This window comes from Mycolicibacterium sichuanense (genome assembly GCF_033741125.1).
In the GTDB taxonomy this organism is placed as follows: domain Bacteria; phylum Actinomycetota; class Actinomycetes; order Mycobacteriales; family Mycobacteriaceae; genus Mycobacterium.
The window spans coordinates 1-55,469 of the sequence record NZ_JAWQPU010000003.1 but is presented as its reverse complement, the minus strand read 5'-3'; the positions used below and the strand labels follow the sequence as shown (position 1 = coordinate 55,469).

59 protein-coding genes, 1 tRNA gene and 1 pseudogene (1 of these 61 running past the window's edge) are annotated in these 55,469 nt (G+C 68.1%); 28 read left to right on the top strand and 33 right to left on the bottom strand.

The window, feature by feature from the left end:
- Together SBI80_RS10595 and SBI80_RS10590 are read right to left on the bottom strand one after the other, a co-directional pair.
- Positions 1-628, bottom strand: the beginning of a protein-coding gene (locus SBI80_RS10595; protein ID WP_318974462.1) for a sensor histidine kinase. The gene continues 821 nt to the left of window position 1, outside the view; only the first 628 of its 1,449 coding nucleotides appear in the window; the start codon lies at positions 626-628; its stop codon lies off the left edge, out of view.
- A 56-nt stretch (positions 629-684) separates the two neighbouring features.
- Positions 685-1,404, bottom strand: coding sequence for a response regulator transcription factor (locus SBI80_RS10590; protein ID WP_318974461.1), 720 nt, complete (start codon positions 1,402-1,404; stop codon positions 685-687).
- A 110-nt stretch (positions 1,405-1,514) separates the two neighbouring features.
- Between SBI80_RS10590 and SBI80_RS10585 the strand changes: the two genes are divergently transcribed.
- The 4 genes from SBI80_RS10585 (at position 1,515) to SBI80_RS10570 (ending at position 3,279) form a co-directional block, all read left to right on the top strand.
- Positions 1,515-2,330 carry a hypothetical protein gene (locus tag SBI80_RS10585; protein ID WP_318974460.1) on the top strand — a complete coding sequence of 272 codons (816 nt, stop codon included), beginning with the start codon at positions 1,515-1,517 and terminating at the stop codon, positions 2,328-2,330.
- A 23-nt stretch (positions 2,331-2,353) separates the two neighbouring features.
- Positions 2,354-2,425 (top strand) — tRNA-Thr (locus SBI80_RS10580).
- 39 nt (positions 2,426-2,464) lie between these two features.
- Entirely contained in the window at positions 2,465-2,869 is a 405-nt protein-coding gene (locus tag SBI80_RS10575) for an HNH endonuclease signature motif containing protein (protein WP_318974459.1), read from the top strand.
- 50 nt (positions 2,870-2,919) lie between these two features.
- The gene (locus tag SBI80_RS10570) at positions 2,920-3,279 is read left to right on the top strand and encodes a hypothetical protein (RefSeq protein ID WP_318974458.1); all 360 of its coding nucleotides are present in this window, start codon (positions 2,920-2,922) and stop codon (positions 3,277-3,279) included.
- Between the two features lie 180 nt (positions 3,280-3,459).
- On the opposite strand, the gene SBI80_RS10565 is transcribed toward SBI80_RS10570, so the two are convergent.
- Complete coding sequence (locus SBI80_RS10565; RefSeq protein WP_318974457.1) at positions 3,460-4,203, bottom strand: hypothetical protein; 744 nt, start codon at positions 4,201-4,203, stop codon at positions 3,460-3,462.
- A gap of 4 nt (positions 4,204-4,207) precedes the next feature.
- On the opposite strand from SBI80_RS10565, the gene SBI80_RS10560 reads away from it, so the two are divergent.
- The 4 genes from SBI80_RS10560 to SBI80_RS10545 all read left to right on the top strand — a co-directional run bounded on the left by SBI80_RS10560 (position 4,208) and on the right by SBI80_RS10545 (position 7,505).
- Entirely contained in the window at positions 4,208-5,674 is a 1,467-nt protein-coding gene (locus SBI80_RS10560; protein ID WP_318974456.1) for a glycoside hydrolase family 183 protein, read from the top strand.
- Positions 5,675-5,677: 3 nt separating this feature from the next.
- Positions 5,678-6,154 carry a hypothetical protein gene (locus SBI80_RS10555; RefSeq protein WP_318974455.1) on the top strand — a complete coding sequence of 159 codons (477 nt, stop codon included), beginning with the start codon at positions 5,678-5,680 and terminating at the stop codon, positions 6,152-6,154.
- A gap of 67 nt (positions 6,155-6,221) precedes the next feature.
- The gene (locus SBI80_RS10550) at positions 6,222-6,566 is read left to right on the top strand and encodes a DUF732 domain-containing protein (protein ID WP_318974454.1); all 345 of its coding nucleotides are present in this window, start codon (positions 6,222-6,224) and stop codon (positions 6,564-6,566) included.
- A 48-nt stretch (positions 6,567-6,614) separates the two neighbouring features.
- A complete protein-coding gene (locus tag SBI80_RS10545; RefSeq protein WP_318974453.1) occupies positions 6,615-7,505 on the top strand; it encodes an NAD(P)-dependent oxidoreductase in 891 nt (296 codons plus the stop codon).
- Positions 7,506-7,511: 6 nt separating this feature from the next.
- Here SBI80_RS10545 and SBI80_RS10540 read toward each other — a convergent pair whose 3' ends face one another.
- The 3 genes from SBI80_RS10540 to SBI80_RS10530 form a co-directional block, all read right to left on the bottom strand.
- On the bottom strand, positions 7,512-7,781 hold the full coding sequence (locus SBI80_RS10540; RefSeq protein ID WP_318974452.1) for a YdeI/OmpD-associated family protein: 270 nt from the start codon (positions 7,779-7,781) through the stop codon (positions 7,512-7,514).
- Positions 7,782-7,804: 23 nt separating this feature from the next.
- On the bottom strand, positions 7,805-8,794 hold the full coding sequence (locus SBI80_RS10535) for a glycerophosphodiester phosphodiesterase family protein (RefSeq protein ID WP_318975206.1): 990 nt from the start codon (positions 8,792-8,794) through the stop codon (positions 7,805-7,807).
- A gap of 147 nt (positions 8,795-8,941) precedes the next feature.
- Positions 8,942-9,775: an SDR family oxidoreductase gene (locus SBI80_RS10530; RefSeq protein WP_318974451.1), complete on the bottom strand. Its 834-nt coding sequence runs from the start codon at positions 9,773-9,775 to the stop codon at positions 8,942-8,944.
- Positions 9,776-10,018: 243 nt separating this feature from the next.
- Here SBI80_RS10530 and SBI80_RS10525 point away from each other — a divergent pair, with 243 nt between their 5' ends.
- The 5 genes from SBI80_RS10525 to SBI80_RS10505 all read left to right on the top strand — a co-directional run bounded on the left by SBI80_RS10525 (position 10,019) and on the right by SBI80_RS10505 (position 12,983).
- Positions 10,019-10,360 carry an intersectin-EH binding protein Ibp1 gene (locus tag SBI80_RS10525; protein ID WP_318974450.1) on the top strand — a complete coding sequence of 114 codons (342 nt, stop codon included), beginning with the start codon at positions 10,019-10,021 and terminating at the stop codon, positions 10,358-10,360.
- Positions 10,361-10,434: 74 nt separating this feature from the next.
- Positions 10,435-10,803, top strand: coding sequence for an intersectin-EH binding protein Ibp1 (locus SBI80_RS10520; protein ID WP_318974449.1), 369 nt, complete (start codon positions 10,435-10,437; stop codon positions 10,801-10,803).
- Between the two features lie 117 nt (positions 10,804-10,920).
- The gene (locus SBI80_RS10515) at positions 10,921-11,280 is read left to right on the top strand and encodes an intersectin-EH binding protein Ibp1 (protein ID WP_318975205.1); all 360 of its coding nucleotides are present in this window, start codon (positions 10,921-10,923) and stop codon (positions 11,278-11,280) included.
- A 47-nt stretch (positions 11,281-11,327) separates the two neighbouring features.
- Positions 11,328-11,492, top strand: coding sequence for a hypothetical protein (locus SBI80_RS10510; RefSeq protein ID WP_170312574.1), 165 nt, complete (start codon positions 11,328-11,330; stop codon positions 11,490-11,492).
- Entirely contained in the window at positions 11,493-12,983 is a 1,491-nt protein-coding gene (locus SBI80_RS10505) for an alpha,alpha-trehalose-phosphate synthase (UDP-forming) (RefSeq protein WP_318974448.1), read from the top strand.
- On the opposite strand, the gene SBI80_RS10500 is transcribed toward SBI80_RS10505, so the two are convergent.
- The 12 genes from SBI80_RS10500 to SBI80_RS10445 form a co-directional block, all read right to left on the bottom strand.
- On the bottom strand, positions 12,970-13,464 hold the full coding sequence (locus SBI80_RS10500; RefSeq protein WP_318974447.1) for a mammalian cell entry protein: 495 nt from the start codon (positions 13,462-13,464) through the stop codon (positions 12,970-12,972). The genes SBI80_RS10505 and SBI80_RS10500 overlap by 14 nt on opposite strands.
- Entirely contained in the window at positions 13,464-14,153 is a 690-nt protein-coding gene (locus SBI80_RS10495; protein WP_318974446.1) for an Rv1363c family protein, read from the bottom strand. The genes SBI80_RS10500 and SBI80_RS10495 overlap by 1 nt, the downstream gene beginning before the upstream one ends.
- On the bottom strand, positions 14,154-15,863 hold the full coding sequence (locus SBI80_RS10490; RefSeq protein ID WP_318974445.1) for a virulence factor Mce family protein: 1,710 nt from the start codon (positions 15,861-15,863) through the stop codon (positions 14,154-14,156).
- Positions 15,864-17,048 (bottom strand): MCE family protein, encoded by a 1,185-nt coding sequence (locus SBI80_RS10485; RefSeq protein WP_413232708.1) that lies wholly within the window; start codon positions 17,046-17,048, stop codon positions 15,864-15,866.
- An 18-nt stretch (positions 17,049-17,066) separates the two neighbouring features.
- Positions 17,067-18,494 (bottom strand): virulence factor Mce family protein, encoded by a 1,428-nt coding sequence (locus SBI80_RS10480; RefSeq protein WP_318974444.1) that lies wholly within the window; start codon positions 18,492-18,494, stop codon positions 17,067-17,069.
- Complete coding sequence (locus SBI80_RS10475) at positions 18,491-19,549, bottom strand: virulence factor Mce family protein (protein WP_318974443.1); 1,059 nt, start codon at positions 19,547-19,549, stop codon at positions 18,491-18,493. Before SBI80_RS10475 ends, SBI80_RS10480 begins: the two co-directional genes overlap by 4 nt.
- Positions 19,542-20,576, bottom strand: coding sequence for an MCE family protein (locus tag SBI80_RS10470; RefSeq protein WP_318974442.1), 1,035 nt, complete (start codon positions 20,574-20,576; stop codon positions 19,542-19,544). Before SBI80_RS10470 ends, SBI80_RS10475 begins: the two co-directional genes overlap by 8 nt.
- The gene (locus SBI80_RS10465; protein ID WP_318974441.1) at positions 20,577-21,770 is read right to left on the bottom strand and encodes an MCE family protein; all 1,194 of its coding nucleotides are present in this window, start codon (positions 21,768-21,770) and stop codon (positions 20,577-20,579) included.
- 12 nt (positions 21,771-21,782) lie between these two features.
- On the bottom strand, positions 21,783-22,625 hold the full coding sequence (locus tag SBI80_RS10460) for an MlaE family ABC transporter permease (RefSeq protein ID WP_318974440.1): 843 nt from the start codon (positions 22,623-22,625) through the stop codon (positions 21,783-21,785).
- Between the two features lie 10 nt (positions 22,626-22,635).
- Positions 22,636-23,400 carry an MlaE family ABC transporter permease gene (locus SBI80_RS10455; protein ID WP_318974439.1) on the bottom strand — a complete coding sequence of 255 codons (765 nt, stop codon included), beginning with the start codon at positions 23,398-23,400 and terminating at the stop codon, positions 22,636-22,638.
- A 256-nt stretch (positions 23,401-23,656) separates the two neighbouring features.
- Complete coding sequence (locus SBI80_RS10450; protein WP_318974438.1) at positions 23,657-24,574, bottom strand: 3-oxoacyl-ACP reductase; 918 nt, start codon at positions 24,572-24,574, stop codon at positions 23,657-23,659.
- 40 nt (positions 24,575-24,614) lie between these two features.
- Complete coding sequence (locus SBI80_RS10445) at positions 24,615-24,806, bottom strand: ferredoxin (protein ID WP_318974437.1); 192 nt, start codon at positions 24,804-24,806, stop codon at positions 24,615-24,617.
- 152 nt (positions 24,807-24,958) lie between these two features.
- Here SBI80_RS10445 and SBI80_RS10440 point away from each other — a divergent pair, with 152 nt between their 5' ends.
- The 3 genes from SBI80_RS10440 to fadD17 are packed head-to-tail and all read left to right on the top strand — an operon-like array spanning position 24,959 to position 28,801.
- A complete protein-coding gene (locus SBI80_RS10440) occupies positions 24,959-26,143 on the top strand; it encodes an acyl-CoA dehydrogenase family protein (RefSeq protein ID WP_318974436.1) in 1,185 nt (394 codons plus the stop codon).
- An 18-nt stretch (positions 26,144-26,161) separates the two neighbouring features.
- A complete protein-coding gene (locus tag SBI80_RS10435; protein WP_318974435.1) occupies positions 26,162-27,259 on the top strand; it encodes an acyl-CoA dehydrogenase family protein in 1,098 nt (365 codons plus the stop codon).
- A 24-nt stretch (positions 27,260-27,283) separates the two neighbouring features.
- A complete protein-coding gene (gene fadD17 / locus SBI80_RS10430) occupies positions 27,284-28,801 on the top strand; it encodes a long-chain-fatty-acid--CoA ligase FadD17 (RefSeq protein ID WP_318974434.1) in 1,518 nt (505 codons plus the stop codon).
- Positions 28,802-28,900: 99 nt separating this feature from the next.
- On the opposite strand, the gene SBI80_RS10425 is transcribed toward fadD17, so the two are convergent.
- On the bottom strand, positions 28,901-29,290 hold the full coding sequence (locus SBI80_RS10425; RefSeq protein ID WP_318974433.1) for a VOC family protein: 390 nt from the start codon (positions 29,288-29,290) through the stop codon (positions 28,901-28,903).
- 189 nt (positions 29,291-29,479) lie between these two features.
- On the opposite strand from SBI80_RS10425, the gene lpqN reads away from it, so the two are divergent.
- Entirely contained in the window at positions 29,480-30,178 is a 699-nt protein-coding gene (lpqN, locus tag SBI80_RS10420; protein ID WP_318974432.1) for an envelope biogenesis lipoprotein LpqN, read from the top strand.
- Between the two features lie 6 nt (positions 30,179-30,184).
- Here lpqN and SBI80_RS10415 read toward each other — a convergent pair whose 3' ends face one another.
- The gene (locus SBI80_RS10415; RefSeq protein WP_318974431.1) at positions 30,185-31,303 is read right to left on the bottom strand and encodes an NAD(P)H-dependent flavin oxidoreductase; all 1,119 of its coding nucleotides are present in this window, start codon (positions 31,301-31,303) and stop codon (positions 30,185-30,187) included.
- A complete protein-coding gene (locus tag SBI80_RS10410) occupies positions 31,304-32,956 on the bottom strand; it encodes a medium/long-chain-fatty-acid--CoA/3-oxocholest-4-en-26-oate--CoA ligase (RefSeq protein WP_318974430.1) in 1,653 nt (550 codons plus the stop codon).
- 69 nt (positions 32,957-33,025) lie between these two features.
- Between SBI80_RS10410 and SBI80_RS10405 the strand changes: the two genes are divergently transcribed.
- The 3 genes from SBI80_RS10405 to SBI80_RS10395 all read left to right on the top strand — a co-directional run bounded on the left by SBI80_RS10405 (position 33,026) and on the right by SBI80_RS10395 (position 35,574).
- A complete protein-coding gene (locus SBI80_RS10405; protein WP_318974429.1) occupies positions 33,026-33,826 on the top strand; it encodes a crotonase/enoyl-CoA hydratase family protein in 801 nt (266 codons plus the stop codon).
- A 97-nt stretch (positions 33,827-33,923) separates the two neighbouring features.
- Entirely contained in the window at positions 33,924-34,763 is an 840-nt protein-coding gene (locus tag SBI80_RS10400) for a type IV toxin-antitoxin system AbiEi family antitoxin (protein ID WP_318974428.1), read from the top strand.
- 112 nt (positions 34,764-34,875) lie between these two features.
- Positions 34,876-35,574: a hypothetical protein gene (locus tag SBI80_RS10395; RefSeq protein WP_318974427.1), complete on the top strand. Its 699-nt coding sequence runs from the start codon at positions 34,876-34,878 to the stop codon at positions 35,572-35,574.
- On the opposite strand, the gene SBI80_RS10390 is transcribed toward SBI80_RS10395, so the two are convergent.
- Genes SBI80_RS10390 through SBI80_RS10380 form a run of 3 tightly spaced genes read right to left on the bottom strand, consistent with a single transcriptional unit; the run spans position 35,546 to position 38,596 of the window.
- Positions 35,546-36,760, bottom strand: a complete 1,215-nt coding sequence (locus SBI80_RS10390; protein WP_318974426.1) for a cytochrome P450 — start codon at positions 36,758-36,760, stop codon at positions 35,546-35,548. The genes SBI80_RS10395 and SBI80_RS10390 overlap by 29 nt on opposite strands.
- The gene (locus SBI80_RS10385; protein WP_318974425.1) at positions 36,757-37,509 is read right to left on the bottom strand and encodes an acetoacetate decarboxylase family protein; all 753 of its coding nucleotides are present in this window, start codon (positions 37,507-37,509) and stop codon (positions 36,757-36,759) included. The genes SBI80_RS10390 and SBI80_RS10385 overlap by 4 nt, the downstream gene beginning before the upstream one ends.
- Before the next feature lie 43 nt (positions 37,510-37,552).
- A complete protein-coding gene (locus SBI80_RS10380; RefSeq protein ID WP_318974424.1) occupies positions 37,553-38,596 on the bottom strand; it encodes an LLM class F420-dependent oxidoreductase in 1,044 nt (347 codons plus the stop codon).
- Between the two features lie 73 nt (positions 38,597-38,669).
- On the opposite strand from SBI80_RS10380, the gene SBI80_RS10375 reads away from it, so the two are divergent.
- Genes SBI80_RS10375 through SBI80_RS10360 form a run of 4 tightly spaced genes read left to right on the top strand, consistent with a single transcriptional unit; the run spans position 38,670 to position 42,741 of the window.
- Positions 38,670-39,677: a Zn-ribbon domain-containing OB-fold protein gene (locus SBI80_RS10375; protein WP_318974423.1), complete on the top strand. Its 1,008-nt coding sequence runs from the start codon at positions 38,670-38,672 to the stop codon at positions 39,675-39,677.
- 49 nt (positions 39,678-39,726) lie between these two features.
- Entirely contained in the window at positions 39,727-40,782 is a 1,056-nt protein-coding gene (locus SBI80_RS10370) for a thiolase family protein (RefSeq protein ID WP_318974422.1), read from the top strand.
- A 2-nt stretch (positions 40,783-40,784) separates the two neighbouring features.
- Positions 40,785-41,960 (top strand): thiolase family protein, encoded by a 1,176-nt coding sequence (locus tag SBI80_RS10365; RefSeq protein ID WP_318974421.1) that lies wholly within the window; start codon positions 40,785-40,787, stop codon positions 41,958-41,960.
- A 43-nt stretch (positions 41,961-42,003) separates the two neighbouring features.
- Complete coding sequence (locus SBI80_RS10360) at positions 42,004-42,741, top strand: hypothetical protein (protein ID WP_318974420.1); 738 nt, start codon at positions 42,004-42,006, stop codon at positions 42,739-42,741.
- Between the two features lie 3 nt (positions 42,742-42,744).
- Here SBI80_RS10360 and SBI80_RS10355 read toward each other — a convergent pair whose 3' ends face one another.
- Positions 42,745-43,275, bottom strand: a complete 531-nt coding sequence (locus SBI80_RS10355; protein ID WP_318974419.1) for a gamma carbonic anhydrase family protein — start codon at positions 43,273-43,275, stop codon at positions 42,745-42,747.
- Positions 43,276-43,388: 113 nt separating this feature from the next.
- On the opposite strand from SBI80_RS10355, the gene SBI80_RS10350 reads away from it, so the two are divergent.
- The 3 genes from SBI80_RS10350 to SBI80_RS10340 are packed head-to-tail and all read left to right on the top strand — an operon-like array spanning position 43,389 to position 45,650.
- Positions 43,389-44,540, top strand: coding sequence for a 3-ketosteroid-9-alpha-monooxygenase, oxygenase component (locus SBI80_RS10350; protein ID WP_318974418.1), 1,152 nt, complete (start codon positions 43,389-43,391; stop codon positions 44,538-44,540).
- On the top strand, positions 44,537-44,983 hold the full coding sequence (locus SBI80_RS10345; RefSeq protein WP_318974417.1) for a hypothetical protein: 447 nt from the start codon (positions 44,537-44,539) through the stop codon (positions 44,981-44,983). The genes SBI80_RS10350 and SBI80_RS10345 overlap by 4 nt, the downstream gene beginning before the upstream one ends.
- A gap of 25 nt (positions 44,984-45,008) precedes the next feature.
- Positions 45,009-45,650 carry a sensor domain-containing protein gene (locus SBI80_RS10340; RefSeq protein ID WP_318974416.1) on the top strand — a complete coding sequence of 214 codons (642 nt, stop codon included), beginning with the start codon at positions 45,009-45,011 and terminating at the stop codon, positions 45,648-45,650.
- 12 nt (positions 45,651-45,662) lie between these two features.
- Here SBI80_RS10340 and SBI80_RS10335 read toward each other — a convergent pair whose 3' ends face one another.
- Genes SBI80_RS10335 through SBI80_RS10325 form a run of 3 tightly spaced genes read right to left on the bottom strand, consistent with a single transcriptional unit; the run spans position 45,663 to position 48,741 of the window.
- A complete protein-coding gene (locus tag SBI80_RS10335) occupies positions 45,663-46,823 on the bottom strand; it encodes a sulfotransferase family protein (RefSeq protein ID WP_318974415.1) in 1,161 nt (386 codons plus the stop codon).
- Entirely contained in the window at positions 46,820-47,611 is a 792-nt protein-coding gene (locus tag SBI80_RS10330; protein WP_318974414.1) for an SDR family oxidoreductase, read from the bottom strand. Before SBI80_RS10330 ends, SBI80_RS10335 begins: the two co-directional genes overlap by 4 nt.
- 2 nt (positions 47,612-47,613) lie before the next feature.
- Positions 47,614-48,741, bottom strand: a complete 1,128-nt coding sequence (locus tag SBI80_RS10325; RefSeq protein WP_318974413.1) for a hypothetical protein — start codon at positions 48,739-48,741, stop codon at positions 47,614-47,616.
- Positions 48,742-48,850: 109 nt separating this feature from the next.
- On the opposite strand from SBI80_RS10325, the gene SBI80_RS10320 reads away from it, so the two are divergent.
- Positions 48,851-49,795 carry an IclR family transcriptional regulator gene (locus tag SBI80_RS10320; protein WP_318974412.1) on the top strand — a complete coding sequence of 315 codons (945 nt, stop codon included), beginning with the start codon at positions 48,851-48,853 and terminating at the stop codon, positions 49,793-49,795.
- On the opposite strand, the gene SBI80_RS10315 is transcribed toward SBI80_RS10320, so the two are convergent.
- The 5 genes and pseudogenes from SBI80_RS10315 to SBI80_RS10295 all read right to left on the bottom strand — a co-directional run.
- Positions 49,792-51,888 carry a RecQ family ATP-dependent DNA helicase gene (locus SBI80_RS10315; protein WP_318974411.1) on the bottom strand — a complete coding sequence of 699 codons (2,097 nt, stop codon included), beginning with the start codon at positions 51,886-51,888 and terminating at the stop codon, positions 49,792-49,794. The genes SBI80_RS10320 and SBI80_RS10315 overlap by 4 nt on opposite strands.
- Positions 51,889-51,918: 30 nt before the next feature.
- Entirely contained in the window at positions 51,919-53,109 is a 1,191-nt protein-coding gene (locus SBI80_RS10310) for a serine hydrolase domain-containing protein (RefSeq protein WP_318974410.1), read from the bottom strand.
- 10 nt (positions 53,110-53,119) lie between these two features.
- A complete protein-coding gene (locus tag SBI80_RS10305; protein ID WP_318974409.1) occupies positions 53,120-53,833 on the bottom strand; it encodes a TIGR03943 family putative permease subunit in 714 nt (237 codons plus the stop codon).
- A complete protein-coding gene (locus tag SBI80_RS10300; protein WP_413232693.1) occupies positions 53,830-54,831 on the bottom strand; it encodes a permease in 1,002 nt (333 codons plus the stop codon). The genes SBI80_RS10305 and SBI80_RS10300 overlap by 4 nt, the downstream gene beginning before the upstream one ends.
- Before the next feature lie 72 nt (positions 54,832-54,903).
- Positions 54,904-55,469 (bottom strand): annotated as a pseudogene (locus SBI80_RS10295) (4-hydroxy-2-oxovalerate aldolase); the annotation flags it as partial.

The following is a 55,469-nucleotide window of genomic DNA, read 5'->3' as shown; positions in this document are numbered from 1 at the left end:
CACGCTGCGGGACACGGCGGTCTAGTTCGCCGGCGGCGATCGCTGCGGCGGTCTGCTCCACCTCGACCAGCGGCCGCAGGCTGCGGTGCACCACCGCGAAGCCCGCGATGCCGAGGACCAGCAGCACCGCGACGCCGATGCCGACCTGCGACCAAGTCAGCGCCCGCACCGTCGACGACACGTCCGACAGGTCGATCGCCACGGTGGTCAATTCGCCGTGCAGACCGCGGACCGTCATCGCCCGCCACTGCACGGGCGAACCGTCGATCGAACCCACGGTCACCGGGACGGGGCCGACGTCGTTGTCGTCCGGCAGAGCGGGTTCGGCCTCGCGGTCGTTGACCGCCATCCAGATGCGACCGTCGGAGTCGATGCCGCGGACGTAGAAGTCCGACGGCGGCCGGGCCGGATTGGGATCCTCGATCGGCGTGGTAGGCATCCGCCGCGGCGCCTGGGCCCAGCCCCTCGATGCGTCCAGCAGCGTCTCGTCGACCCGGTTGATCAGGCTGTGCCGCATGATCGAGGTGACGGCGACCCCGGAGGCCAGCAGACCGCAGGCCACCAGGACCAGGGTCGCGGCCACCAACCCGACCCGCAGCGGAATCCCGCGTCCCCGAAGACCTGCCATCCCACCATTGTGCAAAAGGCGAGGCCGACGTTGGGCGATCTCCCGCATCCGGGGTGTTAGCGCGGTTCGCGCAGCACGTACCCCACACCACGCAGGGTGTGCAGCAGGCGCTTCTCGCCGGTGTCGATCTTGCGCCGCAGGTAGGAGACGTAGGACTCCACCACGTTGACGTCACCGCCGAAGTCGTAGCGCCACACGTGGTCGAGGATCTTGGGCTTGGACAACACCGTGCCCGCGTTGATGATGAAGTAGCGCAGCAGCGTGAACTCCGTCGGCGACAGCGAGACGGGCTCGCCGGCCTTCCACACCTCGTGGGTGTCCTCGTCGAGTTCGATGTCGGCGAAGGTGAGTCGCGCACTGCGAGGTTCCTCGACGCCGCGGCCGGACCGGCGCAGGATCACGCGGAGGCGGGCGACGACCTCTTCCAGGCTGAACGGCTTGGTCACGTAGTCGTCTCCGCCAAGGGTCAGACCCGCGATCTTGTCCTGCAGGGAGTCACGCGCGGTGAGGAATAGCGCGGGTGAGTCGATCCCGTCGGCCCGCAGCCGGCGCAGCACCCCGAAGCCGTCCATGCCAGGCATCATCACGTCGAGGATGACGGCGTCGGGCCGGACCTCACGCGCCTTGTCGAGTGCGGCCGGGCCACTCGAGGCGGTGTGCACCTCGAAGCCCTGGAACTTCAGGCTCACCGAGAGCAACTCGACGATGTTCGTCTCGTCGTCGACGACGAGCACCCGCGCCTCGGGCAGGGAATCCGGAATCGCAGCCATGGCCATGGGAAACAATGTCCTCCCATTCCCGTGCCCTGACACTGCGCGGGCGCTGTGAGATTCCTGTGAGTTGATCTCGCGTTCGCTGCTGTGATACCCGCCATACACTGAGCGGCATGAATCTCGGCAAAGCCCTCGTCGACGTCGCCACCGCTCCGGTGCGCGTCGGCCTCGCCGTCGCCGAGCTTGGACTGGGGGTCGCCGGGGAGACGCTCAACGTCGTCCAGCGCGGGCTCGGCGAGGGCTCGCTGCCCTCCGGGGGCTCGTCGTTCGCGCAGATGCTGGGCATGGAGGTCGCCGTCGAACGCGCCAACCGGCTGGCCCGCCTGATGGACGACGACGCTCCACTTGGCCGCGCCCTCGCCCCCGACGGACCCATCAACCGCTTGCTGCGACCAGGTGGCCTCGTCGACCAGCTGACCGCCGAGGGCGGGTTGCTGGACCGCCTCACCGCCGAGAACGGCCCCGTCGCCCGGGCGGTGGCACCGGGCGGGCTCGTCGACCAGGTGACGGCCGAGGGCGGCCTCGTCGACCGGCTCACCACCGACGACGGCGCCATCTCCCGGTTGATCGCTCCTGGCGGGCTGGCCGATCAGCTGCTCGCCAACGACGGGCTCATCGAACGCGTGCTCCGAGAGGACGGCGTCGCCGACAAACTGCTCGCCGAGGGCGGCCTGCTCGACACCATCACCGCCGAGGACGGCCCCCTTCTCAAGCTCGCCGACGTCGCGGACACCCTCAACCGCCTGGCACCGGGGCTCGAGGCGCTGACGCCGACGATCGACGCGCTGCACGAGGCCGTCATCACGCTGAGCCAGGTGGTCAATCCGCTGAGCAACATCGCCGGGCGAATCCCGCTACCGCGCGCCAGGGGACGCCGCCCGACGCCGCGCCCGGTGACCTCGCAGCGCATCGTCGACGCCGAGGAGTGACGCGTTAGGCTAGGCCCACACAGGCCTCCTTAGCTCAGTGGTAGAGCTCCCGCCTTGTAAGCGGAAGGTCATCGGTTCAATCCCGATAGGGGGCTCCGATCCGGGATGTCGGCGGCGAGTCCTACCGTTTGGCCATGACGCAGTGCCACGGTTGCGGTGCGGAACTCGCCAAGCGCAGCCAAAGGCTCTACTGCAGCAACGCTTGTCAGGCAGCGGCCCGGCGCGACGCCGGCATCAGGCGGTGGCTCGCCACCGGGGAGGCGTGGATCGACGGTCGCAAGGGCCACTACATCCGGCGATTCCTCCTCGAGGCCCAGTCCGGCTGCTGCGCGATCTGCGGTGGGCCGAACGTCTGGCTGGGCGCGCACCTCGCCCTGGTCCTCGACCACGTCGACGGCAACGCAACCAACAATCACCGGGACAATCTGCGGCTCGTCTGCCCGAACTGCGACTCCCAGTTGCCGACGTACAAGAGCCGCAACCGCGGCAACGGCCGACACGTTCGACGGCAGCGCTACGCCGGGGGTCAGTCCTACTAGCTGCGGCGTAGGGTCCGCTGGCGGAAGGTCGTCGACCCAAGGAGGAGCCCATGTCCGAAGCCGGTGTCTGGGTGGCATGGGGAATTCCCGCCCGCGGGCGGGAACGGCAGGCGTTGGCACTGCTGAAGTCCTCGCTGACGGGTTACCTCGAACAGCTCGCCGCGCAGGGCCGCATCGAACGCTTCGACGCGGCGGTGCTCAAGCCCCAGAGCACCGAACTGGGCGGGTTCATCCTGATCCAGGGCACCCATCAGCAAATCGACGCCCTCCGGACCGACGGCGACTTCCAAACCTGGGTCACGCAGATCCAATTGGTGGCCGACAAGGTCGGCATCGTCGACGCTTGGGTCGGCGACGGCCTGGGCGACGCCTACGCGCTCTACGAGAAGGCCCTGGACAAGCTCGACTGACGAGTGCGCCCACCTGCGAGGGTAACGCGATGGGCTGTCGTGACGAAGGAAACGGGTGGGGAAGTCGTGACGATTTGGGCTTTCCGGCTTGGTCCCGGCCTTCGGTGCGATTCAATGGCTCGCATCCGTCGGGGGAGGGATGTGTCGAGGCGTCTGAAGGGGCAGCATGGGAGCCGCAAGCTACATCGGTCGAGTGGGGGGCCTTGCGGTAGCGCTGGGCGTCGGGACGGCGATCGCGACCGGATCTGGCGTCGCCGCCGCGGACGAGACCTCCTCGGCGGGTTCATCGAGCTCTAGCACCGCAGGCACCTCCGGCGCGTCGACCTCGTCCAGCTCGTCCGAGGCCGGCACCAGTCCTGCCAAGGACACCGTCTCGACCGCCGAACCCACCAAGTCCCCGGCCGCCGGCTCCGAGACCGACACGGGGTCGACGTCGACTGGGGCCGAGACGCCGTCGTCCCCCAGCGCGAGCACGTCCTCGAACACCACCAAGACCGTCGCCGATGGTGTCGTCGTCAGCGCGCAGAGCACGACGGGCAGCTCCGGCAGCACCTCGACGACGAAGACGCCCGCCACGACCGAACCGGTCATCACCGAACCGGTCATCACAGGACCGGTCATCGCCGAACCGGTCACCGAATCAGGCACCGCCGAACCCGTCGTCACCGAGCCCAAGACCGCCGAGACCGCCTCGACGCCCAAGTCGAACGCCAACGGCTCGGCCAGCACCGCGTCGGCATCGGCGGCGGCCGCATCGACCTCGGCAGCCCCCACCACCGCCGCCACCACCAAGGCGCAGACCACCTCCGCGAAGTCGACGACACCGACCGATCCCGTCGCCGCTTCGGTCGTAACGGCGCTCGCGGCCGCAGCCACCCCGTCGACCTCCGCGGCGGCCGCGCAGGTCTCGACCGTCTCCGTCACCCCGGTGACCCCCGTCGCCGCCCCCCAGAACCCGCTCCAAGTCCTTGGCACGATGGTGTCCAACGTCGTGAACTGGGTGCTCAGCCCGTTCATCGGTTCCGGTCCCACCTCCCCCGCCGAACCGCCGCTGGCGTGGTCGCTGCTCGCGTTCGCCCGCCGGGAGTTCGACAACCTCGTCAACGCCATCACCGGGCGCGCCACCGCCTCCGTCACGGCCACCCCTGTGGACGTCACCAGCGTCTCGCTGGCCGCCGCGACGACCGCCCTCGCCCAGGCCGCGGTGAACGTACCCGCGTTCCCGCTGCCGGGCGCTCAACTGAGCCCGTCGACGCAGTTCGTCCAGTGGGTGACGGGCAACTACCAGACCGGCAACCCACTGATCGCCGACACCCTCAACCGGTTCGGGATCAACGGCACCGACGTCGGCGTCATCTGGGACAACGGCATGGTGGACGACCCGTCGACGCCGTACGACGAGCACCAGGTGTTGATGGCCTTCGGCGATACGTTCAGCGGTGCCAACATGACCGGGAACTGGCGCTTCAACGTGCTGCTGCGCAGCGCCGACACCGTGCTGTCCGACGGGATGACCATCCCGAACGGAGAGTGGTTCAACGGCAACATGTTTGGTGGCACGCCATTGAGCAGTCCGACCACCGCGCGGCAGATCATCCACCCCGACGGCCTGCCCGCCGGCATCACGCTGATCCCCACCGCGGGCATCTCCCTGCCAACTCCCGGCACGCAGTTCGGCGTGACCCAGTACGTGAACTTCATGTCGGTGACCAACTGGGGCGCCCCTGGCACCTGGACGACCAACTACTCCGCGATCGCGTACTCCACCGACAATGGCGAGAACTGGAAGGTCGCACCGACGTCGGTCCGGTACAACGACCCCTGGAGCGGCAACGCGAACTTCCAGCAGGGCGCCTTCGTCCGGCCGGGCGACGGCTACGTCTACAGCTACGGCACGCCGAACGGCCGCCAGGGCGCCGCATACGTCTCGCGCGTGGCGGAGAAGGACATCCTCGACACCACCAAGTACGAGTACTACAGCGCGGGCACGGCCGGCGGCTGGTTCGGCTGGGGCGCGACGCCCGCGGGGTGGTACAAGAATCAGCCCGCGAAGGCCTCGGCGGTCTTCGGCCAGGACACCGGCGCGTGCGGCGTCGCGAATCCGGGCAACCAGGTCAGCGAGATGTCGGTCCAGTACAACAAGCAGCTCAAGAAGTACGTGGTGCTCTACGGCGACCAGTTCAACAACATCGTGATGCGCACGTCGGATACCCCGCAGGGCGGCTGGTCGGCGGCCAAGGTTCTCATGGGACAGCAGTCGGGCGGCATCTACGCACCGATGATGCATCCGTGGTCGCCGTCGACGATGGGTACCGGTACCGACCTGTACTGGAACCTCTCGCTGTGGTCGCAATACAACGTGATGCTGATGAAGACCGACCTCACCAAGGTGTAGCCGATGATCGTGCGCTGGGGTGTCGTCGGAACGGTCGCGGTGGCCATCGCGGCGACCATGTCGATTCCTGGTGCGGTGGCGACGGCCTCTCCGGCCACCCCGTGCACCGCCGAACTCGACGGCGCGATGACCTGGCCCACCGGGGCCAGCGCGCCGCTGGTCTGTGCGGGCAACCAATGGCAGCCGGTGACCGACCCCTACCCGACGAGCGACCAATGGGTCAGCGACGGGTCCACGATGACGTTGCACGGCCAGGGCAGACCCAATCCCAATCTGCTGTCCGGCAATTGGACCGCCACCCCGCTCGACCCCGAGACACGTTGCGAGGCAACCCAGCTCGCGGTGATACCGGGCAGTCCGACCGTGGGCGCCCCCCGCGTGGATGGTGCACCCGCCGGTCAGCCCCTGACGCTTCAGGTGGTGCCGGTGCTCTTCACCATCGAGATGCGCGGGGACTGCCTCTGGCAGAAGGTGCGGTAACACCGTGGCACGGGCTCCCGATAGCCTTGTTGACGTTTGCTGACCAACCACGAGACGGGGGACGACGATGAATTCCGCGAGGTTCGCTGCGGCGCTACTGGTCGCCATCGGCACATCGAGCGCCCTGGTCGTCGCCGCACCGGCGCAGGCCGACCCCACCGACGAGCAGACCGCGCAGCTCGATCAGACCTTCCTCAACGCCGTCAGCGACAAGGGCGTGAAGTTCAAGACCGACGCGGCCGCGATCGACCTGGCCCACTCGACGTGCGATGTGCTGGTCCGCACCAGCTCGGTCGAGAACGCACTGCGCCACATCCAGAACGAAACCGAATGGAAGGATCTGAAGAAGATCCAGACGTTCGGCAGCCTCGCGGTACGCGCCTACTGCCCGACGGCGCTGCCCAAGCAGTAGCCCACCCTGCTACTCCCGGTCGGCACGGCCTGGAGTAGAAGTTGACCCATGGACATCGGTTTCATCGGACTGGGCAACATGGGTGCGGGCATGGCCGCGAATCTGGTGGCGGCAGGGCACCGCGTCACCGCGTACAACCGCTCCCGGGACAAGGTCGATGCGCTGGTCGCCAAGGGCGCCCAGGCGGCCGGCAGCATCGCCGAGGCCTGCGGCGGCGAGGCGGTCGTCTCCATGCTGGCCAACGACGCCGCCGTCGAGGCGGTCGCCTTCGGCACGGACGGCATCCTGGCCACGCTGCCGAAGGGTTCCGTACACGTGTCCTCGTCGACCATCAGCGTCGCACTTGCGGAGCGCCTGGCCGCCGCCCACGCCGAGGCGGGGCAGGGCTTCGTCACCGCACCGGTATTCGGCCGGCCCGAGGCCGCGGCGGCCGCCAAACTGTTCGTCGTGACTGCCGGTGATCCCGTTGTCACACGATCACTTTCACCCATCTTCGACGCCATCGGCCAGCGCACGTTCGTGGTCTCCGAAGACCCGACCGCGGCCAGCTTGATCAAGCTCAGCGGCAACTTCCTGATCGCATCGGTCATCGAATCACTCGGTGAGGCCATGGCGCTGGTCGCGAAGGCGGGCGTCGACAAGGAGCAGTACTTGGAGATCCTCACCTCCACCCTGTTCGGCGCACCGGTCTATCAGACCTATGGCGGGCTGATCGCGCGCGACGAGTTCGAGCCCGCCGGTTTCGCCGCCACACTTGGGCTCAAGGACGTCCGCCTGGTGCTCGCCGCAGGCGACGAGCTGCGGGTGCCGCTGCCGTTGGCCAGCCTTCTGCGTGATCGCTTCCTGACCCTGCTGGCCACCGGTGGCGAGCATCTGGACTGGGCCGCGGTCGGCGCGCTGTCGGCGTGGGAGGCCGGCGGCAAGGGTCCCGTCGGGTAGCGGCCGTCAGGCCTTGCCGGTGCGCTCGCGGTGCGCGCACCCAGGCCAGCAGCACGGCCGTCGCTTGCCCTCCTCCAACTCCTCCTGCGTCCGGCGAATGCGCCGTTCACGCGTCTTCTGCTGCTTGGCGTCCTCCACCCAGCAGATGAATTCGTTGCGGGCCAGCGGGGTGATGTCGTTCCAGGCCTCCAGCGCGACGGCGTTGTCCGCCAACGCCGCTCGCAGATCGGCTGGCAGATCGTGGACCACGCCGCCGGCAATCTCCCGCGCGCTCACCCCTGCAGGGTAACTGGCCGATGTCACGCCTTGCGGTAGGACGGCGGCAGCGGCATCCTCAGTGCTGCCATCACCTCGCGCAGCCGACTCGGGTAGTCGGTGATGATGCCATCGGCGCCGGCCTCGATCTGGGCCCGCATTGCCCCGGGATCGTCGATGGTCCACGGGATCACCCGCAAACCGCGATCGTGGGCCCGTGCGACGAAGTCCCGGTCGGCCACCAACCGGAAGCCCGGATCGGCGGGTATCTGACCGTAGGGCACCGAGTATCCGGGCGAGAGGATGTTCGCGCCGACCATGGTGGCCGCCTCGATCGGATCGGGCACCGTAGCGGGATCGATCCCGCTCAGCCAGGGTGACCCTGGCGCGAAGGTGGTTTCGTCCCACAGGGCCACCAGCGGGATCGACGGTTCGGCCGCGCGCACCATCGGCAGGGTGCGCCAGTCGAAGCTCTGGATCTCCACCGCGCCGGTCCTTCCGGCCGCGCGCACCGCCGCCAGGATGACGTCGACGAACTCCGCGGGCGTGGCCGACTTGGCGGGCTGGTCCGCCTCGACCTTGGTCTCGACGTTGAAGCGCACCGGCGCGCGGTACGAGTCCGCCAGCGCGAACACCTGGGGCAGCGTCGCGATCCGGTTGCCGGGGACGACCTCGGCGTCCGGGAAGCCCGCGAGACGCTTGCCGCAGTCGAGGGTGCCCAGCTGCGCCGCGGTCAGGTCGACCACCAGCTTGCCGACGTACGGGAACTGCGGATCGCCGGGCGTCACCGGGGCCGTGTCGGAGCACTTGTCGGCCTGGATGACCGGGTCATGCCAGACCATCGGCTGCCGATCCCGGGACAGCACGATGTCCAGTTCCAATGTGCTGACCCCCAATTGGAGGGCCTTGGCGAATCCGCGCAGGGACTCCTCGGTGGTCTCCCCCCGACCGCCCCGGTGCGCCTGCAGATCGAACGGCGCGGGATCTGGCCCGGGATCGGCGACGGCCTGGGTGGCGGGAACGCCGGCGGCCATGGCGGCGGCGAGCGTCAGGGCGCCAATGGCGCGCCGGGGCGAGGACTTCGATCGGTAGCGGGGCACGCCCGCAGGCCTAGCACCGCAAATCGACCACGGCATGGCGATCGCGTGAACGCGGGTCCCTGCGCGGGGTGGGTCGGGCGGTCACTCCACGACCCCGCGCAGACCGTCGGCGCCGAACAATGGCTCCAGCATCGACGAGTAATCGGGTCCCCGACGCACCAGCTGACCACCATCGACGTTGATGACCTGACCGGTGATCCAGCTCGCCGCATCACTGAGCAGGAACACCGCGGCGTTGGCGATGTCGGTGACCTCGCCCACTCGCGGGAGCGGCGTGCTGATCCGGTAGTCCTCGCTCAGCTCGGGTGATTCCAGCACCATCGCCACCAGGTCGGTGCGGATCAGGCCGGGCCGGATGGAATTCACCCGAACCCACGACGCCCCGAGCTCGTCGGCACCCAGCTGCATCATGTGATCGATCGCGGACTTGCTGACGCCGTACGCGCCGAACCATCGGTGGGTGTTGCTGGCCGCGATCGAGGAGATGCCGACGAAGGACCCGCCCCCGCTGCGCACCATCTCCCTGGCGCTGTGCTTGAGCACGTACATCGTGCCGTTGACGTTCAGGTCCACGGTGCGCCGCCACGCCTCGGAGTCGATCTGGGTGATGGGTCCGATCGTCTCGGACCCGCCAGCGCAGTGCACGACGCCGTTCAGCCTGCCCCGCCACGCCGTGGCGACTTCGACCATGCGACTGACCTCGTCCTCGGCGGTGACGTCGGCGGATTCGTAGATCACCGCCCCCCGACCCTCGCCGGCCACGAGCTCGTCGCGCGCGGCGCTCAGGCGGTCGGCGTTGCGACCGACGAGCACCACGTCGCCCCCTGCTGCGAGTACCGCCGCGGCGACGCCCTTGCCGATGCCACTGCCACCACCGGTGACCACGTACGTGCGATCCGCCAACGAAAGCTGCACCATTGCCCCCTCACGAGTGAACTAGAACACGTTCCAGTCATGGAACCATGGGTGTGGGCCGGGCGCCGGCGCGGGGCGCCGGATCATCGCCTCGTCCGGCACAGCCGTCCCGAAGTCGACACACAGAAACCGTACGAGCGCACCACAATCTGTCGAGATTGACGCCAGATCCTCGCCCTATCAGCGTATTCTCTAGACGGCAGTCGACCGTGGCCCGACGGCTCACCTACAGAAAGCGTGGCGATGGCAAACCTTCAGATCTCTTCAAGACGACTGATCCTGGCCGGCGGGTTCGCCGTCGCAATCGCCGCCGCACCCGCCGTGGCCGCATTCGCCGTGCCCGCCGTCGCACCGTCGTTCGGAGCCTGCCCCAATGGGGAGACCGAGGACATCTACACCGACGTGTGCACCCCGGACATGGTGCCGAACTCGCCGGCGCAGGGTAGCCTGCCGTCGGTCAGCGGAATCCCTTGCACGGGTGCGAATTCCGGCCAGTGCATCGGCTTGTCCGAAGACGCCCCGCAGTACGTGCCGCCGACCTCCTCGGTCGGGTCGAGCCCCACGGTCACCGGTTCGACGAACTAGCCGAGGGCGACACGCACTTTCAGGGAACCCTCGGTAACTGCGCAGACTGCGGGCAGCGTCCCTACAATCCACGCATGCCACACACCGAGTTCTCAGCACGTCGCCTGCTCATCGCGGGCGGATTCGCGCTCGCCGTGGCCACCGCGCCCGCGGTGGCTGCGTTCGCCGCCCCCACGGTAGCGCCGGGTTCGCCCATGGCGGACTGCGCCTCGGGCGAGGACGCGGATCAGTTCACCGGTGAGTGCGTGCCGTTCGTCGTGCCCAACTCCCCGGCGCCGTTCACCACGCCGGCGGGCAACCCCGACATTCCGGAGATCGACGGCATTCCGTGCACCGGACGCGACTCGGGTGCGTGCATCGGCCTGTCCGAGGACGCCCCGCAGTACGTGCCGCCGACCTCCTCGGTGGGATCGAGCCCGACCGTGACCGGCTCCACCAACTGACCCTCCGGGCGCAAGGGTTCTCCGGGAACCTGCGGAACTGGTGCAGATTTCCTGTAGCTTCCCTACAATTCTCGCGATCAGCCGTCAATTAGCTCGGTAACAACAGAAAGCGTGACCATGGCGCCCCTCGAATTCTCTGCACGACGAATCATCCTTGCCGGCGGATTCGCACTCGCGCTGGCCGCCGGTCCGGCGGCCGTGGCCTTCACCGTGCCTGCGGTCGCCGGTGCCGAGCCAGCGGCGTCGTGCCCGACCGGTGAGGAAGAGGACCTGTACAGCGGTGCCTGCCTGCCTCACACCGTGCCGAACTCGCCGACCAACAACGGTTACCCCGCGTCTCCGGTCAGCGACAATCCTGGCTCGCTGCCGTCCGTCGACGGCGTCCCCTGCACGGGTGCGAACACCGGTCAGTGCATCGGCCTGCAAGAGAATGCTCCCAAGTTCGTGCAGCCGCCGACGAGCATCGACGGCGGATAAGGCCGATCTCACACGGGGGCGCTCGCCAAGTCGCCTAGAGTCGTGACATGGCTGCTAAACCAGATCCCGCCGAAATCGGCGACGTCGAGCCCTTGGCCGACAGCACTGCCCGCCAGGCCCGACGCGTCGTCGCGGCCTATGCCACGGACGCCGACGAATGCCGGGTGTTCCTCTCGATGCTCGGCATCGGACCGGCAAAGCTCGAGGCGTAGGTGAGTTCGGGGGAAGGCCAACCAGCTGACTCCGACCTCAGCGCGGAGGGTGACTCCGACTTCGTCGTGGTGGCCAACCGGCTGCCGATCGACATGGAGCGGCTGCCCGACGGCACCACCTCCTACAAGCGCAGCCCTGGTGGGCTGGTGACGGCGCTCGAACCGCTGCTGCGGCGGCGTCGCGGCGCGTGGATCGGCTGGCCGGGGATCACCGACGAGACCACTGGACGAGCCGACGAACCAATCTTCGAGGACGATCTCGAGATGCGGCCGGTACGCCTGTCGGCCGACGACTTCGCCGAATACTACGAGGGCTTCTCCAACGCCACGCTGTGGCCGCTGTATCACGACGTGATCGTCAAGCCGATCTACCACCGCGAGTGGTGGGACCGCTACGTCGAGGTGAACCGCCGCTTCGCCGAAGCCACCGCGCGCGCCGCAGCCCACGGCGCCACGGTATGGGTGCAGGACTACCAGCTGCAGCTGGTGCCGAAGATGCTGCGCATGCTGCGGCCGGACCTGACCATCGGCTTCTTCCTGCACATTCCGTTCCCTCCGGTCGAGCTGTTCATGCAGATGCCCTGGCGCACCGAGATCATCGAAGGTCTCCTGGGCGCCGACCTGGTCGGCTTCCATCTGCCGGGCGGCGCGCAGAACTTCATGATCCTGGCGCGACGACTCGTCGGCGCCAACACCTCGCGCGGCAGCGTCGGGGTGCGGTCTCGGTTCGGTGAGATCCAGGTCGGGTTCCGCACCGTCAAGGTGGGTGCGTTCCCCATCTCGATCGACTCCGCCGACCTCGACGCCAAGGCACGCAACCGCGTGGTCCGCCAGCGCGCCAAGCAGATTCGCGCCGAACTCGGCAATCCGCGCAAGATCCTGCTCGGTGTCGACCGCCTCGACTACACCAAGGGCATCGACGTCCGGCTGCACGCGTTCTCCGAATTGCTCGACGAGGGTCGCGCCGACCCGGCCGACACTGTGCTCATCCAATTGGCTACCCCGAGCCGCGAGCGCGTCGAGAGTTACAAGGCGATGCGCGAGGACATCGAGCGTCAGGTCGGCCACATCAACGGCGAGTACGGCAAGGTCGGGCATCCCATCGTGCACTACCTGCATCGGGCCCTGCCGCGCGATGAGCTGATCGCCTTCTTCGTGGCGGCCGACGTCATGCTGGTGACGCCATTGCGGGACGGGATGAACCTGGTGGCCAAGGAGTACGTGGCGTGTCGCAGCGACCTGGGCGGTGCCCTGGTGCTGAGCGAGTTCACCGGCGCCGCAGCCGAACTCAGACAGGCCTATCTGACGAATCCGCACCACCTCGACGGAGTCAAGGACGCCATCGAGGCCGCATTGGAGCAGGCCCCGGAAGAAGGCCGGCGCCGGATGCGGGCGCTGCGCCGCCAGGTCCTGGCCCACGACGTGGACAGGTGGGCGCGCGCGTTCCTCGACGCCCTCGCCGCGACGAAGGACGCGCCTAGATCGGCGTGATGTTCTTGATCCGCCAGTCCTGGCCGATCCTTTGGTACTCGACACGCAACCGGCTGCCGTCGTAGAGCGGCTGCTTGGTCTTGTCGGTGAGGACCCGGTTCATGAACACCATCACCGATCCCGAATCGCGATGGGCGTCGAGGACGCCGACGCCGACGACGTTGACCTGGCTGATGATCTGCCGGTCGCGCGCCGCGGGGATCACGTTCTTGGTGGTGTCGTCCTCGTACTCGCGGCGGAAGTCCGGCGTCAACAGCTTGTAGGCATCGGTCCGACTGCGCTCGATGGTCTGGAAGTCGAAGCCGAGGATCACCGGGATCTGTTGGGCCGCCAACGCGGGAAGCTCGGCCCTGGTCTGCTGCTCGCCGTCGCGCTCGACGCGGTCCCAGTACAGGGTTCCACCAATGCCGGCCAGCGCGATGAATCCCGCCGCGAAGAGCAGGCCGACCAACACGACCAGCGTGGAGCGCAGGCGGCTCATCAGTTGCCTCCGTCGGGGTACTTCAGGTCGTAACCGGTCATGTGGCCGTTGTCGTCCTCGTGCACGATGACGCGCAGCCGGTACGGCTTGGACGGCGAGTTCACCCCGTCGAGGTTGGTCACCGTCACCCGCACCGATACCAGCACCGAGGCGTTGTCCGCGGTGTCGTCGACCTTCTCCAGCGCGGCGCCATTGATGACGGCTTCCGAGCTCGCGTTCGTGTCGCGGAAGATGGCCTTGAGATTCTCGACGTTGTTGCCCTGGCTCATCATGTCGCGCAGCGGTCCGCTGATGCCGTTGACGAACCGGTTCACGCTGTCGTCGATGCTGTCCTGGGTATAGCTGAACATGTTCACCACGGTCTGCTGCGCAGTGTCCACGAATCGCTGGTCGCGGGCGCCCTCGGCCTCGGCGTGGCGCTGCTGGGCTAGCAGCACCCCCACCGCGGCGGCCAGTACCGCGACCAGTACGGCGGTGATGCCCAGCGCCAGGCCGGCGACCAGCGTGCGGTGCGGCTGCCGGCGCGGCGGCGGCCCAACCGGTTTGACCGGTTTGCCCTTCGCCGTGGTCGGGGTCTCGACGACCACCGCCACCGGCGCGTCCGGGATCACTCCCGCTGCCGGGCCCGCCGCTCGCGATGCCCGCCTGCGCGTGGCAGCCTTCGTCACCGAATCCGGTGTCTCACTCACTTACGCCTGCCTCGGATCCAACATCAGGTCGACCCACGTCTCCGCCGGGTTCACCTTGTCCATGCCATCGGCGTAGACGCCGGTCCCCCCAGCGGGGTCGACGAACACACCGGTCTTCGAATCGTACGTGGCGGTCGCCGGACCCTTCGCCTGCGGAGGCGTCGCCTCCGAGGGCACCAGCGGTCCCTGGCCCGGGGGCAGCACCGCGGGCGCAGGCGCGTCCGCCGGGGGCGGAGCGTCGGGAGCCGGCCTGGCGTACGGCGGCACGATCTGATCCGGCGGTGCATAGAACGGCAGCGGGGGCGGCGGCGCGCCGGGATCGCTCGGCGGTACGGGCAGTGGGAACGGCGCGTTCGGGGCGGGCCCTGGCCCAGGCGGTACACCCGGCGGTAGCTGCACGACCGGCGGCCCGGGGTCGTAATCCGCCCCGGGCGGGATGTTGGGGAACTTGTTGGGCGGCGTGATGTTCCGGTCGTTGGTGACCGGCGTGCCGTAGGGCACCGGCGGCCCGCGCCACGGGTTGCTGCCAAGCGGCACGTAGCCGCGCGGGTCGCGGCACAGCTGGACGGTGGGCGCCCGCTTGCCGGGGAACTCCTGGCACGGGTAGTTGCGGGCACCGCGCACCACCGACGGATCGTTCTGGGCCGTCTTGCAGTACAGGTCGGTGGGCAGGTCGCGCAGCGTGGTGTCACCGGGCGAACGGATCAGCGGCGGCGGGATGAAGCCAGTGGAGCAGGGTGGCGCGTCGCCGAGATCGACCTTGAAGTCCAGCTTGCCGCCCTCGTCAGCCGGCAGACCGCCGCCGACGGTGATCAACGCCGCCATCAAGGCAGGGAAGATGACCAGCGCCTGCTCGATGGACTTGTGGTAGATGACGCCGATGCGGCCGACGTTGGCCAGGTTGGCTGCCAGCATCGGGAAGTTGGGCCGGATGCCCTCGAAGGTGGTGTTGGCCGACTGCGCGGCTCCCGGCACGTTCTGCAGCACCGACCGCAGTCGTGGATCCGCCTTGGCGACCTCGGTGGTGAACCGCGCCAGCCCGTCGGCCAGTGACTTGATGTCGTCACCGCTGCGAATCTGCGAGTCCAGGAAGTTCCCCGCCTGGTCGATCAGCTGCGAGGTCTGGCCGTAGTTGGAGTTGGCCTCGTCGATCAGCAGCCGGGAGGACTGGATCAGCCGGGAGAGTTCGGGACCGGACCCGTTGAACGCCTTGAACGTCTCCCGGAGCAGGTCCTGCAGGCGGGTGTTGCCGATGCTGTTGACCAGCGAGTCGGCTTGCGCCAGCAGGGCGCCGATGTCCTGGCCGACCGCGGTACGGTCGACCCCGATGTGAGAGTCGTTGCGCAACAGGTTCTTCGAGGGCTGTTTCGGTGGCACCAGGTCGATGTACTGCTCGCCGACGGCCGAAACACTCTTCACCGTCGCGGTGACGTTGTCCGGCACCGGGGTGTCGGTGTTCAGGCGCATGGTGGCGACGACGCCGTCCTCGCCCAGACCGACGTTCTCCACCCGGCCGATCGTCACACCCCGGTAGGTGACGTTGGCGTTCTCGTACAGGCCGCCGCCGGCTCTGAAGTCGGCGGTCACGTGATAGGCACCGAGCCCGACCGCAGCGGGCAGGTGCAGATAGAACGTGGAGATCGCCCCCACGCAGATGACCGTCACGATCGAGAAGATCGTCAGTTGCAGACGGGTCAGTCGGGTCAGCATCTAGGGCTTCCCCCCGTCGTGCTGGGTGGCGGTGCCAGGCGGGATCTTGAACGGATCGGCAGCCTGGCCGGACAGGTTCGCCATCGCCCCGGTCAGGAAGTCCGGCGGGTTGATGACCTCGTCGAGGTGCTTCATGTTGGGGTCGAGGCCCTTCGAGGTGGTGAACACCGACTCACCGGTGCGCCGCACCGTCAGGTCGAAGGTGACGAAGACGTTCAGATAGTCGCCGCGGACCGCGTTGCGCAGGTACTTGTACTGGAACGGGAACGTCGGCAGCAGCTCCAGATCGGAGATGAAGTCGTCGACGTTGTCGTTGAATGCTCTGATGACCGGGTACAGGTCCTTGAAGTCGGCGGTGAAGTCGTCCTTGATTCCCGAGAGCACGTGCGCGCCGACGGTGGCGAACGTCCGCAACGCCGCGAAGGCATCGACGATGTTGGCGCGGTTGTCGTTGAGCACCTTCAGCGCTGCGGGCAGCGAGTCCAGAGTCCGGCCCAGGCTGTCCTTGCCGCGCGCGAGGATGCCCGCGAAGCGGTTCAACCCGTCGAGCGCGAATACGATGTCGTTGGTCTGCTGCTGAAGGGACGTAGTGAGCTCGGCCAGCCGCGGGATGAGATCGGCGAACTGGCCGGAGCGACCAGCGACCGCCGCATAGGTCTCGTCGGTAATGTCCTGCAGCGCACCAAGATTACCCTTGTTGACCACGACGCCGAGCGAGGACAACACCTCTTCGGTGGTCGGATAGCGTCCGGTGCGCGACAGCGGGATGGTAGCGCCGTCGCGCAGCCTGCCTTGACCGGATCCGTCGACCGGCGGTGCCAGGTCGATGTGCTGCGAGCCAAGCAGGGAGGTCTGCGCGACCCTGGCCGTGGCGTCCTCCGGCAGGTTCACGTTGCCCTCCAGCGACAGCTTGACCGCCGCGAAGAAGGAGCCGTCGGGACGCTGCCTGGCCTCGATGCCCGAGACGCTGCCGACGGTCACGTCGTCGATCATGACCGGGGAGTTCTGGGGCAGGGTGGCGACGTCGGGCAGCTCAACCGTGATGGAGTACGACCCGCTGCCGTGCCCCGCGGTGCCGGGCATGTCCAGGGAGTTGAGGCCACCGAAGGCACACCCGGCCAGCAGCACCGCACCCGAACCTATCGCGACGGTGTTGCGTCCGGCGCGCAATACCTTGCGGTGCAACGTCTTCGCCGTCTTCACCTAGCCACCCCCCGACTCGGCGGGCAACGGCGGACCTGGCGGCGGTCCCGGCAGCGGACCGCCACCGTCCGGCGCGGGTCCCGGCGGTGTCGAGTAGCCCATTTGCGGCGCACCGGCCTGGGAGACCTGTCCAGGAATCGGCGGCGGCGGCAACAGCAGGTCGCTGATCCGGCCGTCGGCGCCGACCGTCGGCGGGGTGACCCCGGGGGCCGGCTGCCACTGCAGGTACGGCACGGGGGTCTGGGCCTTGGCCTCGGTCTCCGGGGTGTCGTAGATGATCTGACCCTTGTACGCCGTGATGCTGTTGATGGGGTGGAACAGGATCGGCGGGTAGTTCACCGCAAGGCGCTTGAAAACGGGACCCATTCGTTCACGGCAGATCTCGGCACGCTTGTAGTTGTCGGGGGAGGCGCCGACGTCGAACGTGCCACCGCAGATGAACTGCACCGGGTTGGCGAAGTTCGGCAGCGACAGCAGACCACCGACGGTGCCCTGAGCCGGGTTGTAGATGTTGTAGAAGTTCGCCAGGCCGTTCGGCGTGATGTGCAGGACCTGTTCGATGTCGTCGCTGTGCTCGGTGAGGATGTTGGTGAAGTCGGTGAGCTTGCCGATCTGCCCGATCAGCGCCTGGTTGTTCTGGTCGAGGAAGCCCTTGACGTCGGCGAGCGCCTGGTTGAGCGTGCCAAGGGTCTGGTCCAGATCCTTGGAGCTGTCCGCCAGTACCTGTGACACCGAGGCGACGTGGTTGGAGAACTGCACGATCTGCTCGTTGCTGTTGGCCAGCGCGTTGACCAGTACCTGCAGGTTGCGCACCGTGCCGAACAGGTCGGTGCGGGAATCCCCGAGCCGGCCCGCGGTCTGCGACAGCTCGCGCAAGGCATTGCGGAAGGAGTCGCCGTTGCCGTCGAACGTCTCGGCGGCCTGGTTCACGGCGGCCGCAAGCGGACCCTGCACGTCGCCCTGCGATGGCCCGAGGGACGCGCTGAGCTGCGTCAGCTGCTCCTTGACGTCGTCCCATTCGACCGGAACACCAGTGCGGTCGAGACCGATCTGAGCGCCGTCGGCCAGCGTGGGCCCGTTCGTGTAGACCGGGGTGAACTGAATGAACCTGGCCGACACCAGGTTTGGCGCGATGATGATGGCGCGCGCATCGGCGGGCAGCTTGACGTCGCCGTCGACGTCCATGGTCACCTTGACGTCTTCGGCCCGGGGCTCGATCGCGGTGATCTTACCGACGGGGACGCCGACCACACGGACGTCGTCACCCGGGTACAGGCCGACCGTGGACGGGAAGTACGCGACGACGCGGTGTCCCGCGCTCGAGGGCCACAGCACGTACGCGCCGCCAACCAGGGCGACGACGAGTGCCGCGACGACGCCGAAGCGTAGCCACCGGTTCCTGGACTTCGTCGAATTCTCGTTGCTCATGGCGACTTCGGCCTGATGATCATCCGCTCGGAGATGAATCCGCGCAGGTAGTCGGCGAGGCTGTCCGGCAGCTTGCCGGGCTGGAAGTAGGTGTCCAGCAGGACCTCGGACAGCGTGGCCGGAGGCAGACCGTAGAGGTTGATGTTGAACCCGGGGCCGTTGCCGACGACCTCGCCGAGCGCCGTGGCATAGGGCGGCAGCCGCTTGAGGGCCTCCCCGATGTGCTCGCGGCGTTCCAGCAGGTTGTCCAGCACCGCGTTGAGCTTCTGCAGAGCGGGGGCGAACTCGCGCTTGTTGTCGGCGACGAATCCGGAGAGCTGTTCGGAGACACCCTGGATGCCGCCGATGAGCGTACTCAGCGCTTGACGCTTCTCGTCGAGGGCGGCGAACAGCAGGTTGCCGTCGGTGATCAGCTGGTTCACCTGACCGGCCCGTTGCGCCAGCGTGTCGGACACCTTCTTGGCATGTGCGAGCAGCTGCTCGAGCGCTTCGTCGCGCTGGTTGAGGCTGCGCGACAGGTTGGCCACGCCATCGAGCGCACCCCGCAACTGCGGGGTGGCATCGCGCAGCGTGGCTGTCAACGTCTGCAGTGCCTGCTCGAACTTCGGCTTGTCCAATTCACCGACGTTCCCACCGAGGTCCTGCAACGCGGTGTTCAGCGTGTACGGAGTCGTGGTGCGGCCCAACGGAATCACCGTCGAGCTGCCGGCGCCCTTCGGCGTCACCGCCAGTGACTTCTGCCCGAGCACGGTATCGGTCTTGATCGACACCAGCGACTGATCACCGACCCGGATCTTGCGGTCGACGTTGAACTTCACCAGGGCGGAGTCACCCGCCAGCTCGACCGAGGCGACCTTGCCGACCTGGATGCCCGAGACGCTGACGTCGTTGCCCGGGGTGATGCCACCGGCATCGGTGAAGTAGGCCTCGTAGTTCTTGCCCTGCGGCCAGAACGGCAGCCCGGTGTACCCGAAGGACACCAACACCAGGCACGTCACCAGGGCGATGCCGAAGATGCCCGTGCGGACGGGATCGCTCTCGCCGGATCTAGCCATTCTCCGAACACCTCCCCTTCGACGGATCGGGTGGACCACCGAACGGAATAAGGATGTCGCTTCCCGCGGGACCGTTGATCTTCATGCGGATGGAGCAGTAGTAGATGTTGAAGAACGATCCGTACGCGCCAAGGGCGTTGAGCCGCAGGTAGTTCTCGGCCAGTGGCTCGATGACCTTGTTGACGTCGGCCTTTCGCTCTTCCATCCGCTGCGCGAACGGTCGCAGGTTCTCGATGACGCCCTGCACGGGACGCCGGCTGTTGGTCAGCAGCTCGGTGAGGTCGTTGGTCGCCGAGGCCAGCGGCGGGATGGCACCCGCCACCGGGTCGCGATTCTCGGCGAGACCCGTGATGAGCTTTTGCAACTGGTCGACGGCGGCATCGAACTGCGCACCCTTTGCGTCGACCGTGCCGAGTACCGCGTTGAGGTTGTTGATGGTGTCCCCGATCAGCTGATCACGGGCCGCCAGATCCTGGGTGAACGACGACGTACTGGACAGCAGCGTCGCCAGTGATCCGCCCTGCCCCTGCAGCAGCTCGATGATCGCGTTGCTCACCTCGTTGATCTTGTTGCCGTTGAGCCCCTTGAGCACCGGCCGCAGCCCGCCGAGCAACGCATCGAGGTCGAGCGCTGGTTGCGTATTCGACTCGGGGATGGTGGCACCCGCCGGAAGTTTGCGCAATTCGCCTGGTCCCGAGGTGATTTCGAGATAGCGGTCACCAACCAGGTTTTGATACCGGACGACCGCCCTGGTCGAGGTGTACAGCTGGTAGCGGTCGCTGACGTCGAACGTCACGTCGACGGTGTTGTCGGCGTTGAGCGCGACCTTGCCCACCGACCCCACCGGCACGCCCGCGATGCGCACGTCCTGTCCCGCCTTCAGCCGGGACGCCTCGGCGAAGGTGGCGTGGAACGTGTTGCCCGCGGTGAAGCGGAACTGTCCGAAGACGACCACCAGACCCGCAGCCACCAGGAGCATGACCACGGCGAAGATGCCGACCTTCAGCGGCGTCCGATCGCGCCTCATCTAGAAGTCATCCCTTTCCGCGAAGGCACCGTGGAACAGGAACTGCAGGGTCGACGGGGCGTCGAATTGCAGCTCGGTGTTGGGCTGGTACGGAATGTAGGCGTTGTCGGTCACCAGGAACGGGGTGTGATACCACGATCCGCCGTACTGCTTGGTCGGAACATTGGGCAGGCCACGGCAGTTCGGACCGCCGGAGGCGTTGACCATCGGCAGGCTCTCGGGATAGGTGTACGCCGGTGCCCCGGGAAGGAAGTTCGATGCCACGAACAGACCGGGGCGCACACCGCCGATGACGGGTGCGAACGTGTCGAGGGCCTTCTTGGTGCCCGTGAAGATGCACCCGAGTTCCGGCGAGTAGTCGCCGAGCACCTTGAGCGGGGCCCGCAGGCGCTGCACCGCGGCGATCAGGTCCTCGGCGGCGGGCTGCAGCGTCGCGGTGCCGTTGTTGGCCAGACCCGTGGCGGCCAGCAGGGTCGCGTTCAGATTGTCCTGTTGATCGACGATGGTGTTGCTGAGCGTCGGGGTGTTGTCGAATACCGTCACCAGGTCGGGTGCGGCGTCGGCGTAGATGTTGCCCACCGCACCGGTCTTCTGGAAGACCTGCTGCAGTTCGGGAAGCTTCGGATTGAGTTGCTGAAGATAGGAATTCAACCCCGCCATGGTGGCCCCGAGATCGTCACCGTTGCCCCGCAGCCCTTCTCCGAGCGCGCTGAGCGTGGCATTCAGGCTGATCGGGTCGACCTTCTGCAGCGTGTCGGTCAGCGACTGGAAGAGCGTGTTGACCTCGAGTTGCACGTCGGCGGCGTTGACCTGCGTACCGGGCCGCAGTGAACCCTCCGGCTGGTCGGGCGGCAGGAACTCGACCGACTTCGCGCCGAAGACCGTGGTGCCGCCGATGCGCACCTTCGCGTTGGCCGGGACGTAGCGCATCTGACTGCTGTCGACCGCGAGCACGAGCTTGGCGTGGTCGCCGGCGTATTCGATCGAGGTGACCCTGCCGATCTGGATTCCGCGGTACTTGACCTTGGCGTCGGTCTCCATCACCAGGCCGGCCCGCGGGGCGGTCACCGTCACGGCGTCGGTCCTGGTGAACGCAGCCGTGTAGGACAAGTAGGTGAAGACGATCGCGGCAGCCACGACAGCCGCGAGGATCGCCGCGGCGATCCTCACATGGCTGCGCTTGGCGTCACCCATTCGTCGTCCCCGCTAGCCCGAGAGGTTGAAGTTGCCCGACGCGCCGTAGACGGCCAGGGAGATGAACAGGGTGATGGTGACGACCACGATCAGCGACGTCCGCACGGCCTGGCCGACGGCGATGCCGACGCCGACGGGTCCGCCGGATGCGTTGTAGCCGTAGTAGGTGTGCACCAGCATGACCGCCACGGACATGACGATGGCCTGCAGGAACGACCACAACAGATCGGTCGGGACCAGGAACGTGTTGAAGTAGTGGTCGTAGAGGCCAGCGGACTGCCCGTTGATGAAGACGGTGGTGAAGCGCGCGGCGAAGAAGGCGGCCAACACCGACAGCGAGTACAGCGGCACGATGGCGATCAGGCCGGCGATGATCCGGGTCGACACGAGGTAGGACACCGCGTGCACGGCCATCGCCTCCACGGCGTCGATCTCCTCGGCGACCCGCATGGCGCCCAGCTGCGCGGTGGTGCCCGCACCGATGGTCGCCGCCAGCGCGATGCCCGCGATCACGGGCGCGACGATGCGCACGTTGAGGAACGCCGATAGGAAGCCGGTCAGCGCCTCGATGCCGATGTTGCCCAACGACGAGTAGCCCTGGACGGCGATGACTCCGCCGGAGGCCAGCGTCAGGAAGGCGGCCACGCCGACGGTGCCACCGATCATCACCAGAGCGCCTGCGCCCATGGTCATCTCGGCGATGAGCCGGATCGTCTCGCGGCGGTAACGCGTCAGTGCGTTCGGGATGTAGCGCACCGACTCGCCGTAGAACAGGGCCTGCTCCCCCACGGCGTCGACCGCTCGGGGCACGCCGCTGAAGAACCGCCGGATGCGCAGGGTGGCGTCGTAACTCATGCGGCTGCGCTCATCGTGCCAACACCCGGACTCCGACCGCCGTCAGGATCACGTTGATGACGAACAGGCAGATGAAGGCGTAGACCACCGTTTCGTTGACCGCGACGCCGACGCCCTTGGGACCGCCCTTGACCGTCAGGCCGCGATAGCACCCGACGAGCCCGGCCATCAACCCGAAGAGCAGGGCCTTGAACATGGCGAGCACCAGCTCACCGAGTCCGGTGAGGATGGTCAGCCCGTTGATGAAGGCGCCCGGGTTGACGCCCTGCAGGAACACCGAGAAGACGTAACCGCCTGAGATGCCGATCGCGCAGACCAGACCATTGAGCAGCAGCGCGACCAATGTCGAGGCCAGCACGCGCGGCACCACCAGGCGCTGGATCGGGTCGATTCCGAGGACGCGCATGGCGTCGATCTCCTCGCGGATGGTGCGGGCACCGAGGTCTGCGCAGATCGCCGTTGCACCGGCCCCCGCGACGACGAGCACCGTCACCACCGGGCCGAGCTGCGTGATGGTGCCGAACGCGGTTCCGGCGCCGGACAAGTCGGCGGCACCGAGTTCGCGAAGCAGGATGTTGAGCGTGAACGCCACCAGCACCGTGAAGGGGATGGCGACCAGGAGCGTCGGGATGAGCGAGACGCGCGCGATCATCCACGTCTGGTCGAGGAACTCGCGAAATTGGAACGGCCGGCGCCACATCTTGACGAAGGTGTCCAGGGACATCTCGAAGAAACCGCCCACGGCCCGGGCCGGAGCCGAGAGCTGTTCGATCAACCTGGGCTCCGTTCTTGGGACGGGTGGCCGATGGGTGTTGGCGAATAGTCGTCGACTATGGCCCGCAGGCACCCGTCAAACCGTTGGTCAAGCGTTGCTCTTAGTGAGCCGGCTCATATTAACTAGAACACGTTCGCAGTGTCAAAGAACCGCGAAATCGGTAGTCGGAGAGTTATCTGCGCTGGTCAAGCCGGGTGTATCGAAGATCATTCTGGAACGTGTTCTAGTACGTCGGACCGGCTGACAACCGAGACTGTCAGTCTCGCGAAGTCATCAACTCGGTGGCGGAGAATCCGCGTTCCGGGTCACGATCAGCAAAGTAGTCGGCCAGCACGGGCCCGAGCTCGCCTGCGGCCCAGGCGTCCGATTCCGCGGTGAAGTGGCGCTCCGCCGTGGGTGCCGCCACCAGCGTCACGGTCGGGCCATAAACGATGAACAGCTGCCCATTGACCCCTTCCGACGCAGGCGACGAGAGGAACTGTACGAGGGTGACGACGTGCTCGGGGGACAACGCGTCGACCTGACCCTCGGGCAGTGCGGGCGCATCCCCGAAGACGTCGGCAGTCATCGCCGTCCTCGCCCGTGGTGCGATGGCGTTGGCCCGCACGCCATAGCGGCCGAGGGCGCGGGCCGCAGTCAGCGTCAGCGCGGTGATCCCCGCCTTGGCCGCACCGTAGTTCGCCTGCCCGACCGGGCCCGCCAGGCCCGCCTCGGAGGAGGTGTTGACGATGCGGCCGTAGACCGAGCCGTCACTCTGCTTCGCCTTGTCCCGCCAATACGTCGCCGCGTTGCGGGTGAGCAAGAAGTGGCCGCGCAGATGCACCGCGATGACCGCGTCCCAGTCCTCGTCGGTCATGTTGAACAGCATCCTGTCGCGGGTGATGCCCGCGTTGTTGACCACGATCGACAGCCCGCCGAGGCCGTCGGCGGTGGCGATCAGTTCGTCGGCGGTGCTGCGGGCGCTGATGTCCCCGGCGACCGCTACCCCCTTCGACCCGACCGCGGCGATCTCGTCGAGCACGTCGGACCGGTCGAGTGCACCCTCGACGTCGTTCACGACGACCGTCGCACCGGCCCTGGCAAGACCGATGGCCTCGGCGCGGCCCAGCCCGGCCGCGGCTCCCGTCACCACCGCAACCCGGCCGGACAGATCGGGGGCACTGGGGTTCGACATGTTTCTCCTCGCCTGCGGGGTGGTCATCTGGTGAATGCCTCTAGTCCTTGCGGAGCAGGGCGGCGCGGGGACACTCGGCGATGGCTTGCTCGGCCAGGTCGACCTGGTCGTCGGGCACCGGGTCGGCCTTGAGCACGGCGTAGTCCTCGTCATCGAGGTCGAACAGGTCAGGGGCGATGCCAACGCACACCGCGTTGCCCTCACAACGATCGCGATCGACTTCCACTCGCATGATGACCTCCTCGCAGTTCGGTGCGGATGCTCCGCCCGCAGTCGGCCCAGGATAACCGCGCCTGGATTCCAAGACTAGAACGTGTTACAACCGGGGAAGGCCACGGGTACCTCCGCGCGGTGCGCGACGGACGCAACAGACAGGAATCAACGATGCGGATCGGCTACAGCCCCGAACAGGAGGAGTTGCGTCGCGAGTTGCGCTCGTACTTCACCAAACTGATGACCCCCGAGCGCGCCGAGGCGCTCAGCGCGGGTGACGGCGGTGAGATGGGACGTGGAAACGTCTACCGCGAGACCGTGGCTCAGATGGGCAAGGACGGCTGGCTCACGCTGTCGTGGCCCAAGGAGTTCGGCGGCCAGGAGCGCACGCCGATGGAGGGCCTGATCTTCAACGACGAGGCCGCCATCGCCAACGTGCCCGTGCCGTTCCTGACGATCAACAGCGTGGCGCCGACGATCATGGCCTTCGGCACCGAGGAGCAGAAGAAGTTCTTCCTGCCCAAGATTGCGGCCGGCGAACTGCACTTCTCCATCGGCTATTCCGAGCCGGGAGCCGGCACCGACCTGGCCTCGCTGCGCACCACCGCGGTGCGCGACGGCGACGACTACGTCGTCAATGGACAGAAGATGTGGACCAGCCTGATCGCCTACGCCGATTACGTCTGGCTGGCGGTGCGCACCAACCCCGAGGCCAAGAAGCACCGCGGCATCTCGATGCTGATCATGCCCACCACGGCCGAGGGTTTCTCCTGGACCCCGGTGCACACGATGGCCGGCGTCGACACCAGCGCCACCTATTACCAGGACGTCCGGATCCCGGTGAGCAACCTGGTCGGTGAGGAGAACGCCGGCTGGAAGCTCGTCACCAACCAGCTCAATCACGAGCGCGTCGCCCTGGTCTCCGCGCAGCCGATCTTCCTTGCGCTCGACGCCGTGCGGGAATGGGCGCAGAACACCAAGGACGCGCACGGCAGGCGGCTCATTGACTCGGAATGGGTGCAGCTCAACCTCGCTCGGGTGCACGCCAAGGGCGAGGTACTCAAACTGATCAACTGGGAACTCGCGTCGGCCACGGATGCTGCACCGTCGCCCGCCGATGCCTCGGCAGCCAAGGTGTACGGCACCGAGCTGGCCACCGAGGCCTACCGCCTGCTGATGGAGGTGCTGGGAACCGCCGCCACGCTGCGCACCGGCTCCCCCGGTGCGCTGCTGCGCGGCCGCATCGAGCGGATGCACCGGTCGTGCCTGATCCTCACCTTCGGCGGCGGCACCAACGAGATCCAGCGCGACATCATCGGCATGGTCGCCCTCGGCCTGCCCCGAGTCAACCGGTAAGGGAAGCGGAGACTTCACATGGATTTTTCAGCACCTGAGGCCGCGAACGACCTTGGCGGCCTGACGCGTTCGATCGTCGACTCGGTCTGCACGCCGGACCGGCAACGCGAGCTCGACCGGCTTGACGAGCGCTTCGATCGCGATCTGTGGACGAAGTTGATCAGCGCCGACGTCCTGTCCACCACCGCACCGGAGACGCTCGACGGCGGCGGTTTCGGCGTGCTCGAGGAGGTGGCCGTCCTGGTCTCCCTGGGGCGTCAGATCGCCGCGGTGCCATACCTCGAGTCGGTGATGCTCGCGGCCGGAGCGCTGGCCAAGTTCGGTTCCAGTGCACTGCAACGTGATTGGGGTGCGCCCGCGGTCAAGGGCGAGAAGGTGCTGACCGTCGCCTTCGACGGCGAGATGGGCCAGGGGCCCGTCCAGGCCACCGCGTCGGGTTCGGGCTACCGGCTCACCGGCACCAGGGCGCAGGTTCCGTATGGCCCGGTGGCCGACGCGTTCTTGGTGCCCGCCGAATCCGAGGACGGTACCCACGTCTTCCTCGTCGCGGCAGGCGACCCAGGGGTCACGGTCGAGTCCCTCGACACCACGGGCCACGGCAGCGTCGGCCATCTGGAGCTGCAGGGAGCGGATCTCGATCCGAGTCGGGCCGTCGGCGGTGACGAGGTGCTGTCCTGGTTGATCACCCGGGCTGCGCTGGGCCGCAGCGCCTTCCAGCTCGGCGTGCTCGAGCGGGCGTTGGAGCTGACCGCCGAGTACGCCAGGGAGCGCGAACAGTTCGACCGCCCGATCGGCAGCTTCCAGGCAGTGGGTCAGCGACTCGCCGACGGTTACATCGACGTCAAGGGACTGCGGCTGACGCTGACCCAGGCGGCCTGGCGGCTATCGGAGGAGCTGCCCGCCGACCTCGAGGTGGGCACCGCCGCGTTCTGGGCCGCCGAGGCGGGACATCGGGTGGCGCACACCGCCGTCCACGTGCACGGTGGAGTTGGCATCGACGTCGACCACCCGGTGCACCGGTACTTCCTGGCCGCCAAGCAGAACGAGTTCGCAGTCGGCGGTGCGACCGGCCAGCTGCTGCGCATCGGCCGCGAACTGGCCGAGACACCTGTCTGATCGGCCCGGGGCGAGCGAGGCAGGGTGACCGACGACCACGACCCCACCGTCAGTGACCTCCTGACACCGCTGCTCGACGTCACCGATCGCGGGGTTTACGAGGGTGATTCGTTCGTCAGCTGGCGCGATCACCTGCGGGACGGCGCGCAGCTGGCGGCCGCCCTGCGGGCCCGTCTCGACCCGGCCCGGCCACCGCACGTCGGGGTGATGCTGGGCAACACCACGTTCTTCTCGTCGCTGCTGGTGGCCGCGGGCCTTACCGGTCTGGTTCCGGTCGGCCTGAATCCGACCCGGCGGGGTGCAGCGTTCGCCCGTGACGTCGCCAAGGCCGACTGTCAGGTCGTGCTCACCGACGACGCCTCCGCCCTCGCCGACGGCGTTCCGGCCGGAGTCGCGTGCATCGACGTCGAATCCCCGCAGTGGGCAGCGGAGTTGGCGTCTCACCACGGCGCTGCGGTGACGTTCGCCGACCTAGCACCCGACGATCTCTACATGCTGATCTTCACCTCGGGTACCAGCGGTGAGCCCAAGGCGGTCCGGGTCACCCACGACAAGGTGGCCTTTCCCGGCACCATGCTCGCCCAGCGATTCGGACTCGGCCGCGACGACACGTTCTACCTGTCGATGCCGCTGTTCCACTCCAACGCGATCATGGCGGGATGGGCGGTGGCGGTGGCCGCCGGCGGGTCGATCGCGTTGCGGCGCAAGTTCTCCGCCTCGCAGTTCATTGCCGACGTTCGGCGCTTTCGCGCGACCTACGCCAACTACGTCGGCAAGCCCCTGTCCTACATTCTGGCCACGCCGGCCCGCGACGACGACGCCGACAACCCGCTGCGCTTCATGTACGGCAACGAGGGTGCACCGCGGGACCTGCCCCGGTTCGCCAAGCGGTTCGGGACCCTCGTGGTCGACGGGTTCGGTTCCACGGAGGGTGGCATCTCGGTTGCCCGCACGCCCGATACCCCGGACGGGTCACTCGGTCCGCTCTCCGACGAGGTCGCAATCGTCGACGTCGAAACCGGTGCGCCGTGTCCCCCTGGCAAGGTCGGCGAACTGGTCAATCCCGCGGGCCGTGGGTGGTTTCGCGGGTACTACGGTGACGACGCCGCCGAGGACGAGCGCATGCGCGGCGGGATCTACCACAGCGGTGACCTCGCCTACCGCGACGAGGCGGGGTTCGTGTACTTCGCCGGCCGCCTCGGCGACTGGATGCGGGTCGACGGCGAGAACCTTGGCACCGCACCGATCGAACGGGTGCTGCTGCGCCACGACGACGTCCTCGAAGCCGCCGTCTACCCGATCCCCGACCCCGCCGTCGGCGACCGGGTGATGGCGGCGCTGGTGCTGACGCCGGGTGCGACGTTCGACGTCGAGCAGTTCACGACCTTCCTGGCCGGCCAGGGTGACCTCGGGCCGAAGCAGTGGCCGAAGTTCGTCAGGATCAGCCGCGCCCTGCCCCGCACCGAGACCTTCAAAGTGCTCAAGCGCGTGCTGTCGGCCGAGGCGCTGGACTGCCGCGACCCGGTCTTCCCGATTGGCTAACGTGGCGGCATGGGTTATCGCGAGACCCCGCCGCCAGCCGGACTGGAAGACCTCGTCGAGACAGCGTGGCGGGCAGACGGCGGCGTCGCTGACGGTGGGTCAGGACAGCGGGGCGAAGAGATCCACCGTGATGCCGTCGGGATCCTCGACGGTGGCATAGCGCTGCCCCCACGGGGCGTCGAACGGGGACAGCACGCCGGGATGTCCTGCCGCGACCAGTCTTTGGAAGACCTCGTCGACCTCGGCCGCAGTGTTCATCCCGAACGCGACCGCCACCCGGCCCGCCCCGGCCGGTGGTGACCATCCCGGATGCATGCCCGCGATGACCTCCTCGATGTCGAACGCCAGCGTGTAGCCACCGGGCAGCGCCACCTCCACGTGCTCACCGGCATGTTCGGGTACCGGCAGACCGAGCAGCCGGTAGAACGCCAGCGACGTCGCGATGTCGCGGGCCACGATCTCGACGACCACGGATGTCACTTCACTCATGGGTGCAACGCTAGGTCCGGTCGGGCGTCGCGTCGTGAACGAATCGGACAGCCACGAGCGGCCCCGAGTCGTCCAACTCGCGCGGCGAATCAACGCCGTTGAGCTACGCTTCGCTCCGGAATGGACGATCCCATGGGCTCGCCTGGCAGTCTCCGACAATCACGACATCGAGTACGAGGAGTCAACCCCATGAGAACGTCGACACTCGCCGGTGCGGCCGCCGCCGTCACTGCCCTTGCCGTCGTCCTGACCGGCTGCGGCTCGGACACCAAGCCCTCGGCGTCTGGCAGTTCGAGCAGTTCGTCCACCAGCGCCACGTCCACGAAGGCGACGGGCACCGAGACCACCGCGCCCCCGGCGGCCGGCGCGAATCAGACGATCGCGGACTACATCAAGCAGAACGGCATCCAGGAGACCGGGATCAAGATGGGCGATCCGAACGCGCCCGCGGTCAACTTGCCCGTCCCCGACGGCTGGCGGGCGCTGAGCCCAGAGGAAGCCCCCAACTACGCGTACGGCGCCATCGTCTACACCGGCGACGAGTTCAAGAGCGACCCACCCAACATCGTCGCGCTGATGTCCAAGCTCACCGGAAACGTCGACCCGCAGAAGATCATCGACCTGGCCCCCGGTGAACTCAACAACCTGCCGGACTACAAACCCGGCAACGAAGGCGAGACCAGCACGCTTGGCGACTACCCGGCCTACGTGCTGGGTGGCACCTACACCCGCGACGGCGCCACTCGCTTCATCGCCCAGAAGACCGTCGTCATCCCAAATGCCGACGGGCTCTACGTCCTGCAACTCAACGTCGACGGGCCCGACGCCGCCGGCGAAGTCCTCGGTGCCGCCACCGAGAAGATCGACACCGACACCACCATCGGCTGAGCCGAACTACCCGCGGATGTCGTCGAGGCGGCGGGTCGCCGCCTCGAAACCCGTGACCAGTTCGGCGATGATGTCGGCAACGGGGCGAATGGCGTTCATGCGTCCGACGATCTGACCGACGGGCATCGCCACGGTGGTCGGGTCCGAGGACTCGCTCATCCGCTGATGCGCCTCGCTGACGAGGATGTTCTGCAATGGCATGGGCAGCGGTTCGGGTGCGTCGTCGGCGTCCCAGGCCTCGGTCCATCGACTCTTCAGCAGTCGCGCGGGCTTGCCGGTGTAGATGCGCCGCCGCACGGTGTCACTCGAGGTCGCCGCCAGCAGCGCCTGCTGGATGACCGAGGCGCCACCCTCGGTGCGGACGCCGAGGTCGTACTCCGCGGCGGTCAGGAACGCCGAGCCCATCCAAACACCTTGCGCGCCAAGGGCGAGCGCTGCCGCCACCTGCCGTCCGGTGCCGATGCCACCGGCGGCCAGCACCGCGGCACGACCGTCGAGTTCGTCGACCACCTCGGGCACCAGCACCATGGACGCGATCTCACCGGTGTGGCCACCGGCCTCGTGCCCCTGGGCGATGACGATGTCCACGCCGTTCTCGGCGTGGCGCAGAGCGTGTTTGGCGCTGCCAGCCAGCGCGGCAACCGGTACGCCAGCGGCATGCGCCTGGTCGATGACGTCCTTCGGCGGTGAGCCGAGCGCGTTGGCGATCAGCTTGATCGGGTGCTTGAGTGCCACCTCGACGTGTGACCGCGCCACCGAATGCAGCCAGCCGAGAACTCCTTCGGAGCGCTCCTCGTCCTGCGGTAGCGGTGGCACCCCGAGATCGGCAAGGGTCTTGTCGACGAAGTCGCGGTGGGTCTGCGGGATCAGCTTGTCGATGTCGACCCTGGTGCCCTCGGTGGGCACCTTGGCGGGCATCACGATGTCGACGCCGTACGGCTTGCCGAGAGTGTTGGCGTCCATCCACTGCAGGACGTGCTCGAGGTCGTCGGCGTCGTTGAACCGCACGCAGCCAAGCACGCCGAGTCCACCGGCGCGGCTGACGGCGGCGGCCACCTTCTCCGACGGCGTGAAGACGAAGATCGGGTACTCGATGCCGAAGCGCTCGCAGAGTTCGGTGTGCATCTAGGCTCCTGCCCCAACGTGTTTGGCGTGGACCTCGTCGGCGGGCCTGGCTTCGGTGACGTCCTTGGCCCAGCGGTAGTCGGGCTTGCCAGCCGGTGAACGCTTGACCTCGTCGACGAGCCAGAGACTGCGTGGCACCTTGTAGCCCGCGATCTCGGTGCGCACGAACGCATCGAGTCCGGCCAGCGTCGGGCGGGCTCCCTCGCGGGGATGGACGACGGCGGCCACGTGCTGACCGAACCGGGCGTCGGGCACGCCGACGACCAGCGCGTCGAAGACGTCGGGATGGCCCTTCAGCGCCGCCTCGACCTCCTCGGGATAGATCTTCTCGCCGCCGCTGTTGATCGACACCGAGCCGCGGCCCAGCATGGTCACGCTGCCGTCTGCCTCGACCTGGGCGTAGTCGCCGGGGATCGCGTAGCGGACGCCCTTGATGGTCCGGAACGTCTCGGCGGTCTTCTTCTCGTCCTTGAAGTAGCCGACCGGGATGTGGCCGCGCTTGGCGATGATGCCGCGCACGCCAGAACCCGGCACCACCTCGTTGCCCTCCTCGTCGAGCACGACGGTGTTCTTGTCGATGCTGACCCGTGGGCCACCGGTGTGCGACTGGCCCTTCTCCACGATGCTGGTGCCAGCGAAGCCGGTCTCCGACGATCCGATCGAGTCGGTGATGATGCGGTCGGGCAGCAGCTCGAGGAACTTCTCCTTCAGGCTGGTGGAGAACAGCGCTGCGGTGCTGGCGAGCAGGAACAGCGACGACAGGTCGTATGTGTTGCCCTCCTCCTGGTGGGCCAGCAGCGCGTCGAGCAGGGGGCGGGCCATCGCGTCGCCGGTGAAGAACAGCAGGTTGACCTTGTGTTCGTGAATCGTGCGCCAGACCTCGTCGGCGTTGAATTCCGGTGCCAGGACCACGGTTTGGCCGGAGAACAACGACATCCAGGTGGCCGACTGGGTGGCACCGTGGATCATCGGCGGAATGGGCAGGCGGATCATCGGCGCGTTGGCCGCCGCTTGCTTGGCAAGGTCGTACTCGTCGGCGATCGGCTCACCCGTGGCGAAGTCGGTGCCGCCGAACAACACTCGGTAGATGTCCTCGTGACGCCACATCACGCCCTTCGGGAAGCCGGTGGTGCCGCCGGTGTAGAGCAGATAGATGTCGTCGGCGCTGCGGGGTCCGAAGTCACGCTCCGGTGAACCCTGCTCCAGGGCTGCGTAGAACTCGACACCGCCGTAGCGCCGGTAGTCCAGATCGCTGCCGTCCTCGACCACCAGGACGGTCGTCACGTTCGGGGTGTCGGGCAGGACGTTGGCCACCCGATCGGAGTACTGCCGTTCGTGTACCAGCGCGACCATGTCGGAGTTGTCGAACAGGTAGCGCAGTTCGCCCTCGACGTAGCGGAAGTTGACGTTGACACCGATCGCGCCGGCCTTGACGATGCCAAGCATCGCGATCACGATCTCGATGCGATTGCGGCAGTAGAGGCCGACCTTGTCGTCCTTCTTCACGCCCTGGTCGACGAGGTAGTGGGCCAGGCGGTTGGCCTTCTCGTCGAGCTCGGCATAGGTGAGCCGTTCACCCCCCGAGATGAGGGCGACACGGTCTGGCACGGCGTCGACGGCGTGCTCGGCAAGATCGGCGATGTTCAGGGCCACGGAACCTAAACTAGAACGTGTTACATTTCGTGACAAGTCCGTGTCAGCCAGAGTGGGAGGCGCATACCCGTGAGCGAGTCCGAGAAGGGCCCCGACGCCCTCATTGAGCAGCGCGGACACACGTTGATCGTGACGCTCAACCGACCCGAGGCCCGCAACGCGCTCTCCAGCGAGATGCTCTCGATAATGGTCGAAGCGTGGGACCGCGTCGACTCCGATCCCGAGATCCGGTCGTGCATCCTCACCGGGGCGGGCGGCTACTTCTGCGCGGGCATGGACCTGAAGGCCGCGACCAAGGCCCCGCCGGGGGACTCGTTCAAGAGCGGCGGCTTCGATCCCACCCGCATCGACGGCCTGCTGAAGGGGCGCCGGCTGACCAAGCCGCTGATCGCCGCCGTCGAGGGCCCCGCAATTGCGGGCGGCACCGAGATCCTGCAGGGCACCGACATTCGGATCGCGGGCGAGAGCGCCAAGTTCGGCATCTCCGAGGCCAAGTGGAGCCTGTACCCGATGGGCGGCTCCGCGGTGCGGCTGGTCCGCCAGATTCCGTACACGATCGCCTGCGATCTGCTGCTGACCGGCCGGCACATCACCGCCGCCGAGGCACTGTCCTACGGGTTGATCGGCTATGTGGTGCCCGACGGGACCGCTCTGGACAAGGCTCTACAGATCGCCGAGGTGATCAACGCCAACGGTCCCCTGGCCGTGCAGGCGATCCTCAAGTCGATCCACGACACCGAGGGCATGCACGAGCTGGACGCGTTCCAGATCGACACGAAGATCGGCATCGGGGTGTTCCTCAGCGAGGACGCCAAGGAGGGCCCCCGGGCGTTCAAGGAGAAGCGGGCGCCCAACTTCCAGATGAAGTAGCGCGACGCCGGGCGTGAATCCCCTGCGGTTTCGCGACCGATTCTCCGCAGAGGATTCACGATCGGCGACTGTCGGTGCCCCTCGGCAGACTCCGGCCATGGAGCAACCGTTCCTCGGCCGCGAGGCACTCGATGCGGGCCGGCTCACGTCGCATCGCCTGCGCACCGACCACGCGATTCTGTTTCCCGGCGTCTACGTCCCGGTCGACACCACGGTCACGGCACGCGTCAGGGCGCAAGCGGCCTACCTCTGGTCACGACGTCGAGGCATCGTGGCGGGCCGGTCGGCCGCGGCCGTGCACGGCGCCAAGTGGGTCGACCCGACCGCCCCGGCGGAGTTGATCCACCCCAACCGCCACCGACCCGCCGGCCTGCAGACCTGGGCGGATCGCATCGACGACGACGAGGTCGTGGTCCTCGACGGCATGCGGGTGACCAGCGCGGCCCGCACCGCCCTGGATCTCGCGTGCCGTCAGCGCCCCGACCGCGCAGTCGCGGCGATCGACGCGCTGGCCCGAGCGACCCGCCTCAAGGTGGCCGACGTCGAGTTGCTGGTGCACCGATACCGGGGACGCAACGGAATACGGCGGGCCAGAACCACTCTCGAGCTCGTCGACGCCGGTGCCGAGTCACCGCGCGAGACATGGTTGCGACTGCCCATCGTGCGGTCCGGTCTGCCGCGGCCGCGGACCCAGATCCCGGTTCTCGACGAGTACCGCCAGCTGGTCGCGCGCGTCGACATGGGCTGGGAGGACTGGAAGATCGCCATCGAGTACGACGGTGAGCACCATTGGACCGATCGCCGCCAGATGGCGCGCGACATCCGTCGTACCGAGCAGCTCGGCGAGCTCGGCTGGATCGTCATCCGGGTGACCGCGGAGGACACCCCCGGCACCATCCTGCATCGCGTCGGCAAGGCCATCGGCCGCCGCTCGTGAATCCTCTGCGGTGCGACGGCCCATTCTCCGCAGAGGATTCACGACGGCGAACCCGCGCTGCGGGGACGTTGGGCCCTAGCGGCTACCTCCGCGGTTCTCGCATGCTCGTCGCATGTTCTCCTCACGTTCTCTCGCGCTGGCGATCGGCTTGGCCGCAGCCGGTTACGCGGTGTGGTTGCGGCCCCGCCTCTGGCGCTGGGGCGCCACCGACGATGAGGTCGCCGCGCCCTTCCCGGGCGCGGACCTGATGCCCGCGGGTGAGCGGGCCGCGACGATGGCGGTCACGATCGACGCACCGCCAGAACGGGTCTGGCCGTGGCTCGTGCAGATGGGTGGCGACCGCGGTGGTTGGTATTCGTGGGACCGTCTCGACAACGGTGGCCGGCCCAGCGCCCGCGACGTCCACCCCGAGTGGCAGGACCTCGCCGTCGGTGACTACGTCAAGTACTGGACCCGACGCGGACCGGTCGACGCCTGGGAGGTCGCTGCCCTGGACCCGAATCGCTTCCTGGCCTTGCGCGCCCTCTACGATTTGGGGGGCCGCCGCCTCGATCCGAGGCTGCCCCGGCCCTCGTCCTACGTCGAGGGGTTGTGGGGCTTCCAGCTGCTGGCCTCACCCGGCGGCCGCACCCGACTGGTGATCAGCGGTTACCAGGCGCTGCGGCCGCGCTGGCTCGAACGGTTCGCCGGCTACTGGGTCTACGTGCCCGTCACCTGGATCATGCAGGCCCGAATGATGCTGGTGCTCAAGCGAAACATCGAGGCCGCCGGAGGCGTGCCCGCTACTCGAGCACCCGCGCGGTCGGGCTGAACACCACCGGCATGGCCTCGGGCCCACTGACGAAGTTGGCGGGCCGCAGCGGCACCTCGGCACCCTCGGCGAGCCGCAGATCGGGCAGGCGCTGCAGGATGCGCTTGGTCATCATCGACAGCTCCAGTCGCGCGAGCTGGTTGCCCAGGCAGAAGTGCGCACCGAAGCCGAACGCCAGGTGACCGTTCGGGTTCCGGTCGATGCGGAACTCCTCCGGATCCCCGAAGACCGCCTCGTCGAAGTTGGCCGACTCGAACATCAGCATGATCTTCTCGCCCGCGCGGAGATCGGTGCCGTGGAAGGTGGTGTCGGCGGTCAGGATCCGGCACATGTTCTTCACCGGAGAGGTCCAGCGCAGCATCTCCTCGATGGCGCCGGGTAGCAACGCCTCAGGCTGCGCGACGAGCCGGTCCCACTGATCCCGATGCCGCAGAAGCTGTTCGGTGCCGCCGGAGAGCGTGTGCCGGGTGGTCTCGTCGCCACCGATGAGGATCAGTAGCGTCTCGAAGACGATCTCGTCGTCGGTCATCCGCTGACCGTCGACCTCGGCGTTGACCAGGATGCTGAACAGATCCTCGGCCGGCTCGGCACGTCGCTTGGCGATGATGTCGGACGTGAACGCCGTGTACCCCGCGAAGGCCTCCATCATGGCCTGGGCCGACGTTTCGTCGATGTGCGAGCTGAGCCCCTTGACCAGGTCGTCGGACCATTCCAGCAGCATCCCGCGGTCCTCGGGCAGCACGCCGAGCATGTCGCCGATCACCGCCATCGGCAGCGGCGCGGCGATGTCACGGACGAAGTCGCACTCCCCCCGTTCGCACACCGCGTCGATGAGCGTGTCGCACAGCGCCGCGATCGACGGCACCTTGTCCATCACGCGCTTGCGGGTGAAGCCGGAGTTGACGAGCTTGCGGCGCAACACGTGTGCCGGATCGTCCATGTCGATCATGTAGGGCATCGCCGGTGTCTCGGGTCTGATGCCGCCGGTGCTGGAGAACAGCTCTGGATTGCGCTCGGCATCCTGCACCGCCTGATGGCTGGCCGCCGCGGCCAGGCCGTTGCGATCCCGGAAGACCGGCTGGTTGGCCCGCATCCAGCGGTACGCGGCACGTGCCTTGCCGTCGGCATAGAAGGTGCCGTCGGTGAGGTCGACGTCCGGCTTCGTGTCCGGCAGCACGGCAGTCACGAGATCTCCTTGGCGTTCCCGAAGGTCATCTCGACGTTCTCGGCGGAACTCGAGATCATGGCGCGCTTCGGGAAGCCTAGCGACGCCAGCTCCCGTGCGTAGGGATGTTCGCCGAGCCGGACCCGCACGCCGCCGGGCCGGTAGCGGACACCGGAAAGCCGCATCTCCCCCGCGGTTTCGCGGGTGACGCCATCCAGATGCGAGTACGTCGGGTGGACCTGCGTCTTGGAGGTCAGGGCCGACGGCACCGCCAGCCCGGGCCGGAAGTCCATGCCGACGGCGAACTGGCCGTCGACTGCGACATCGAAGCCGAACTGGTGGCCGTCGCGGATACGGCGGGCAGGACCGGAGCGACCGGCAGACCGAATGGTGAAGTCGGCCAGCACCTTCGGGTAGCCCCAGATGGAGCGGCCTGCCTCCATCGTGAAGGCGCCGTCGACGGGAAGGTGGTGGATGAAGGCCCCCGCCGACCGCAGGGCCTTGAGTCCGTGCGCGTCGGAGTCCGGCGGGTTGACCATGACGTTGGTGCCGTACTCGTAGTAAGGGCCGAGGTCGCCGTCGACGTAGTGCATCAGCATGAGCACGATGACGGCCTTGCCCGGCCGGTAGCGGCAGACCCGCAGGCCGCTGTAGTCGATGAGCCGCTGGGCAGCGTCGGCGTCCACCGAGAACATCGCCATGTGCTGGGTCGCGCGACGAATCTGGACCGGCATGGTCACGGTCGTCCCTGCGATGTCGTAGACGGTCACGCGCCAAATCTAGAACGTGTTCTAGACAACTGGCAAGAAGTGTCTACACCGCCGCGTCGACGAGTCCGGCGAGGTCGCGGATCTGCTCGGGCGAGCGGGCCCCCACCACCATCATGGTCACGCCCGCGGCCTCCCAGGCCTTGATCTGCTGACGGACGTGATCCAGGTTCCCCACGATCGCCGAGTCGTCGACCAGCTCGTCGGGAATGACCTTGGCCGCCTCGTCCTTGCGGTCGCTGCGGAACAGCCTGGTGACGTCGTCGACCACCTCGGAGTACCCCATCCGGCGGTAGACGTCGGCATGGAAGTTGGTGTCCTCCGCCCCCATTCCGCCCATGTACAGGGCGAGGTGGGGCTTCATCAGCTCCATCACGCCGGCGCGGTCGTCGGTGACGACGACCTGGGCGGTCGCGCAGATCTCGAAGGTCTCCCGCGTGCGCCGCGCACCCGGCCGGGCGAAGCCCTCGTCGAGCCACTCGTTGTACATGTCCGCGATCCGCGGCGAGTAGAAGATGGGCAGCCAGCCGTCGCAGATCTCCGCGGCCAGCGCGACGTTCTTCGGGCCCTCGGCACCCAGCATGACGGGGATGTCGGCGCGCAGCGGGTGGGTGATCGGCTTGAGGTTCTTGCCGAGGCCGGTGGTGCCCTCGCCGGTCAGCGGCAGCGGGTAGTGCGGGCCGTCGCTGCGCACCGGCGCCTCGCGCGCCCACACCTGCCGCAGGATGTCGACGTACTCGCGGGTCCGGGCCAGCGGCTTGGGGAACTTGGCGCCGTACCAGCCCTCGACGACCTGCGGGCCCGAGACGCCGAGGCCGACGATGTGCCGCCCGCCGGAGAGGTGGTCCAGCGTCAGTGCCGCCATCCCGAGTGCGGTCGGCGTGCGCGCCGAGAGTTGCAGGACGGACGTGCCGAGCCGCATCCGGCTGGTCTCGCGGCCCCACCACGCCAGCGGCGTGTAGGCGTCCGAACCCCACGCCTCGGCGGTGAAGACGGTGTCGAAACCCGCCTCCTCGGCGGTGGCGACGAGCTCCGCATGATTGGTCGGCGGCTGCGCGCCCCAGTATCCGAGCTGGAGTCCAAGTTTCACTGCCGACCCAACCTTCCTGGGTCGCCCGACCCGGTTCTTGCCACCATAGTTAGAACCTGTTCTACTCGATGCCGTGACTGCCAGCCAAAGTAGCCCGGCCCGTGTCCGACCTGATGCGGAAGGTCACGAGCCGCCCCTCTCCGCTCCGCTGAAGCTGCAATTCGACTACACCCGTTCAGTGGGGCCGGTGCTCGGTCGGTTCTTCACCGAACTGCGCGGGCGCCACGTCGTGGGCATCCGCGGATCGGACGGCCGGGTGCACGTTCCACCCCCCGAGTACGACCCGGTGACCTACGAACCGCTGAGCGAGATCGTACCGGTGGCCAGCGTCGGAACCGTCGTGTCGTGGAGCTGGCAGCCGCATCCGTTGGCGGGCCAGCCGCTGGACCGTCCGTTCGCCTGGGCGCTGATCAAGCTCGACGGTGCCGACACTCCCCTGCTGCACGCCGTCGACGCGGGCACGCCGGACGCGGTCAGCACCGGGGCGCGGGTGCACGTGCATTGGGCCGACGAACCCGTCGGCGCGATCACCGACATCGCCTACTTCGCCCTTGGTGACACCGAGGAGGACGTGCCGGCGGACGGCACCGACGACCGCGACCCCGTGACCATGATCGTCGTCCCCACCGAGCTGGAGATCCAGCACACCGCCTCGCATCCGGAGAGCACGTTCTTGCGGGCGCTGGAGGAGGGCCGGCTGGTGGGCGCCAGGACCGGCGCCGGAGGCAAGGTGTACTTCCCTGCGCGCGAGGCGGATCCGGCCACCGGTCAGCAGCTCGACGAGTACGTCGAACTGCCCGACAAGGGCACCGTGACGACGTTCGCCATCATCAACATCCCGTTCGCGGGACAGCGGATCAAGCCGCCGTACGTCGCGGCCTACGTGCTGCTCGACGGCGCCGACATCCCCTTCCTGCACCTCGTCACCGAGATCGACGCGGCCGACGTCCGGATGGGCATGCGGGTCGAGGCGGTGTGGAAGCCCCGCGAGGAGTGGGGTCTCGGCATCGACAACATCGACTACTTCCGGCCGACGGGTGAGCCCGACGCCGACTACGAAACCTACAAGCACCACCAGTGAGGCACACGGACGTGACTTTTCACCGAGACGAAGCGAAGCGGGAGCGCGCATGACCGAGGTAGCAGTGGTGGGCTTCGCCCATGCCCCGCACGTGCGCCGCACCGAAGGCACCACCAATGGCGTCGAGATGCTCATGCCGTGCTTCGCCGAGTTGTACGCCGACCTGGGCATCAAGCAGACCGACATCGGATTCTGGTGCTCGGGCTCCTCGGATTACCTTGCCGGCCGGGCATTCTCGTTCCTCTCGGCGATCGACTCGATCGGCGCGGTCCCTCCGATCAACGAGTCGCACGTGGAGATGGACGCCGCATGGGCGCTCTACGAGGCGTACATCAAGATCCTGACCGGCGCGGTGGACACCGCCCTGGTCTACGGCTTCGGCAAGTCCTCGGCAGGCGTGCTGCGCCGGGTGCTGGCCCTGCAGACCGACCCGTACACGGTCGCGCCGCTGGTGCCCGATGCCGTCTCGACCGCGGGGTTGCAGGCCCGGCTCGGATTGGAGTCGGGGAAGTGGACCGCCGAGCAGATGGCCCAGGTCGCCCTGGACGCCATGAATGCCGGCGGCCGAACCGATTCCGTCGAGCCCGCCGCGTCGGTCGACGAGCTGCTGGCCCGGCCGTACTTCGCCGATCCCCTGCGCCGTCACGACATCGCGCCGATCACCGACGGCGCCTCGGCGATCGTGCTGGCCGCCGGCGACCGCGCGCGTGAACTACGTGAGAACCCGGCCTGGATAACGGGTTTCGAGCACCGCATCGAGACCCCGGTGCTGGGTGCCCGTGATCTCACCACGTCGCCCTCGACAGCCGCCTCGGCCGCCGCGGCGACCGGGGGTGACGCCGGGTCGATCGACGTGGCCGAGATCTACGCGCCGTTCAGCCATCAGCAGGTCATCCTCACCGAGGCGATCGGATTGAACGGCAAGACCAGGATCAACCCGTCCGGCGGTGCGCTGTCGGCCAATCCGATGTTCTCCACCGGGCTCGAGCGGATCGGCTTCGCAGCCAGGCACATCTTCGACGGCTCCGCGTCCCGTGTGCTGGCCCACGCGACGAGTGGTGCTGCGCTACAACAAAATCTGGTCGCGGTCATGGAGGGGAAGTAGTCATGGCAGGCAAGCTCGCCGCAGTCCTCGGCACCGGACAGACCAAGTACGTCGCCAAGCGCAAGGACGTCTCGATGAACGGCCTCGTCCGCGAGGCCATCGACCGGGCGCTGGCGGACTCCGGGTCGACGTTCGACGACATCGACGCCGTGGTGGTCGGCAAGGCGCCCGACTTCTTCGAGGGCGTCATGATGCCCGAGTTGTTCATGGCCGACGCGGTCGGCGCGACGGGCAAACCCCTGATCCGGGTGCACACCGCGGGTTCGGTGGGTGGCTCGACCGCGATCGTGGCGGCATCGCTGGTGCAGTCTGGCAAGTACCGGCGCGTGCTGACGATGGCCTGGGAGAAGCAGTCCGAGTCGAATGCCATGTGGGCGCTGAGCATTCCGGTGCCGTTCACCAAGCCGGTCGGCGCGGGCGCTGGTGGATACTTCGCGCCGCACGTGCGCTCCTACATCCGTCGTTCGGGCGCACCGACGCACATCGGCGCGATGGTAGCGGTCAAGGACCGGCTCAACGGCGCGAAGAATCCGCTGGCGCACCTGCACCAGCCCGACATCACCCTCGAGAAGGTGATGGCCTCTCAGATGCTCTGGGATCCGATCCGGTTCGACGAGACCTGCCCGTCCTCGGACGGCGCTTGCGCCCTCGTCATCGGCAACGAGGAGATCGCCGACGCCCGCGTCGCCGAGGGACACCCGGTGGCCTGGGTCCACGCCACCGCCCTGCGTACCGAGCCACTGGCCTACTCCGGTCGCGACCAGGTCAATCCCCAGGCCGGCCGGGACGCCTCGAAGGCGCTGTGGCGCGACGCGGGCATCACCTCGCCGATCGACGAGATCGACGTCGCCGAGGTCTACGTCCCGTTCTCCTGGTTCGAACCGATGTGGCTGGAGAACCTCGGGTTCGCGCCGGAGGGTGAGGGGTGGAAGCTCACCGAGGCCGGTGAGACGGCCATCGGCGGGCGGATCCCGTTCAATCCGTCCGGTGGGGTGTTGTCATCCAATCCGATCGGGGCCTCGGGCATGATTCGGTTCGCCGAATCGGCCATCCAGGTGATGGGCAAGGCGGGCGCACATCAGGTCGAGGGCGCCCGCAAGGCGCTGGGTCACGCCTACGGCGGCGGTTCGCAGTATTACTCGATGTGGGTGGTCGGCGCAGACAAACCGACGGTGTGACGACGCGGCCGTCGACCGCCCGATTCCGCGATGGCCTGCACGGATGGGGTCGGCGCGTAGGCTGGCGCTGCGCATTGCGCCAATCCGCTTCGACCCAACCGACTTTCGGCAGACCCGCGCAGAAGAGACATTGCTCAACTCACCGCTTACGTCACACGTTGCAAGAACATCCGTCGCCGCACTGGCTGCGCTCGCCCTAGTTGGAGTAGCCGGTTGCACGCCAACCAACTCCGGTGGCTCCGGTTCTGCCTCGACCAGCCCGCCCACACTGCCGACCATTCCCTTCACCTCGACGACGACGTCTTCGGCGGCTTCCGAACCGGCCGACTACCGGCCCCTGCTGCTGTCGGCCGCCGACCTGACCGACGCGGACGACACGTTCACCGAGCGGTCCAGGGATTCGCAGCCCAACGGCACGGCCGGCGCCAGCGCGTTCTTCGTCAACGACAAGGACACCCGGGCCATCACCGACACGTTCATGGTCTATCCGGACGCGGCCACCGCGACGGCCACGCTCGAGAAGGCCGTCGCCAACCTGCCAACGCTGGTCGCGGGCGGAACCCCGACCCCACTGGCGGTCGGCTCCGACGGTGTCATGGCCAAGGGCACCCGCCCGAACGAGGACAAGGCCGTCACCCTGGCGTTCTTCACCGAGGGCCGGGCCCTGGTGCGGCTGGAGTTCCAGAGCGCGACGGGCGACCCAACGACCGAACGTTTCGTGACTAACGTCGCCAAGATGCAGGACATCGCCCTTCGGGTCGGCCTGGCCGCGCCCCAGTAGCGACTACTCCGCGATCAGGAAGAGCCCGTCGAGATAGCGGCGCGCCAGATCCTGATACGCGGCGGGGTTCTCCCGAACCCATGGTTCGGCGCCCGTGCCGGCAACCGGGCCGCGCACCTTGGCGGGAGCGCCCGTCACGAACACCTCGTCGGGAATCTTCGTGCCCGCGGTGACCAGGGAGTGCGCCGCGACCAGGCTGCGTCGCCCGATCACGGCGCCGTCGAGCACCGTGGCGTGGTTGGCGATGACCGCTTCCTGACCGACGTGGACGCCGTGGATCACGCAGGCGTGCGCCACGGTGGCGCCGGGGCCGATGTCCACCGGGATACCGGGCGGGGCGTGCAGCACGCTGCAGTCCTGCACGTTGGCGCCTTCGCGGATGATGACGGGGGCGAAGTCGGCCCGCAGCACGGCGTTGAACCACACCGATGCTCCCGCCGCGACGTGGACGTCGCCGACCAGGGTGGCGGTCGGGGCGACGAAGGCTCCGGGGTCGACGACGGGCGAGCGGCCCTCGAACGCGTACAGCGGCATCGTCTAGATATACCGCAGCCAGGTGGGAAGGCCAGCCCCGGCGAAGATTGCGCGCGGACGGAGAAAAACTGTAACGTGTTCTAGTTAGAGAGTTCATGAACGGGAGGACCGCCGTGAGTACCGACACCGCAGGCGTTCGCGAGATCGACACCGGAGCGCTGCCAGACCGCTACGCGCGGGGCTGGCACTGCCTCGGCCCGGTGGCCAACTTCACCGACGGCAAGCCGCACTCGGTCGCCATCTTCGGCACCAAGCTGGTGGTCTTCGCCGACTCGCAGGGCGAGCTGAAGATCCTCGACGGATATTGCCGGCACATGGGCGGTGACCTGTCCCAGGGCACCATCAAGGGCGACGAGGTCGCCTGCCCGTTCCACGACTGGCGCTGGGGCGGCGACGGCAAGTGCAAGCTCGTCCCCTATGCCAAGCGCACCCCGCGGCTGGCCCGCACCAGAGCATGGACCACCGACGTCCGCAGCGGCCTGCTGTACGTCTGGCACGACCACGAGGGCAACCCGCCGCCGCCCGAACTGCGCATTCCCGAGTTGCCCGAGTTCGCCAGTGACGACTGGACCGACTGGCGCTGGAACTCGATGCTCATCGAGGGTTCCAACTGCCGCGAGATCATCGACAACGTCACCGACATGGCGCACTTCTTCTACATCCACTTCGGGCTGCCCACCTACTTCAAGAACGTCTTCGAAGGCCATATCGCGTCGCAGTACCTGCACAACGTCGGCAGGCCCGACGTGAACGACCTCGGGACGGCCTACGGCGAGGCGCACTTGGACTCCGAGGCGTCCTACTTCGGCCCCTCGTTCATGATCAATTGGCTGCACAACAACTACGGCGGGTTCAAGGCCGAGTCGATCCTGATCAACTGCCACTACCCCGTCACGCAGGACTCGTTCGTGCTGCAGTGGGGTGTCATGGTCGAGAAACCCAAGGGCATGGACGAGGCGATGACCGAGAAGCTGTCCCGGGCGTTCACCGAGGGCGTCAGCAAGGGATTCCTGCAGGACGTCGAGATCTGGAAGCACAAGACGCGCATCGACAACCCGCTGCTGGTCGAGGAGGACGGTGCGGTCTACCAGATGCGCCGCTGGTACCAGCAGTTCTACGTCGACGTCGCGGAGGTCACCCCCGACATGACCGACCGCTTCGAGATCGAGGTCGACACCACCGCCGCCAACGAGAAGTGGAACGTCGAGGTCGAGGAGAACATGCGCAAGCGCGCCGAGGACGCCGAGGCGCAGCCCGCGACATGAGCGCACCGGATGCGGAGCGCCTCGCCCGCTCGATGCTCGCGCTGCTCGGTCACGACGACGACGGCCACCCCGCCGACGACCGGCAAGCGCAGGGATCGTGGTCGAAGGCCCCAGACTTCGCGTCCGATCCGCGACGGGCCGCAGCCGTCAGGGAGGCCAGCGCGCGCGACCGCGAGCGCTATCTGAGCGCGGGGCTGACGCCGGTCGACTGCCGCTTCTGCCACGTGACCGTCGCCGTCAAGAAGCTTGGCGCGGGACACACTGCCGTGCAGTGGAATTCGCGAGCGATGCAGGGCTGTGCCACGTTCGCCGAGGTGCGCTCCGCCGGCGGGGACAGCAGCCGTTGCCGGTCGTGCCCCAAGCTCGGGGACAGCATCCGCCATGCGATAGCCGAGGGTTGCCTCGAGGAGGAGTCGAGCGCACCGTCACCCGGCGACGGTTGACGCTTGCGTCCCTAGACTGTCCGCCATGGGAGGTCGCTGGCTGGCACTGCTGCTGGTGCTCGTTCTCGCCGGCTGCTCGCGGGTCATCGACGACGCCAGGCCTCGGGCCGAGACCCCGGTGGCACCCATCGCCGCGGGGCAGGTCGCCGATCTGCTGAGCAAGCGTGTCCGGAGGGGCAACGACGGCAACCTCTTCGTGACCGTCGAACCGCAGCGCTGTGCGGGCGTCGCGCGCGAGGTCGACTCCCCGTTCGTGTTCGATGCCAAGCCGGTGGCACACGACGGCGGGCACTGGGATGCTGGTGGTGGGCGCAGTCCCTCCATCGAGGAGATGGTCGGGGTCTACCGCGCCGACTTCGACGCCGCAGGCGCCATCGAGCGGGCCGCACACGACATCGAGTCCTGCCGGGACCAGACGATGACCGTGACCGCGATGCGGGGGGAGGTGATCGACGCCCGGTTGCTTCCGCAAGTGGCGTCCGGTTCTCCTCGAATCGTGTTCTGGTCGTTCGCGGCCCGCAGCTGGGCCTGCGACAACGCGTTCGTCGCCGCCCACAACGCCGCCATCGAAATCACCGCATGCGCCGCGACCAACGGTTACGACGTCGCGACGCTGGCCCGGGATGCACTAGCTCGCATCGAGACGCTGGCGAACCGGGTCGCCTGAGTCGGCACCCGGTTACAGCCCCCTGAAGCGCTCCTTGACCTGCTCGACGGTCAGGCCGTAGTCGGCCAGCGCATAGGAGTGCTTCGGTGCGCGCGGACCCTGCTGGCTCTCGGCGTGCATGCTCGTCATGGCCTCGCGGGCTGCGTCGGTGAACTCGATGCCGAAGCTGCGGTACACGTTCTCCACGGTGGCGATCGGGTCCTTGATCAGGTCGAAGTAGTCCAGGTCGTAGAACTGTGCCGAATCATGCTTGGCGCGTTCGGCATCGAACAGCTCGAGCCCGCGCGACCAGGTCTCCAGGGAGTCCTGGCCGATCACTTCGCCGGAGAAGACGTTGGACCAGCCCTCCGTGGTGTGCTGCGCGAGCGAGCACATCGAGGCCATGATGGTCTCGGCGGGCCGGTGGCACTGCACCACCAGGGCATCCGGATAGGTCGCGAACAAGGCGTCGAGGGCGAACAGATGACTGGGATTCTTGAGCACCCAACGCTTCTCGCGGTCGTTCAGCCCGATCAGCTGGAGGTTCTTGCGGTGCCGCCGGTACGGCGCGGTCCAGTCCTGCTGGGAGAGCCACCGTGAGTAGGTCGGCACGTGCGCCAGAGTCTCGTAGGACACCGAGTGCAGCGACTGCCGCAACAGCTGCCAGCACTCCTCGACCTCGTCGGCGGTCATGTAGTGCAAACCGGTGTAGTCCGGGTTCTCGGCGTGCGCCTTGGTGAACTGCGCGTCGAGCTGCTGAAAGACGGGGTTCTGCGACCAGGTTTCGCGCGGGGGCCGGGGCTGGGGAAACTCCGCCAGCCAGAGTTCGAGGCCCTGGTGGCGCGGATCTGCGGTCAGCAGGCGGTGGATGGCGGTGGTGCCGGTACGCGGCAGACCCGTGACGAAGATGGGTCGTTCGATCGGCACGTCGGCGTGCTCCGGATGTTGCCTGAACGCCGCCTCGGACACCAGCCGCGCCACCAGCGCGTTGCGGACGAAGAAACGCTGCATCTTGCTACCGAACTCGGTCAGGTCGGCATCGCGGCGATAGGACTCGAGCAGCACCTCGAGTGCTTCGCGATAGTTGTCGTCGTCGACGCCGAAGTCGTCGAGTCCGCAAGCCTTCACCGCCGACGCGTGCAGATCGTCCACGGTGCCGACGTTGGTCCTTGCGGCGCTGCCGTTGGTGCTCACGACTTGTACTCCCCGCAGTTGACGTCCAGCGTCTGGCCGGTGATGCCGCTGGACAGATCGCTGGCCATGAACAGGATGGCCGAGGCCACCTCGTGCTCGGTTGGCAACCGCTTGAGATCCGACGAGGCGGCGGTGGCCTGGTAGATCTCCTGCACGGTGGTGCCGTACTTGCCGGCTTGGTGGGCGAAGTAGCTCTCCAGCGTGCCACCCCAGATGTAGCCGGGCAGAACGGAGTTCACGCGGATGCCCTGCCCGCCAAGCTCAGTTGCCAGCGACTGTGACATCGCCAGCAGGGCCGACTTCGCCATCTTGTAGGCGCCGTACTTGGCCTGCGAGTGGCGAACCACCATCGAGTTCACGTTGACCACCGAGCCCGATGCCTCGGCCAACGCCGGCGTGAAGCCCTGGATCAAACGCAGCGCGCCGAACACCGTCAGCTCGATGGCATCGCGCATGTGCTCGAAGGTGGTGTCTGCCAGCGGCCGCATCGATGGCACCCGAAAGGCATTGTTGATAAGCACGTCCACCTTGCCGTAGGCCTTCAACGATTCCTCGACGAGGTGGTTCACCTGCGCGTCGTCGGTGATGTCGGTGCCGACCGAGACGGCGCGCCGGCCCAGGTCGGTGATCTGCTTGGCCACGTCGTCCAGACGCTCGACGGTGCGCGCGGCGAGCACCAGGTCGGCGCCCTGCTCGGCGCACCGCCGTGCCAACGTGGTGCCCAGCGCCGGGCCTACACCGCTGATGACGACGACCTTGCCGTCGAGCAGCCCTGTGGGATTCGTCATCTCTAGCCCACCATTCTCTCGCCGATTTGCCTCTGCCGCAGACTTATTCGCGCTCTCCAGTCGTCATCGGAGATCTTGTTGGTCTCGTAGTAAGGCAGGGCGGCGGCGACCTCGCCGACGTCGAGCAGTTCGACGCTGGGGCCGTCGGCCGCGGTCAGCTCGCGGGACACCCGCTGCCAACGGAACTGCAGGAAACCCTTGCGGTGGCCCAGCGTCTCGACCCAATTGGTCACCCCGGGATTCTCGTCCGACACCACGATGCGGATCTTGCCGTCTGGATCCGCTTGCGCCTGAGTGCCGTTCAGCGACGTCTGGTGGTTGATGTAATCCAGCGAGATGTACCACAGACTGCCGAGCTGGAAGCCTAGATAGGGTGCGTCGGTGACCGGCAGGGTGATGACCAGCGCCTGGCCCTCGGCCAGGTCGAACTGTCCGACCGAGGAGTACTGGGTGGCCAGCCCACCCGGGGTCAGGCGCGGCGCCACCATCGTGTTGGGCGGAGTGTCTTGATAGAACCACTGCGGGAACTGCAGCCAGGTCTTGACCCGCTGGACGAGTTGCTTGCCCGCGACGGCATAACGCTTGTCGATCAGCTCTGCGGTCAGGGGTGGCGGGGCGGTGCCGGCGGTGTCGGTTCGAGCGATGGCGAACGTGCCGCGTTGGGCGGACCAGTCGTTGTAGACCTCGCGAATTACCAACTGCGCCGGGCTCGCCGGCGTGAACCGCCACTCGAAGTTGCCGTCGGCGTCGATGTCGAGCTTGCGGTCGTCGAAGGCGGTCTCGCTGTCGGGCACGTTGTCATCGGTGTACTCGCCCCCGAGCAATTGAAAGCTGACGTCGGTGGTGGTGCCGCGCCTGCCGGTCACGACGTACTCGCGTCCGGGTGCGACGCGCGTGCCGAAGTACATGGTGTCGGGGTTGTCCAGGCCCATCTTGGTGAACGGACCCGTGCCGCTGTGCAGGAAGGGATGGTCGCGCTCATAGTCGAACGCCACGTGCGTGCACGCCGCAATGCACCCCGCGAGGTACTGCAGCCCCTCCAGGAGATCGGCCTCGGATTCGATGAACGGCGCGGCGGCGACGAGACTCTCGGCCTCGGCGATGGCCTCGGCCAGCGGTCGTGAATGCATGACGACGGTGTCTCCCGGGATTCCGCACCGTTCCAATATTGGACCGTGCTGGTAGATTCTCTGGCTCGAGACTAGAACGTGTTCCAATTCGAGTCAACGGACGGTGCGCATGGCGGACAGGACCTCTCCTCCGACCGCGCGCGTCGTCGCCGTCCTGGACTTCCTGGCGGCGCACCCGCACGACCGGTTCGGGCTCTCGGACCTCACCCGCCGCCTTGGGCTCAGCAAGCCAACCTGCCTCGGCATCCTCACCACCCTTGCCGAGTCCAACTACCTGGTTCGCGATTCCGCCGACAAGACGTATCGGCTTGGACCGCGGCTGATCTCGCTCGGGCACACCGCGCAGGAGTCGATGCGGGTGAACCCCGCGGCCCGCGAGGAGCTACGTCGGCTCTCGGAGGCGTTCGATACCACCGCGGCGCTGTCCGGCGTCATCGACGACCACATCACACTGCTCGAACTCGTCGGCCCGTCGTCGGTCGACGTGGGGGTCAGGGTCGGCCAGAGCTACCCGTTCGCACCCCCGGTCGGCCTGATGTTCGTGCTGTGGGACGAGCGCGCGCTGCGGGACTGGCTGGCCAAGGCGCCGACCATTCCGCTGCGCACCGACTCCGAACGCCTCGAGCGCGTGGTCACCGAGTGCCGCGCCTCGGGTTATCTCGTCGAGCGCCTCACGCCGGGCGGGCGACGGTTGTATGCCTTGATGGCGGGCATGTCCAACACCCTGCCTCGCGAGCTTCAGGCCCTCCTCGGGGAGATGATCTCCGACATCGGTGAGCGGGTCTACCTGCCGAGCGAATGGCGGGCCGGCGGACGGCGGGGCGAGCGCACCGACGTCAGCGTCATCTCCGCACCCGTCTTCGACCACCACCAGCGTCAGGCGATGGTGCTGTCCCTGCACGTCGGCCGCGCCATCACCGACGCGGAGATCACCAGTCACGCCCGCGGCCTGGTGGCGTCGGCGGCAACGCTGACGGCCTCACTCGGCGGGACCGTCCCGTCGGGAGGATCAACCGGGTTCACCCGGGCGCCAGCCATTCACCAGCGGGGCTAGCTGGTGCTGGCCAACGCGAACGGCAGCACCTCGGGGGCGCCGGCGGCCCGAACGACGCGCGCGGCCATGGTCAGCGTCCACCCGGTGTCGGTCATGTCGTCGACCAGCAGGATCGGACCACCTGCGGCGCCGATCACCGCGGGATCCGGCGCCTGCCAAGCAACCTCGAGCGCGGCCACCCGGTAGGCCGAGTTGGCCGCCGTTGCCGGACGCCGTTCAGGCGCGTACTGCAGCAGTCCGAGGTCGGTCAGCCTGCCCACCTTGGCCAGCGCGCGGGCCAGCGAGGAGATCAGCAGCGGATGGCGGTCGGAATCCATCGCCAGCACGGCGGTGGGCCGTGTCGTCCACTCCCAGGACGCCAGCACCTTCACGGCCGCCTGCACCACGTCGTCGGACACCTCGGCGTCGGGTGCGTCGAGCAGACCGCGCAACCGGCCACCCCAGCCGAGGTCGGTCAGCCTGCCGATCACCCGCCCCGGTGCGGGACCGTCGCCGATCTTGCCGCTGCGGGGGACGCCGAGCTTGGCCAGCCCGGACGGCCACTGCTTGCGCGGCGAGATCTCCACACCGGGTCGCATCAGCCGCTGCCGGGTCTGCTCGGCGGAGGCCGGATCGACGTCGGACCGGAATCGGGTGCCGGTGCAGTTGTCGCAACGCCCGCAGCGCTCGTCGGCGGCGAGCTCGGGGTCGTCGAGCTGGCCGCGCAGGAACGCCATCCGACACCCGCCGGTGGCCTGGTAGTCGAGCATTGCCTGCTGCTCGCGCTTACGGGCTTCGTCGAGCTTGCGGTACCGCGCTTCGTCGTACTCCCACGGTTGACCGGTGCCCACCCAGCCGCCCTTGACCCGGCGCACGGCCCCGTCGACGTCGAGCACCTTGAGTACCATCTCGAGCCGGGTGCGGCCCAGGTCGACGAGGGGCTCCAGGGCGGGCGTGGACTGCGGCCGGTCGAGTTCGAGGGCGTCGATCACGTTGCGCACCATGGCTTCCGACGGAAACGCCACCGACGAGAAGTAGCGCCAGACATCCTGGTCCTCTTGGCCGGGGAGCAGCACCACCTCGGCGCTGGCGGTCGACCGGCCCGCGCGGCCGACCTGCTGGTAGTACGCGATCGGCGACGACGGCGCGCCGAGGTGCACCACGAAGCCGAGATCGGGTTTGTCGAAGCCCATGCCGAGCGCGGACGTGGCGATGAGCGCCTTGACGCGGTTGGCCAGCAGGTCGGCCTCGAGCTGCTCACGCTCGCTGGTCTCGGTGGCGCCGGTGTAGGCGGCCACCGCGTGTCCCCGATCCCGCAGCAGCGTCGCCACGTCGTTCGCCTGGGCCACCGTCAGCGTGTAGACGATCCCCGAACCGGGCAGCGATTCGAGGTGCTCGGCCAGCCACGCGGCGCGCTGGGCGGGGTTGCCCGCCTCGACGACCGAGAGCCGCAGCGACTCGCGGTCCAGGCCGCCGCGCAGGACCAGGGTGTCGGCCTCCGAACCGCCGACGCCGAGCTGGCTGGCCACGTCCTGCACCACGCGGTCGTTGGCGGTCGCCGTGGTGGCGAGCACGGGGACTTCAGCGCCGAGATCGGCCAGCAGGGTGCGGATGCGGCGATAGTCGGGCCGAAAGTCGTGCCCCCAGTCCGACACGCAGTGGGCCTCGTCGACGACCACCAGTCCAGCGTCCTGCGCCAGCGCCGGCAGCACCTGGTCGCGAAAGTCGGGGTTGTTCAACCGTTCCGGGCTGACCAGCAGCACGTCGAGATCACCACTGCGGACCCGGTCGTGGATCTCGGCCCAGTCGGCGACGTTGCTCGAGTTGATGGTGGCCGCGTGCACCCCGGCCCGCTCGGCGGCGGCGACCTGGTTGCGCATGAGCGCCAGCAGCGGGGACACGATGACGGTCGGGCCGTGTCCACCGGCGCGCAGCAGCTTGGCGGCGATGAAGTACACCGCCGACTTGCCCCAGCCGGTGCGTTGTACGACCAACGCCCGGCGCCGGTGTACGACGAGGGCCTCGATGGCGGTCCACTGGTCGTCGCGCAGCGTGGCGTGCGGACCGGCCAGCTGTTCGAGGATGGTCTGGGCCTGCTCGCGGGGGGACTTCATGCGCCCATCGTGCTCCTGTGGTCCGACGGCCTACCGCGCCAGGCAGCGCCGTAGCGCCGCGGTCAGCGAATTGGCGCGATGATCGCTGCGGACGAAGAGGTTGTTGACGTAGCCGAAGCCGGTCTGGCTCTCGGCGTCGGCGAAGCCCAGGCTGCCGCTGGCGCCGTCGTGGCCGAACGACGTGTCCGACAGCAGCGGCCGCATGGGAATGCCGTTGATCTGGAACCCCGTCGAGAAGCGGCTGCCCGGCGCGGTCAGTGCGCCGGACCAACCGGCACCGGTCGACCTCGGCACCAGCGCGTCGGCGATCGAGGCGCCGGTCAGTAGCGGCGCGCCGGCTACCGGCGAGACGGCCGCACCGTAGATGCCCGCCAGCGCGCGGGCGTCGAGGATGGCATTGGCCGCGGGGATCTGGGCGGCGTGCACGGCCGGGGTGTTGAAGTCACCGGCGCACCCGTCGATCAGCGAGAAGGGGAACGCCGAGCCCATCGTCACGGTGCGCACCGCCGAGGCCTTGCCGGTGCGGCGCAACACCCGCGGCAAGACGCGGTAGGCGGTGCGCAGCAGCCGGGAGCGCGGAGCGTGCATCCGTGCCACCCGATGCTGCTGTTCGGCGGGCAACCCGATCCACGCCTGCGCACCCGTCGGCTCGGTCAGGTACTGGGCCAGCAGCGCGCCGGGCATCAGTCCGGTGACCCGGCGCAGGATCTCACCGGTGAGCCAGCCATAGGTCAGCGCGTGATAGGCGTACGCGGTGCCCGGCATCCACAGCGGACGCTGTGCCTCGATGGCGCGAATCACCGGATCCCACGCCAGCACCTCGTCGAGGGTCAGGTCGGCGTCGAGGGCCATCAAACCGGCGCGATGCGCGAAGACGTCGCGAATGATGATGTCGTGCTTGCCATTTCGGCCGAACTCCGGCCACACCGTCGTGACGGGCGCGTCGAAGTCCAGCAGCCCCCTTTCACTGGCCAGGTACCCACACAGCGCCATCAGACCCTTGGAGACGGAGAAGCCGATCGTCAGGGTGTCCGACGTCCACGGTCGGCCCGTGACCGCGTCGGCGATGCCCCCGGATAGGTCGACCACCAGCCGGCCGCGGTGGTACACGGCGCAGGCCGCACCCATCTCGGCGCCGCTGCTGAAGTTGGCCGCGAAGGCGTCGGCGACCGGTCCGAAGCCCTCGTCGGCGAAACCGGGGAACGCGCTCACGGCCGCCATCCAAGCACGATCAGTAGGCGTAGGTGTTGGCCGGCTTGTCGATGCTCGTCACGTCGGTGACGGTCATCGTCGGAATGAACCCGTCGTTCGGTTGCGACGACCCTGGCACGATCTGGCCTCTGATGCGCAGCCAGGTGTCCTCCGGATGCGCGGCGGCCTGCGCGGCGCCAGGGCCGGTCAGGTGAACGCGCGCCAGTTGCGCGTCGGCCGCGCAGCACACGATGACCACCCGGCCAAGGTCCACCCCGTCCGGCCGGAGCAGGGTGAAGCCGGTCAGCGTAATCGACCGTCCCACGAGCGAATTGGTGGAGTCAGCGGCGGCCCGCATCACCACCTCCGGCAGCGAGACAGACGGGGCGTCCCCTGCGGGCAGCGGCGGGAACGCGCGCCGCTGGGGTGGCGCGGCGGCGGGCGCGGGACTGGTGCCCTGCGCCCCGAGGGCCGGGGGCGCGACGAACGCGACCATGGCGATCGGCACCAGCAGCAGCCAGACCAACCCGCCGCGGTGCTGGTGACCGAGTTCGTGGTCCTCGCCGTCGTGGTGCCCGTGCCGCAGGTCCCGAACGATGGCCGCGCCGCCTAGCACCACCAGCACTACCGCCGAGGCCGCCAACCACGGCAGCAGCCCGGGCTTGACGTAGTTCAGGTAGGTGCCCTTGACCAGCATCGCGGCGATGCTCAGCCCGACCAGCAGCAACACCAGATTCTGGGTGACCCGGCTCATCCCGCACCGCCGAGGATCGCCAGCCCGACCAGCGTCCCCAGTACGGTGGCGACGACGAAGGTGGCCGGGCCGAACCGCATGGCGAACCGGCGCCCGAACATGCCCGCCTGCATCGCCGACAGCTTCACGTCGACGGCCGGGCCGACCACCAGGAAGACCAGCCGCGGAACCAGCGGGACCATGGTCAGGCTGGCGGCGACGAAGGCGTCGGCCTCCGAGCAGAGCGCCAGCACCACCGCGAGCAGCGCCATCGTCACCACGGCAACGACGAGGTTGCCGGCAAGGTGCTCGAATACCCATGCGGGCACCAGGACGTGCAGTGCCGCGGCCGCCGCGGCACCCACCACCAGGTAGGACGCGGCCTGCAGGAAGTCGTGACGGGCGGCCTCGGAGAACACCGTCCACCGTGACGAACCGTCGGGCGCCGGGGCCGGCAGGTCGCGGGTGACCCAGGCGTCGCGGCCGAAGCGCGACCACAGCAGCCCCATCACGACGGCGGTGCCCAGCGAGGCCAGGCAACGGGCCAGCACCATCGCGGGCTGACCGGGAAAGGCAACGGCCGTGGCGACCAGCACCACCGGGTTGATCGCGGGCGCCGACAGCATGAACGTCAACGCCGCCGCGCCGCTGGTGCCGGGTCCAAAGAGCCTGCGCGCGACGGGAACCGAACCGCATTCACACCCGGGCAGTGCCGCGCCCCCGATCCCGGCGACGGCCACGGCAATCACCGGGCGGCGGGGCAGCGAGCGGGCCAGTCGGTCGGCGTCGACGAAGGCCGCGATCAGCCCGCTGACCACCACACCCAGCGCGAGGAACGGCAGCGCCTGGACGAACACGCCGCAGAACACCGTCGCGGCCGTGCTCAGATCGGGGCTGCCCGCGACGTAGGCACTGACGACACCCGCGGACAGGGCCAACCCGATGAGGGCCAGCAGGAGGACTTCGAGGGAACCAACGCGTCGCCTGCGCTCGGTCGAAACGGCGGTCACGAGTCCCATCGTGCCTCCCCCGACTGTGAATCTGGCGACGCCATCGACAGGAAATGCGTCGCGGAATTCACACTCGCGGGCTTAGGTCGCGGTGGCGGCCTGTTGCTCGCGTTTGATCTCCAGGGCGATGTCGATGAGTTGGTCTTCCTGGCCGCCGATGAGCTTGCGCTGCCCGGCCCGGTGCAACAGCTGATGCGCCGGCACGCCGTAGCGCTCCGATTGCCGGATGGCGTGCTTGAGGAAGCTGGAGTACACCCCGGAGTAGCCCATGATCAGCGCGTTGCGGTCCAGCAGGCACTCGGCCGGCATCGCAGGAGCGACGACTTCCTCGGCAGCATCGGCGATGTCGAAGAAGTCGATGCCGGTCTTCACCCCAATCTTGTCGAACACCCCGATCAACGCCTCCACCGGAGCGTTACCCGCCCCGGCGCCGAAGCGGCGGCACGACCCGTCGATCTGCTTGGCCCCGGCACGGACTGCCTCGATCGAGTTGGCCACCCCCAACCCGAGGTTCTCGTGGCCGTGGAAACCCACCTGCGCGTCGTCGCCCAGTTCGGCGACCAACGCGGCCACCCGGTCGGCCACCCCTTCGAGGACCAGCGCACCGGCGGAGTCGACGACGTAGACGCATTGGCAGCCGGCGTCGG

Excerpts from the sequence above, each read along its gene's own strand:
- SBI80_RS10590 (WP_318974461.1), bottom strand. The coding sequence starts at position 1,404 with ATGGCCATGGCTGCGATTCCGGATTCCCTGCCCGAGGCGCGGGTGCTC.
- SBI80_RS10585 (WP_318974460.1), top strand. The coding sequence starts at position 1,515 with ATGAATCTCGGCAAAGCCCTCGTCGACGTCGCCACCGCTCCGGTGCGC.
- SBI80_RS10575 (WP_318974459.1), top strand. The coding sequence starts at position 2,465 with ATGACGCAGTGCCACGGTTGCGGTGCGGAACTCGCCAAGCGCAGCCAA.
- SBI80_RS10570 (WP_318974458.1), top strand. The coding sequence starts at position 2,920 with ATGTCCGAAGCCGGTGTCTGGGTGGCATGGGGAATTCCCGCCCGCGGG.
- SBI80_RS10555 (WP_318974455.1), top strand. The coding sequence starts at position 5,678 with ATGATCGTGCGCTGGGGTGTCGTCGGAACGGTCGCGGTGGCCATCGCG.
- SBI80_RS10550 (WP_318974454.1), top strand. The coding sequence starts at position 6,222 with ATGAATTCCGCGAGGTTCGCTGCGGCGCTACTGGTCGCCATCGGCACA.
- SBI80_RS10545 (WP_318974453.1), top strand. The coding sequence starts at position 6,615 with ATGGACATCGGTTTCATCGGACTGGGCAACATGGGTGCGGGCATGGCC.
- SBI80_RS10535 (WP_318975206.1), bottom strand. The coding sequence starts at position 8,794 with ATGGCCGCCGGCGTTCCCGCCACCCAGGCCGTCGCCGATCCCGGGCCA.
- SBI80_RS10525 (WP_318974450.1), top strand. The coding sequence starts at position 10,019 with ATGGCAAACCTTCAGATCTCTTCAAGACGACTGATCCTGGCCGGCGGG.
- SBI80_RS10520 (WP_318974449.1), top strand. The coding sequence starts at position 10,435 with ATGCCACACACCGAGTTCTCAGCACGTCGCCTGCTCATCGCGGGCGGA.
- SBI80_RS10515 (WP_318975205.1), top strand. The coding sequence starts at position 10,921 with ATGGCGCCCCTCGAATTCTCTGCACGACGAATCATCCTTGCCGGCGGA.
- SBI80_RS10510 (WP_170312574.1), top strand. The coding sequence starts at position 11,328 with ATGGCTGCTAAACCAGATCCCGCCGAAATCGGCGACGTCGAGCCCTTG.
- SBI80_RS10500 (WP_318974447.1), bottom strand. The coding sequence starts at position 13,464 with ATGAGCCGCCTGCGCTCCACGCTGGTCGTGTTGGTCGGCCTGCTCTTC.
- SBI80_RS10490 (WP_318974445.1), bottom strand. The coding sequence starts at position 15,863 with ATGCTGACCCGACTGACCCGTCTGCAACTGACGATCTTCTCGATCGTG.
- SBI80_RS10480 (WP_318974444.1), bottom strand. The coding sequence starts at position 18,494 with ATGAGCAACGAGAATTCGACGAAGTCCAGGAACCGGTGGCTACGCTTC.
- SBI80_RS10475 (WP_318974443.1), bottom strand. The coding sequence starts at position 19,549 with ATGGCTAGATCCGGCGAGAGCGATCCCGTCCGCACGGGCATCTTCGGC.
- SBI80_RS10470 (WP_318974442.1), bottom strand. The coding sequence starts at position 20,576 with ATGAGGCGCGATCGGACGCCGCTGAAGGTCGGCATCTTCGCCGTGGTC.
- SBI80_RS10465 (WP_318974441.1), bottom strand. The coding sequence starts at position 21,770 with ATGGGTGACGCCAAGCGCAGCCATGTGAGGATCGCCGCGGCGATCCTC.
- SBI80_RS10460 (WP_318974440.1), bottom strand. The coding sequence starts at position 22,625 with ATGAGTTACGACGCCACCCTGCGCATCCGGCGGTTCTTCAGCGGCGTG.
- SBI80_RS10450 (WP_318974438.1), bottom strand. The coding sequence starts at position 24,574 with ATGTCGAACCCCAGTGCCCCCGATCTGTCCGGCCGGGTTGCGGTGGTG.
- SBI80_RS10445 (WP_318974437.1), bottom strand. The coding sequence starts at position 24,806 with ATGCGAGTGGAAGTCGATCGCGATCGTTGTGAGGGCAACGCGGTGTGC.
- SBI80_RS10440 (WP_318974436.1), top strand. The coding sequence starts at position 24,959 with ATGCGGATCGGCTACAGCCCCGAACAGGAGGAGTTGCGTCGCGAGTTG.
- SBI80_RS10435 (WP_318974435.1), top strand. The coding sequence starts at position 26,162 with ATGGATTTTTCAGCACCTGAGGCCGCGAACGACCTTGGCGGCCTGACG.
- SBI80_RS10425 (WP_318974433.1), bottom strand. The coding sequence starts at position 29,290 with ATGAGTGAAGTGACATCCGTGGTCGTCGAGATCGTGGCCCGCGACATC.
- lpqN (WP_318974432.1), top strand. The coding sequence starts at position 29,480 with ATGAGAACGTCGACACTCGCCGGTGCGGCCGCCGCCGTCACTGCCCTT.
- SBI80_RS10415 (WP_318974431.1), bottom strand. The coding sequence starts at position 31,303 with ATGCACACCGAACTCTGCGAGCGCTTCGGCATCGAGTACCCGATCTTC.
- SBI80_RS10400 (WP_318974428.1), top strand. The coding sequence starts at position 33,924 with ATGGAGCAACCGTTCCTCGGCCGCGAGGCACTCGATGCGGGCCGGCTC.
- SBI80_RS10395 (WP_318974427.1), top strand. The coding sequence starts at position 34,876 with ATGTTCTCCTCACGTTCTCTCGCGCTGGCGATCGGCTTGGCCGCAGCC.
- SBI80_RS10370 (WP_318974422.1), top strand. The coding sequence starts at position 39,727 with ATGACCGAGGTAGCAGTGGTGGGCTTCGCCCATGCCCCGCACGTGCGC.
- SBI80_RS10365 (WP_318974421.1), top strand. The coding sequence starts at position 40,785 with ATGGCAGGCAAGCTCGCCGCAGTCCTCGGCACCGGACAGACCAAGTAC.
- SBI80_RS10360 (WP_318974420.1), top strand. The coding sequence starts at position 42,004 with ATGGGGTCGGCGCGTAGGCTGGCGCTGCGCATTGCGCCAATCCGCTTC.
- SBI80_RS10355 (WP_318974419.1), bottom strand. The coding sequence starts at position 43,275 with ATGCCGCTGTACGCGTTCGAGGGCCGCTCGCCCGTCGTCGACCCCGGA.
- SBI80_RS10345 (WP_318974417.1), top strand. The coding sequence starts at position 44,537 with ATGAGCGCACCGGATGCGGAGCGCCTCGCCCGCTCGATGCTCGCGCTG.
- SBI80_RS10340 (WP_318974416.1), top strand. The coding sequence starts at position 45,009 with ATGGGAGGTCGCTGGCTGGCACTGCTGCTGGTGCTCGTTCTCGCCGGC.
- SBI80_RS10330 (WP_318974414.1), bottom strand. The coding sequence starts at position 47,611 with ATGACGAATCCCACAGGGCTGCTCGACGGCAAGGTCGTCGTCATCAGC.
- SBI80_RS10325 (WP_318974413.1), bottom strand. The coding sequence starts at position 48,741 with ATGCATTCACGACCGCTGGCCGAGGCCATCGCCGAGGCCGAGAGTCTC.
- SBI80_RS10320 (WP_318974412.1), top strand. The coding sequence starts at position 48,851 with ATGGCGGACAGGACCTCTCCTCCGACCGCGCGCGTCGTCGCCGTCCTG.
- SBI80_RS10315 (WP_318974411.1), bottom strand. The coding sequence starts at position 51,888 with ATGAAGTCCCCCCGCGAGCAGGCCCAGACCATCCTCGAACAGCTGGCC.
- SBI80_RS10310 (WP_318974410.1), bottom strand. The coding sequence starts at position 53,109 with ATGGCGGCCGTGAGCGCGTTCCCCGGTTTCGCCGACGAGGGCTTCGGA.
- SBI80_RS10305 (WP_318974409.1), bottom strand. The coding sequence starts at position 53,833 with ATGAGCCGGGTCACCCAGAATCTGGTGTTGCTGCTGGTCGGGCTGAGC.
- SBI80_RS10300 (WP_413232693.1), bottom strand. The coding sequence starts at position 54,831 with ATGGGACTCGTGACCGCCGTTTCGACCGAGCGCAGGCGACGCGTTGGT.